The 57,671-nt window shown below is 53.2% G+C and carries 50 protein-coding genes and 1 riboswitch (1 of these 51 running past the window's edge); of the genes, 27 read left to right on the top strand and 23 right to left on the bottom strand.

Annotation, left to right across the window (positions count from 1 at the left end):
- The 4 genes from cra to leuO all read right to left on the bottom strand — a co-directional run.
- Positions 1-440: the start of a catabolite repressor/activator gene (gene cra / locus FDX04_RS15190; RefSeq protein ID WP_032940373.1), read on the bottom strand. The gene continues 565 nt to the left of window position 1, outside the view; 440 of the gene's 1,005 nt are visible here — the first part of the coding sequence; it begins with the start codon at positions 438-440; its stop codon lies off the left edge, out of view.
- Positions 441-705: 265 nt separating this feature from the next.
- Positions 706-1,197 carry an acetolactate synthase small subunit gene (gene ilvN / locus FDX04_RS15185; protein ID WP_003829566.1) on the bottom strand — a complete coding sequence of 164 codons (492 nt, stop codon included), beginning with the start codon at positions 1,195-1,197 and terminating at the stop codon, positions 706-708.
- A 2-nt stretch (positions 1,198-1,199) separates the two neighbouring features.
- A complete protein-coding gene (gene ilvI, locus FDX04_RS15180) occupies positions 1,200-2,924 on the bottom strand; it encodes an acetolactate synthase 3 large subunit (protein WP_137360246.1) in 1,725 nt (574 codons plus the stop codon).
- Positions 2,925-3,242: 318 nt separating this feature from the next.
- Positions 3,243-4,190: a transcriptional regulator LeuO gene (leuO, locus tag FDX04_RS15175; RefSeq protein ID WP_137371173.1), complete on the bottom strand. Its 948-nt coding sequence runs from the start codon at positions 4,188-4,190 to the stop codon at positions 3,243-3,245.
- Between the two features lie 654 nt (positions 4,191-4,844).
- Between leuO and leuL the strand changes: the two genes are divergently transcribed.
- The 5 genes from leuL (at position 4,845) to leuD (ending at position 9,702) form a co-directional block, all read left to right on the top strand.
- Entirely contained in the window at positions 4,845-4,931 is an 87-nt protein-coding gene (leuL, locus tag FDX04_RS15170; protein ID WP_048998978.1) for a leu operon leader peptide, read from the top strand.
- Positions 4,932-5,020: 89 nt separating this feature from the next.
- Positions 5,021-6,592 (top strand): 2-isopropylmalate synthase, encoded by a 1,572-nt coding sequence (leuA, locus tag FDX04_RS15165; protein WP_137360245.1) that lies wholly within the window; start codon positions 5,021-5,023, stop codon positions 6,590-6,592.
- Positions 6,592-7,683 carry a 3-isopropylmalate dehydrogenase gene (gene leuB, locus FDX04_RS15160; RefSeq protein ID WP_137349675.1) on the top strand — a complete coding sequence of 364 codons (1,092 nt, stop codon included), beginning with the start codon at positions 6,592-6,594 and terminating at the stop codon, positions 7,681-7,683. Before leuA ends, leuB begins: the two co-directional genes overlap by 1 nt.
- Before the next feature lie 2 nt (positions 7,684-7,685).
- Complete coding sequence (gene leuC, locus FDX04_RS15155) at positions 7,686-9,086, top strand: 3-isopropylmalate dehydratase large subunit (protein WP_137360244.1); 1,401 nt, start codon at positions 7,686-7,688, stop codon at positions 9,084-9,086.
- Between the two features lie 10 nt (positions 9,087-9,096).
- Positions 9,097-9,702, top strand: coding sequence for a 3-isopropylmalate dehydratase small subunit (gene leuD, locus FDX04_RS15150; protein ID WP_137360243.1), 606 nt, complete (start codon positions 9,097-9,099; stop codon positions 9,700-9,702).
- Positions 9,703-9,747: 45 nt separating this feature from the next.
- Here leuD and FDX04_RS15145 read toward each other — a convergent pair whose 3' ends face one another.
- The 5 genes from FDX04_RS15145 to sgrT all read right to left on the bottom strand — a co-directional run bounded on the left by FDX04_RS15145 (position 9,748) and on the right by sgrT (position 14,626).
- Entirely contained in the window at positions 9,748-10,740 is a 993-nt protein-coding gene (locus FDX04_RS15145; RefSeq protein ID WP_137360242.1) for a LacI family DNA-binding transcriptional regulator, read from the bottom strand.
- Positions 10,741-10,822: 82 nt separating this feature from the next.
- Positions 10,823-12,106, bottom strand: a complete 1,284-nt coding sequence (locus FDX04_RS15140) for an MFS transporter (protein WP_137360241.1) — start codon at positions 12,104-12,106, stop codon at positions 10,823-10,825.
- Between the two features lie 58 nt (positions 12,107-12,164).
- Positions 12,165-12,929, bottom strand: a complete 765-nt coding sequence (gene idnO, locus FDX04_RS15135) for a gluconate 5-dehydrogenase (RefSeq protein ID WP_061382927.1) — start codon at positions 12,927-12,929, stop codon at positions 12,165-12,167.
- Between the two features lie 280 nt (positions 12,930-13,209).
- Positions 13,210-14,388: a sugar efflux transporter gene (locus FDX04_RS15130; protein WP_137360240.1), complete on the bottom strand. Its 1,179-nt coding sequence runs from the start codon at positions 14,386-14,388 to the stop codon at positions 13,210-13,212.
- A 115-nt stretch (positions 14,389-14,503) separates the two neighbouring features.
- Complete coding sequence (gene sgrT / locus FDX04_RS15125) at positions 14,504-14,626, bottom strand: glucose uptake inhibitor SgrT (RefSeq protein WP_016151681.1); 123 nt, start codon at positions 14,624-14,626, stop codon at positions 14,504-14,506.
- A 99-nt stretch (positions 14,627-14,725) separates the two neighbouring features.
- On the opposite strand from sgrT, the gene sgrR reads away from it, so the two are divergent.
- From sgrR to thiQ, 4 genes are all read left to right on the top strand, one after another.
- A complete protein-coding gene (sgrR, locus tag FDX04_RS15120) occupies positions 14,726-16,381 on the top strand; it encodes an HTH-type transcriptional regulator SgrR (RefSeq protein WP_137371172.1) in 1,656 nt (551 codons plus the stop codon).
- A gap of 33 nt (positions 16,382-16,414) precedes the next feature.
- A riboswitch (TPP riboswitch) is annotated at positions 16,415-16,512 on the top strand.
- 30 nt (positions 16,513-16,542) lie between these two features.
- Positions 16,543-17,526, top strand: a complete 984-nt coding sequence (gene thiB, locus FDX04_RS15115; RefSeq protein WP_079225518.1) for a thiamine ABC transporter substrate binding subunit — start codon at positions 16,543-16,545, stop codon at positions 17,524-17,526.
- Entirely contained in the window at positions 17,502-19,112 is a 1,611-nt protein-coding gene (gene thiP / locus FDX04_RS15110) for a thiamine/thiamine pyrophosphate ABC transporter permease ThiP (RefSeq protein WP_137360239.1), read from the top strand. Before thiB ends, thiP begins: the two co-directional genes overlap by 25 nt.
- Positions 19,096-19,803, top strand: coding sequence for a thiamine ABC transporter ATP-binding protein ThiQ (thiQ, locus tag FDX04_RS15105; RefSeq protein ID WP_042312368.1), 708 nt, complete (start codon positions 19,096-19,098; stop codon positions 19,801-19,803). The genes thiP and thiQ overlap by 17 nt, the downstream gene beginning before the upstream one ends.
- A 38-nt stretch (positions 19,804-19,841) precedes the next feature.
- On the opposite strand, the gene FDX04_RS15100 is transcribed toward thiQ, so the two are convergent.
- Positions 19,842-20,609, bottom strand: a complete 768-nt coding sequence (locus FDX04_RS15100; protein WP_038637157.1) for a DedA family protein — start codon at positions 20,607-20,609, stop codon at positions 19,842-19,844.
- Positions 20,610-20,728: 119 nt separating this feature from the next.
- Positions 20,729-21,574: an arabinose operon transcriptional regulator AraC gene (gene araC / locus FDX04_RS15095; RefSeq protein ID WP_079937102.1), complete on the bottom strand. Its 846-nt coding sequence runs from the start codon at positions 21,572-21,574 to the stop codon at positions 20,729-20,731.
- 339 nt (positions 21,575-21,913) lie between these two features.
- Between araC and araB the strand changes: the two genes are divergently transcribed.
- The 3 genes from araB (at position 21,914) to araD (ending at position 25,929) form a co-directional block, all read left to right on the top strand.
- On the top strand, positions 21,914-23,623 hold the full coding sequence (gene araB, locus FDX04_RS15090) for a ribulokinase (protein WP_137371171.1): 1,710 nt from the start codon (positions 21,914-21,916) through the stop codon (positions 23,621-23,623).
- Positions 23,624-23,633: 10 nt separating this feature from the next.
- Positions 23,634-25,136, top strand: coding sequence for an L-arabinose isomerase (araA, locus tag FDX04_RS15085; protein WP_123268692.1), 1,503 nt, complete (start codon positions 23,634-23,636; stop codon positions 25,134-25,136).
- A gap of 97 nt (positions 25,137-25,233) precedes the next feature.
- Positions 25,234-25,929, top strand: coding sequence for an L-ribulose-5-phosphate 4-epimerase (gene araD, locus FDX04_RS15080; protein WP_042312376.1), 696 nt, complete (start codon positions 25,234-25,236; stop codon positions 25,927-25,929).
- A gap of 40 nt (positions 25,930-25,969) precedes the next feature.
- Here the strand turns inward: araD and FDX04_RS15075 are convergent, their stop codons facing one another.
- On the bottom strand, positions 25,970-26,356 hold the full coding sequence (locus tag FDX04_RS15075; protein ID WP_137360236.1) for a DUF4751 family protein: 387 nt from the start codon (positions 26,354-26,356) through the stop codon (positions 25,970-25,972).
- Positions 26,357-26,921: 565 nt separating this feature from the next.
- On the opposite strand from FDX04_RS15075, the gene polB reads away from it, so the two are divergent.
- The 3 genes from polB to rluA all read left to right on the top strand — a co-directional run bounded on the left by polB (position 26,922) and on the right by rluA (position 33,027).
- Positions 26,922-29,273 (top strand): DNA polymerase II, encoded by a 2,352-nt coding sequence (gene polB / locus FDX04_RS15070; RefSeq protein ID WP_061382919.1) that lies wholly within the window; start codon positions 26,922-26,924, stop codon positions 29,271-29,273.
- 176 nt (positions 29,274-29,449) lie between these two features.
- Positions 29,450-32,356 carry an RNA polymerase-associated protein RapA gene (rapA, locus tag FDX04_RS15065; RefSeq protein ID WP_042312380.1) on the top strand — a complete coding sequence of 969 codons (2,907 nt, stop codon included), beginning with the start codon at positions 29,450-29,452 and terminating at the stop codon, positions 32,354-32,356.
- Between the two features lie 11 nt (positions 32,357-32,367).
- Entirely contained in the window at positions 32,368-33,027 is a 660-nt protein-coding gene (gene rluA / locus FDX04_RS15060; protein WP_042312382.1) for a bifunctional tRNA pseudouridine(32) synthase/23S rRNA pseudouridine(746) synthase RluA, read from the top strand.
- A 95-nt stretch (positions 33,028-33,122) separates the two neighbouring features.
- Here rluA and djlA read toward each other — a convergent pair whose 3' ends face one another.
- Positions 33,123-33,938 carry a co-chaperone DjlA gene (gene djlA, locus FDX04_RS15055; protein ID WP_003845702.1) on the bottom strand — a complete coding sequence of 272 codons (816 nt, stop codon included), beginning with the start codon at positions 33,936-33,938 and terminating at the stop codon, positions 33,123-33,125.
- A gap of 255 nt (positions 33,939-34,193) precedes the next feature.
- Here djlA and lptD point away from each other — a divergent pair, with 255 nt between their 5' ends.
- Genes lptD through apaH form a run of 6 tightly spaced genes read left to right on the top strand, consistent with a single transcriptional unit; the run spans position 34,194 to position 40,939 of the window.
- On the top strand, positions 34,194-36,554 hold the full coding sequence (gene lptD, locus FDX04_RS15050) for an LPS assembly protein LptD (RefSeq protein WP_137371170.1): 2,361 nt from the start codon (positions 34,194-34,196) through the stop codon (positions 36,552-36,554).
- 53 nt (positions 36,555-36,607) lie between these two features.
- Positions 36,608-37,894, top strand: coding sequence for a peptidylprolyl isomerase SurA (gene surA / locus FDX04_RS15045; protein WP_137360233.1), 1,287 nt, complete (start codon positions 36,608-36,610; stop codon positions 37,892-37,894).
- On the top strand, positions 37,894-38,886 hold the full coding sequence (pdxA, locus tag FDX04_RS15040; RefSeq protein WP_137371169.1) for a 4-hydroxythreonine-4-phosphate dehydrogenase PdxA: 993 nt from the start codon (positions 37,894-37,896) through the stop codon (positions 38,884-38,886). The genes surA and pdxA overlap by 1 nt, the downstream gene beginning before the upstream one ends.
- Positions 38,879-39,700, top strand: a complete 822-nt coding sequence (gene rsmA, locus FDX04_RS15035) for a 16S rRNA (adenine(1518)-N(6)/adenine(1519)-N(6))-dimethyltransferase RsmA (RefSeq protein WP_005124503.1) — start codon at positions 38,879-38,881, stop codon at positions 39,698-39,700. Before pdxA ends, rsmA begins: the two co-directional genes overlap by 8 nt.
- A 2-nt stretch (positions 39,701-39,702) precedes the next feature.
- Positions 39,703-40,080, top strand: coding sequence for a Co2+/Mg2+ efflux protein ApaG (gene apaG, locus FDX04_RS15030; RefSeq protein ID WP_003018867.1), 378 nt, complete (start codon positions 39,703-39,705; stop codon positions 40,078-40,080).
- Between the two features lie 10 nt (positions 40,081-40,090).
- Positions 40,091-40,939: a bis(5'-nucleosyl)-tetraphosphatase (symmetrical) ApaH gene (gene apaH / locus FDX04_RS15025; protein WP_042312394.1), complete on the top strand. Its 849-nt coding sequence runs from the start codon at positions 40,091-40,093 to the stop codon at positions 40,937-40,939.
- A gap of 92 nt (positions 40,940-41,031) precedes the next feature.
- On the opposite strand, the gene folA is transcribed toward apaH, so the two are convergent.
- The 9 genes from folA to FDX04_RS14980 form a co-directional block, all read right to left on the bottom strand.
- The gene (gene folA, locus FDX04_RS15020; RefSeq protein WP_137360232.1) at positions 41,032-41,511 is read right to left on the bottom strand and encodes a type 3 dihydrofolate reductase; all 480 of its coding nucleotides are present in this window, start codon (positions 41,509-41,511) and stop codon (positions 41,032-41,034) included.
- A gap of 198 nt (positions 41,512-41,709) precedes the next feature.
- Positions 41,710-43,572: a glutathione-regulated potassium-efflux system protein KefC gene (gene kefC / locus FDX04_RS15015; RefSeq protein WP_042312396.1), complete on the bottom strand. Its 1,863-nt coding sequence runs from the start codon at positions 43,570-43,572 to the stop codon at positions 41,710-41,712.
- A complete protein-coding gene (gene kefF, locus FDX04_RS15010) occupies positions 43,565-44,095 on the bottom strand; it encodes a glutathione-regulated potassium-efflux system oxidoreductase KefF (RefSeq protein WP_038637110.1) in 531 nt (176 codons plus the stop codon). The genes kefC and kefF overlap by 8 nt, the downstream gene beginning before the upstream one ends.
- A 103-nt stretch (positions 44,096-44,198) precedes the next feature.
- Complete coding sequence (locus FDX04_RS15005) at positions 44,199-44,432, bottom strand: YgdI/YgdR family lipoprotein (protein ID WP_003018880.1); 234 nt, start codon at positions 44,430-44,432, stop codon at positions 44,199-44,201.
- Between the two features lie 90 nt (positions 44,433-44,522).
- On the bottom strand, positions 44,523-45,866 hold the full coding sequence (locus FDX04_RS15000; RefSeq protein WP_042312400.1) for an MFS transporter: 1,344 nt from the start codon (positions 45,864-45,866) through the stop codon (positions 44,523-44,525).
- Between the two features lie 107 nt (positions 45,867-45,973).
- Positions 45,974-46,261: a ferredoxin-like protein FixX gene (gene fixX / locus FDX04_RS14995; RefSeq protein ID WP_000203736.1), complete on the bottom strand. Its 288-nt coding sequence runs from the start codon at positions 46,259-46,261 to the stop codon at positions 45,974-45,976.
- Positions 46,258-47,544, bottom strand: a complete 1,287-nt coding sequence (locus FDX04_RS14990) for an FAD-dependent oxidoreductase (RefSeq protein WP_001287761.1) — start codon at positions 47,542-47,544, stop codon at positions 46,258-46,260. The genes fixX and FDX04_RS14990 overlap by 4 nt, the downstream gene beginning before the upstream one ends.
- A gap of 49 nt (positions 47,545-47,593) precedes the next feature.
- A complete protein-coding gene (locus FDX04_RS14985; protein WP_058116217.1) occupies positions 47,594-48,535 on the bottom strand; it encodes an electron transfer flavoprotein subunit alpha/FixB family protein in 942 nt (313 codons plus the stop codon).
- 15 nt (positions 48,536-48,550) lie between these two features.
- Complete coding sequence (locus FDX04_RS14980) at positions 48,551-49,321, bottom strand: electron transfer flavoprotein FixA (RefSeq protein WP_137371168.1); 771 nt, start codon at positions 49,319-49,321, stop codon at positions 48,551-48,553.
- A 480-nt stretch (positions 49,322-49,801) separates the two neighbouring features.
- Between FDX04_RS14980 and caiT the strand changes: the two genes are divergently transcribed.
- The 6 genes from caiT to caiE all read left to right on the top strand — a co-directional run bounded on the left by caiT (position 49,802) and on the right by caiE (position 56,980).
- Positions 49,802-51,319, top strand: a complete 1,518-nt coding sequence (caiT, locus tag FDX04_RS14975; RefSeq protein ID WP_088759161.1) for an L-carnitine/gamma-butyrobetaine antiporter — start codon at positions 49,802-49,804, stop codon at positions 51,317-51,319.
- Positions 51,320-51,353: 34 nt separating this feature from the next.
- Entirely contained in the window at positions 51,354-52,496 is a 1,143-nt protein-coding gene (gene caiA, locus FDX04_RS14970) for a crotonobetainyl-CoA dehydrogenase (protein ID WP_003018898.1), read from the top strand.
- A gap of 105 nt (positions 52,497-52,601) precedes the next feature.
- Positions 52,602-53,819 (top strand): L-carnitine CoA-transferase, encoded by a 1,218-nt coding sequence (gene caiB, locus FDX04_RS14965; RefSeq protein ID WP_137371179.1) that lies wholly within the window; start codon positions 52,602-52,604, stop codon positions 53,817-53,819.
- A gap of 62 nt (positions 53,820-53,881) precedes the next feature.
- The gene (gene caiC, locus FDX04_RS14960) at positions 53,882-55,435 is read left to right on the top strand and encodes a crotonobetaine/carnitine-CoA ligase (protein WP_137371167.1); all 1,554 of its coding nucleotides are present in this window, start codon (positions 53,882-53,884) and stop codon (positions 55,433-55,435) included.
- A gap of 53 nt (positions 55,436-55,488) precedes the next feature.
- Entirely contained in the window at positions 55,489-56,274 is a 786-nt protein-coding gene (gene caiD, locus FDX04_RS14955; RefSeq protein WP_000004376.1) for a crotonobetainyl-CoA hydratase, read from the top strand.
- Positions 56,275-56,383: 109 nt separating this feature from the next.
- Positions 56,384-56,980, top strand: coding sequence for a carnitine operon protein CaiE (gene caiE / locus FDX04_RS14950; RefSeq protein WP_000122864.1), 597 nt, complete (start codon positions 56,384-56,386; stop codon positions 56,978-56,980).
- A 76-nt stretch (positions 56,981-57,056) separates the two neighbouring features.
- Here the strand turns inward: caiE and caiF are convergent, their stop codons facing one another.
- The gene (caiF, locus tag FDX04_RS14945) at positions 57,057-57,452 is read right to left on the bottom strand and encodes a carnitine metabolism transcriptional regulator CaiF (protein ID WP_042312419.1); all 396 of its coding nucleotides are present in this window, start codon (positions 57,450-57,452) and stop codon (positions 57,057-57,059) included.
- Between the last annotated feature and the right edge of the window lie 219 nt (positions 57,453-57,671).

Below are 57,671 nucleotides of genomic sequence, written 5' to 3'. Positions count from 1 at the left end.
AGCGCCACAATCGGGAATGAACTGTTTGCCCAGCGCTGATAGAACGGATGTTCTGGCGGCAAGGAAGTCGACACAATGATGGCATCAACCTGGCGCTGTAAAAGATGCTCAATACAGCGCATTTCGTTATCTGGCTGATCTTCGGAGCAGGCAATCAACAGTTGATACCCGCGCTGACGCGCCTGGCGCTCCAGATAGTTTGCGATCCGGGTATAGCTTGTGTTTTCAAGATCCGGGATCACCAGCCCGATAGAACGTGTGCGTCCAGCACGCAGCCCGGCCGCCACGGCATTCGGGTGGTAATTATGCTCACGCACCACCGCCATGACTTTTTCAACCGTTTTGTCGCTTACGCGATATTGCTTTGCTTTGCCATTAATAACGTAGCTTGCAGTCGTTCGCGAAACGCCGGCCAACCGAGCGATTTCATCCAGTTTCACAATTGCCCCTTGCGTAAAATGTACAAACCATAACCTTTGTGATGGCATGGGTTAAGTTTCTTAACATCTAAGCGCAGAATAATGACTGCGGCAACCGCTTTTGTCTCTGGTTACTGCTGATTTCGCAAAAAAAAAGCGCAACAGGAAGCATCAGCGAAAACGGGTACGTTACCTGTAGGCCGGATAAAGCGTTTACACCGCCATCCGGCATGACCTCCACGAGGATGCCTGATGACGCTGTGCTTGTCAGGCCTACAGTCGAGTATTAGCGCATGATTTTATCACCGCGAGAAAGCCCCACCACGCCGGAACGGGCTACCTCTACAATTTTGGCGACTTCACGTAATGTTGCCAGGAACGCATCCAGCTTATCACTGGTGCCCGCCAACTGTACGGTGTAGATGGACGGCGTGACGTCGATGATTTGCCCGCGGAAAATCTCCGTGTTGCGTTTCACCTCCTCCCGACCATAGCCGCTGGCCTGGATTTTCACCAACATGATCTCGCGTTCAACATGGGCGCCCTGCCCCAGTTCGCTAACGCGCAGAACATCCACCAGTTTGTGTAGTTGCTTTTCGATCTGCTCCAGGACTTTCTCATCCCCTACCGTCTGAATCGTCATTCGCGATAAGGTTGGATCGTCAGTGGGTGCAACGGTCAGGCTTTCAATATTGTATCCACGCTGGGCGAAAAGGCCTATCACACGCGACAAGGCACCCGACTCGTTTTCCAGCAATACCGATAATATCCGGCGCATAATCAGGTCCTCTCCGTTTTGCTTAACCACATTTCATCCATACCGCCCCCACGAATCTGCATCGGGTAGACATGCTCGCTGCCATCAACGGTGACATCGACAAACACCAGACGACGATTGCGCACATGCTCCAGCGCTTCACTCAGTTTGCTTTCCAGTTCTTCTGGATGGTTAATCTGGATACCAACATGCCCATAAGCCTCGGCAAGGCGCACAAAATCGGGCAGCGACTGCATATAAGATTGTGAGTGACGTCCGGAGTAGATCATGTCCTGCCACTGCTTGACCATGCCGAGATAACGGTTGTTCAGGTTGAGCACCAGTACCGGCAACTCATATTGCAGCGCCGTAGACAGTTCCTGGATGTTCATCTGAATACTGCCATCCCCGGTAACACACACTACCGTTTCATCCGGCAGCGCCATTTTCACGCCTAACGCCGCAGGTAATCCAAATCCCATGGTGCCGAGGCCGCCTGAGTTAATCCAACGGCGTGGTTTATCGAATGGGTAGTAGAGTGCGGCAAACATCTGATGCTGACCAACGTCAGAGGTGACATACGCATCCCCTTTCGTCAGACGCCAGATGGTTTCAATCACCGCCTGTGGCTTAATGCTTTCACTTTGCGTGTCATATTTCAGGCACTGACGGGCGCGCCAGTGTTCAATCTGTTGCCACCAGTCACGGTTATCATCCAGCGGCTGCTGAGATTTCTCCTGCTCCAGCAGTTCGAGCATCTGATCGAGTACCAGACGAGCATCGCCGACAATCGGAATATCCGCAGTGACGGTTTTCGAAATAGAGGTCGGATCGATGTCGATATGCAGCACGGTCGCATTTGGGCAATATTTTGCCAGGTTATTGGTCGTTCGATCGTCAAAGCGCACGCCGACGGCGAAGATCACATCGGAATGATGCATGGTCATGTTTGCTTCGTAAGTTCCATGCATGCCCAGCATCCCAAGCGCCTGCCGATGTGTTGCCGGAAACGAGCCTAACCCCATCAGCGAGGAAACAACCGGCAGATTAAGTGCTTCAGCGATCTGGCCTAACTGCGCATGGCAGGCGGCATTAACGGCGCCACCACCCACGTACACAACCGGTTTTTTAGCCGCGACTAACGTCTGCAGAGCGCGTTTTATCTGCCCTTTATGTCCGGTCGTCGTCGGATTATACGAACGCATGCTCACCGACTCAGGCCAGCTATAAGGCAGTTTCTTAGCTGGATTCAGAATATCCTTCGGCAAGTCCACTACCACAGGCCCGGGACGACCGCTGGCCGCCAGCCAGAAGGCTTTTTTTAGCACCTGTGGGATGTCTTCAGTTTGTTTGACCAGGAAACTGTGCTTCACCACCGGGCGGGATATGCCCACCATGTCACACTCCTGGAAGGCATCATAGCCAATCAGCGACGTTGCGACCTGCCCAGAGAGGATCACCAACGGAATGGAATCCATGTAAGCCGTTGCAATCCCGGTAATCGCGTTGGTAGCGCCGGGTCCTGAAGTGACTAATACGACGCCCACCTCCCCCGTAGCGCGCGCAAGGCCATCAGCCATGTGTACCGCAGCCTGCTCATGGCGGACCAGCACATGATCAATACCACCGACCGTATGCAGCGCATCATAAATATCGAGGACGGCCCCCCCGGGATAACCGAATACCTGCTTTACACCCTGATCGATGAGCGATCGGACGACCATCTCGGCTCCAGACAACATCTCCATGGCTTGCCTCACTCTTATAATGAAAAACGGTTTAACAACACATTAACCGCTGACGATGACGCATGGCAATTGACTCCGCAGGGGTAGCCTCAGAGCAAATAAGAATAAAACGGAGGAAAGCGTCGATTTAATGGAGAATTAAACCAGGATAAGTAAATGATATGATAAATAATCGCTTAAAAAGGGGGACTTACAGCTATTACTCTATTTTTTTACACTTTTGGCTAAACCTGAAAAGTGGATTTCAGCATAAAATTTCATATACAAAGAAAAAAGCAGAACAAACAAGTTGCATTAACCGATTTGTTCTGCTGAATGCTATTGCTTACAGACGGAGACCAACAGCTCTTCCATCCATTGATGTCCTTTATCCCGGCCAGCAGCTTCATGCCAGGAAAGATAACATGTCCGACTATTCAATTTTAAAGGTAAAGGCAATATCTGAAGTTCTAACGAATCTGCGAACTCTTCTGCCAACCAACGTGGCGCAATCGAAACCAGATGCGTTTGCGATACAATATTAAGAACGCTAATTAATGCCATGCCCTGGTAAGCGACGCAAGATTGTTTATCCGGCGTGTCATACCACGGCTGACTGAAAGATGCGAAGCGGTCCAACGAAACCACCGCGTGCTGCTCATTATAAAGGTCGCTTTCCAATAATGGACCACTAATGCGCGGATGCTTTTTGCTCGCGACTAATACCATTTCATCATTGAATAACGGAATACTTGAGAATTCTGGACGGCGGAATTCTTCATAGCTAATAACAAACTCAGTTTCCTGGTAACGCAACTGATGCTCGGTATTTTGATTGAGTGAAGATTTAAATACGACATTAATGTTTGGCGCGACTTGTTCAACCCGATTATAAATCAATGATGTCAGGATATTATCTAAGGGGCTACATACGCAAAGATTGAATACGCGCTCGCTGCTGGCTGGCTCAAAACCCGATCCAGGCAGTTCATTTTGCACTAATTGCAATGCCTGGCGAACAGAACCAAATAGCTGGAAGGCTCTTGCTGTCGGCTGGATACCGCGTCCATAACGAACAAAAAGCTCATCATTAAACATCACTTTCAGGCGCGCAACCGCATTACTGACAGCGGGTTGCGACATCCCCAAAGTATGTGCGGCACGGGTGATGTTTTGTTCTTGCATCACCGCATCAAAGACAGTTAATAAATTAAGATCAACCATGCGAAGCTGTGGCTTCGACATATCTATAATATTTGTTTTATCTATTATTTTTACTTCTGGCATATTTAACTCCACTGTCACTCTAAACTCCCTTTTCTCAGACGGAGTGAAGAAATAATCTCCGTTAATATGATTTACCATACATATAAGATGAGAAAAAGAAAAAACATTAAAATTAGGAAAACATAAAGGCACAAACCTAAATGAACAAAAGACCAATGCGAGCGCAGTGTGGCAGGTGTCACTGCACGGTGATTCATATGTTTAAATTTCAAAAACAATATAACCATAAGCATGGCGAATATACAATCATACATATCGTGAATATATATTTAAGCTTTAATTAAATCTTTATATTATTAATACATTAAAAGTTAACATTAATTTATCAATTATGAGCTTCTGCTCTCTTCCTATCCATTCAGAATTAGTATAAAAACAGGTAAATCATACAGATATAAAATCTCAAACAGATCAATTAGTTCAACAGATGGTTACAGTAAGTGCAAGCAAATATGCTTAAATATGTCTAATCATGAAAAATATGTACAAGCATCAGCGGATTAATTTTATATACGGTAAAAAATTCAGCACAATTCGCTTAAGTTTTGCCTAAACTTTCCTCTGCTAAAGGGGCATTTACAGAGGATGGGGTTGACATCGAAGTTCATATCCAGTACCACTAAAAGCATATCGCATTCGCCTGGAGCTTAATTGATGACTTACATTGCTCGTTTCAACGGTCTACTACTACTAAACGCATCTTCGTTGCGCGGTAGACTGGTGGACGACATTCAGCATTAAGTCAGCTCCAGTTAAGACAGAAACCCGCGCCGTTGCGCGGGTTTTTTTATGCTCGAAGCAAGGCGCCCTAAAGACCAAGGACCTAAACCATGAGCCAGCAAGTCATTATTTTCGATACCACCTTACGCGACGGAGAACAGGCGTTACAGGCAAGCCTGAGTGTGAAAGAAAAACTGCAGATTGCGCTGGCCCTCGAGCGTATGGGCGTTGACGTGATGGAAGTGGGTTTCCCGGTTTCTTCACCCGGTGACTTTGAGTCGGTTCAAACCATTGCTCGTCAGGTCAAGAACAGCCGCGTTTGCGCCTTAGCGCGCTGCGTTGAAAAAGATATCGATGTTGCCGCTGAATCCCTGAAGGTCGCTGAAGCTTTCCGCATTCATACGTTTATCGCCACCTCGCCGATGCATATCGCAACAAAATTACGCAGCACGCTGGATGAGGTTATCGAGCGAGCTATCTATATGGTTAAGCGAGCGCGTAATTATACGGATGACGTGGAATTCTCCTGCGAAGACGCTGGTCGTACTCCTATCGCAGACCTGGCTCGCGTGGTAGAAGCCGCCATTAATGCGGGTGCCAAAACCATCAATATCCCCGATACCGTCGGTTACACCATGCCTTTCGAATTTGGCGCAATCATTTCCGGTCTGTATGAACGCGTACCGAATATCGATAAAGCCATCATCTCCGTGCACACCCATGATGATTTAGGTCTGGGCGTCGGCAACGCGCTGGCGGCCGTTCATGCCGGTGCGCGTCAGGTGGAAGGCGCAATGAATGGTATCGGCGAACGTGCTGGTAACTGCTCACTGGAAGAAGTGATTATGGCGATCAAAGTGCGCAAAGATATCCTGAACGTACAGACCCGCATTAATCACCAGGAGATCTGGCGTACCAGCCAGTTAGTCAGCCAAATCTGTAACATGCCCATTCCGGCAAACAAAGCGATTGTCGGTAGCGGTGCCTTTGCGCACTCCTCCGGCATCCATCAGGACGGCGTACTGAAAAATCGTGAAAACTACGAAATCATGACGCCTGAATCCATCGGCTTGAATCAGGTGCAGTTGAACCTGACCTCCCGTTCCGGACGCGCCGCGGTGAAACACCGTATGGACGAGATGGGCTATAAAGAAAATGAATACAATCTGGACAACCTGTATGACGCTTTCCTGAAACTGGCAGATAAAAAAGGTCAGGTATTCGATTACGACCTGGAAGCGCTGGCCTTTATTAACAAACAGCAGGAAGAACCAGAACACTTCCGTCTGGACTATTTCAGCGTACAGTCTGGTTCTAATGATATTGCCACGGCCTCCGTCAAGCTGGCCTGTGGTGAAGACGTCAAAGCCGAAGCGGCGAACGGTAACGGCCCGGTCGATGCCATTTATCAGGCAATTAACCGCGTGACGGAATACAACGTCGAACTGGTGAAATACAGCCTGACCGCCAAAGGGCACGGTAAAGATGCGCTGGGTCAGGTCGATATCGTCGCCAACTATAACGGTCGCCGCTTCCACGGCGTCGGTCTGGCAACAGATATCGTCGAGTCTTCCGCTAAAGCGATGGTGCATGTGCTGAACAATATCTGGCGCGCCGAGGAAGTCGAAAAAGAATTGCAACGCAAAGCTCAGAACAACGAGAACAACAAGGAAACCGTGTGATGTCGAAGAATTACCATATTGCTGTTTTGCCGGGTGATGGTATTGGCCCGGAAGTGATGGCGCAAGCCTTGAAAGTACTGGACGCAATTCGCCACCGTTTTAACCTGCGCATTACCACCAGCCACTACGATGTGGGTGGCGCCGCCATCGATAACCACGGTCAGCCGCTGCCACCGGCAACAGTTGAAGGCTGTGAGCAAGCTGACGCCATTCTGTTTGGCTCCGTTGGCGGCCCGAAATGGGAAAACCTGCCGCCAAACCAGCAGCCTGAACGCGGTGCGCTGCTGCCATTGCGTAAGCACTTCAAACTGTTCAGCAACCTGCGCCCGGCGAAGCTGTATCAGGGGCTGGAAGCGTTTTGCCCGCTGCGCGCCGATATTGCCGCTAACGGTTTCGACATCCTGTGCGTGCGAGAACTGACCGGTGGGATCTACTTCGGTCAGCCAAAAGGCCGCGAAGGCAGCGGCCAGCATGAAAAAGCCTTTGATACCGAGGTATATCACCGTTTCGAGATCGAACGTATTGCCCGTATCGCGTTTGAATCCGCGCGCAAACGTCGTCACAAAGTGACCTCGATTGATAAATCTAACGTACTGCAGTCTTCCATTCTGTGGCGTGAAATCGTTAGTGAAATTGGTAAAGAGTATGCGGACGTTGAACTGGCGCATATGTACATCGACAACGCCACCATGCAGTTGATTAAAGACCCGTCGCAGTTTGACGTCGTGCTGTGCTCTAACCTGTTCGGCGACATCCTCTCCGATGAGTGTGCGATGATCACCGGCTCCATGGGCATGCTGCCGTCCGCCAGCCTGAACGAGCAGGGTTTTGGTCTGTACGAGCCTGCTGGCGGCTCCGCCCCGGATATCGCTGGGAAAAACATTGCTAACCCTATCGCCCAGATCCTGTCGCTGGCGCTGCTGCTGCGCTACAGCCTGGATGCCAACGATGCGGCAACCGCAATTGAGAGCGCCATTAACCGCGCATTAGAAGAAGGCATTCGCACTGGTGATTTGGCCCGTGGCGCTGCCGCAGTCGGTACCGATGAAATGGGCGACATCATTGCCCGTTACGTCGCAGAAGGGGTGTAATCATGGCCAAAACGTTATACGAAAAATTGTTTGATGCGCACGTTGTCTTTGAGGCGCAAAACGAAACCCCGCTGCTGTACATCGACCGCCATCTGGTGCATGAAGTCACCTCCCCGCAGGCGTTTGATGGTCTGCGCGCGCATGGACGTCAGGTGCGCCAGCCGGGTAAAACCTTCGCCACCATGGACCACAACGTCTCCACGCAGACCAAAGACATTAACGCCTCCGGCGAAATGGCGCGTATTCAGATGCAGGAATTGATCAAAAACTGCAATGAATTTGGCGTCGAACTGTACGACCTGAACCACCCGTACCAGGGTATCGTGCATGTGATGGGGCCTGAGCAAGGCGTGACCTTGCCGGGAATGACCATCGTCTGTGGCGACTCCCACACCGCCACCCACGGCGCGTTCGGCGCGCTGGCGTTCGGTATCGGCACGTCAGAAGTTGAACACGTGCTGGCAACGCAAACCCTGAAACAGGGCCGCGCCAAAACCATGAAGATTGAAGTCAACGGCAAAGCCGCGCCGGGCATCACGGCGAAAGATATCGTGCTGGCGATTATCGGTAAAACCGGCAGCGCTGGCGGCACCGGCCACGTGGTGGAGTTCTGCGGTGAAGCGATTCGCGACCTGACCATGGAAGGCCGCATGACCCTGTGCAACATGGCGATTGAGCTGGGCGCGAAAGCGGGCCTGGTCGCGCCGGACCAGACCACCTTCAACTATGTCGAGGGCCGTCTGCACGCACCGAAAGGCAAAGATTTTGACGATGCCGTCGCCTACTGGAAAACCCTGCAAACGGATGAAGGCGCCACTTTCGACAGCGTCGTCACCCTGCAAGCAGAAGAGATCGCGCCGCAGGTCACCTGGGGGACTAACCCGGGCCAGGTTATCTCCGTGAATGACAACATTCCGGATCCGGCGTCCTTCAGCGATCCGGTTGAACGCGCCAGCGCCGAAAAAGCGTTGGCCTATATGGGCCTGAAGCCGGGGATCCCACTGACCGACGTGGCTATCGATAAAGTGTTTATTGGTTCCTGCACCAACTCGCGTATCGAAGATCTGCGCGCGGCGGCGGAAATCGCCAAGGGCCGTAAAGTGGCGCCGGGTGTACAAGCGCTGGTGGTGCCAGGCTCCGGCCCAGTGAAAGCGCAAGCGGAAGCGGAAGGTCTGGATAAGATCTTTATCGAAGCGGGTTTTGAATGGCGTCTGCCGGGCTGCTCAATGTGCCTGGCCATGAACAATGACCGCCTGAACCCAGGCGAGCGCTGCGCATCCACCAGCAACCGTAACTTTGAAGGTCGTCAGGGCCGCGGTGGCCGTACGCACCTGGTCAGCCCGGCGATGGCGGCAGCGGCCGCGGTCACCGGCCATTTCGCCGACATTCGTAGCATCAAATAAGGAAACTACCATGGCAGAGAAATTTACCCAGCATACCGGCCTGGTTGTCCCACTGGATGCCGCCAACGTCGATACCGATGCAATTATCCCGAAACAGTTTTTGCAGAAGGTTACGCGCACCGGTTTTGGCGCCCATCTGTTTAACGACTGGCGTTTCCTGGACGAAAAGGGTCAACAGCCAAATCCAGAGTTTGTGCTGAACTTCCCGGAATATAAAGGTGCCTCAATTCTGCTGGCACGGGAAAACTTTGGCTGCGGCTCTTCACGCGAACATGCGCCGTGGGCGCTGACCGACTACGGCTTTAAAGTAGTGATCGCGCCAAGCTTCGCCGATATCTTCTACGGCAACAGTTTCAACAACCAACTGCTGCCGGTGAAATTAAGCGACGAACAGGTCGATGAGCTGTTCAACCTGGTCAAAGCCAATCCGGGGATTACATTTGAAGTGGATCTGGTCGCGCAGGTAGTGAAAGCAGGCGATAAGACCTACAGCTTTAAAATCGACGACTTCCGCCGCCACTGCATGTTGAACGGTCTGGACAGCATCGGGCTGACGCTGCAGCACGAAGCCGCCATCACCGAGTACGAAGACAAGCAGCCCGCGTTTATGCAGTAATCTCTCCCGCTGGTCACCACACGGTGGCCAGCCCTTTCTCTTCGCCTAAAGCGTATCGCCGTAATAGATTTGGTAGCCAAGATTGACGCTGCCCGGCGCATCTTTCCCGTTCAAACGCTTAATCAGAATATCCGCTGCCGTTTTGCCAATCTCAAAGCGTGGCGTAATCACGCTGGCAATTTTTTGCAGCCGTGCGCGCCCTATTTCCAGCCCGTGGAAACCGGCAATCGCCATTTTTCCCGGCACATCGTACTGCTGTGCCTGACACTCCAGCAGCGCGCCAACCGCCAGGTCATCGTTGGTACAGAAAATAGCGTCAATATCCGGTTTTTCCGCCATCGCCTGCTGGAACATCTTGCGGCCCAGCGCCACCGACGAAATGGTTTTTGGCGCCAGGTGGTACGCTTCCAGCCCCTGCGCCGCCAGCGCTTTCTCGGTGCCGCGAAAACGGCTAAGGTCGCGGGGGTCATCCATCGAGCCAAAGAAAGCAATGCTGCGTTTGCCGCTGTCGATAAAAGCCTGCGTCATTTCAAACGCGGCTTTTTCGTTATCAAACCCAACCTGAATATCAAGATACTGGCCGCTAATGTCCATTAGTTCTGCCACCGGCACGCCGCTGGCGCGCACGTACTGGCTCATCCGCTCGGTATGCAGCTTTCCCGTGAGGATCAGGCCGTCGATATTGTAAGAGAGCAGGTTCAGCACTTCGCGTTCTTCACGCTCGGCATCATATTCGTAGTTGGCGATCAGCGTCTGGTACTGGCAGGCCGAGGTGACGGATTCAATCCCCGCCAGCACATCGGCAAAGATCTGATTACGAAACGAGGGGATCAGCACACCAATGGTTTTGCTGCGGGCGTTGAGCAGAATTTCCGGGGCGCGGTTGGGGATGTAGTTGTTCTCTTCCATCACTTTCGAAATCAATTCGCGGCTGCGTTGCGACACCTGATTCGGGTCACGCAGATAACGGCTGACCGTCATCTTATTCAGCCCGGCCAGGGCGGCAATATCCTGTAATGTCATCCGATTGTTTTTCATGAGGTTCTCTACGACCAACAGCCCATTATGCTCGCAGAGAACCTTATCACAGCCGGTTAGCGACTGCACTCCTCGCTCAACCTTAACGCGTAGCCATCTCAGCCGACGGCGACGTGGTTTCATTTTGCGCACGAACGCAGTACATCAGCACCACCGACGCCAGCAGAGCAATCGCCATGAAGGTGTAGGAGACGCCCGGCCCGCCGGTCACACCGTTGAGGTAACCCACCAGCCACGCGCCGAGGAATGCCCCTAACGCGCCAAAACTGTTGATCATCCCCATCGACACGCCGGAGACGTTGCGCGGCAGCAGTTCGGGGATCAGCGCAAAGAACGGCCCGTAAGGCGCATACATACAGGCAGCGGCCACAACCAGCAGCGCGTAGGAGAGCCAGAAGGACTGGTTGCCCAACAGCCACGAGGCAAAGAACGCGATGGCGGCAATCAACAGCAGCGGCCAGATAAACAGTTTACGGTTCTGGAACTTATCGGACAGCCAGGAGACGGTCAGCATCAGGCAAATCGCCGCCAGATACGGCACCGCTGCCAGCCAGCCCACCGCCACGATGTCCATCTGTGCCGCATTTTTGAGGATTGACGGCATCCACATCATGAAGCCATACACGCCGATGCTCCACAGCGCATGCACCGCGCAAAGCATAATGACGCTGCATGAACGCATCGCTTCACCGTAGTTACGCATCGGTTTGATATCGCGCTGCTCGCGATCCATCGCCTGCTGTAATGCCTGTTTCTCCTGCTCGCTCAACCAGCCCGCATCCGCCGGTTTGTCGCGTACCAGAATCACCCAGCAGAACGCCCAGAGCACCGCCGGGATACCTTCGATAATAAACATTTCGCGCCAGCCCCAGGCTTCAATCAGGTAGCCGGAGACTATCGACATCCACAGCACTGTGACCGGGTTGCCGAGAATTAAAAAGGTGTTGGCGCGCGAGCGTTCAGTTTTGGTAAACCAGTTGCTGATATAAATCAGCATAGCGGGCATCACCGCTGCTTCGACGATGCCGAGAATAAAGCGGATCGCCATCAGCGTTGGGATATTGCTTACAAAGCCGGTCGCCGCGGCACAAAGCCCCCAAAGGATCAGGCTGTAAAAAATCATTTTGCGCACGCTATGCTTAACGGCGTACATCGCACCCGGCACCTGGAAGAAGAAATAGCCCAGGAAGAACAGCGCGCCAATTAACGATGCGGTTCCCTGAGTAATTCCTAAATCATGTTCAATACCGGCGGCAGCGGCAAAGCCGTAATTGGCGCGGTCGAGATAAGCTAAGCTGTAGGTAATAAAAATAATCGGCATTAAATACCACCAGCGACGCGCCGGCAGTTTTGCGAGCATATTCATACTCACTCCTTGGATTATTGTTTTATCTGTCAGGCCGCGCGTAGCGGCCCATTATTGATCAGACCGCGGCCAGCATGCCGCCGTCCACAAACAGAAGATGTCCATTAACAAAGTCAGAGGCCGGCGCGGCAAGATAAACCGCCGCGCCGATCAACTCTTCCGGTTTACCCCAGCGGGCGGCGGGCGTGCGCTGGAACAGCCAGGCGGAGAATGCCTCATCGTTAACCAGCGCGGTGGTCATGTCGGTGGCGAAATAACCGGGCGCAATACCGTTGACCTGAATATTGTATTCCGCCAGTTCCACGCACATGCCACGGGTTAACATTTTGACCGCGCCTTTTGACGCCGCGTATGGGGTAATGGTTTTACGACCTAATTCGCTTTGCATTGAGCAGATATTAATAATCTTCCCGCGGCGGCGTTGCACCATGTAGCGGGAAACCTGCTGCGACACCAGAAAGACCGATTTCTGGTTTACATCAATCACTTTGTCCCATTCAGCCTCCGGGAATTCGGTGAAGGGATAACGACGCTGAATTCCGGCGTTGTTAATTAAAACATCAATGGCCCCAACTTCCTTTTCGATTTGCGCGATGGCGCGCGCCACCTCTTCCCCGTTGGTGACATCAAATCCATAGCCAACGGCGCGATAGCCTTCGGCCACCAGTTTGTCCGCCGCCGCCTGAGCGCGCTGCTGGGTAATATCGTTAATCACAATCTCAGCACCGTGCGCCGCCAGACCGTTGGCCAGCAGGTTACCAATGCCCTGAGCGGAACCGGTAATCAGCGCGCGTTTACCAGTCAGGTCGAATAGGTTTTTCATAAAAAAAACTCCTTTTTTAATAACTGTTACGCGTAACTGTATACGCGTAACAGTAGAAAAAAGAAGATCCAGGAAGAGGAAAATGATCGTTATGTGATCAACATTGCATTTACGTGCAAGATGAAAAAAAGAGGGATTGGCCTGATAAGCGTAACGCGATCAGGCCGTAAGGACAGGTTGCCGGATGGCGGCGTAAACGCCTTATCCGACCTACAAAAACGACAAAAGCGAATACGAAATGTCGTCCGGTCGAGCACAGCGACGCCGGGACTGCACCGGACTAAACATCCTTCACCCACCCGGTCATCCACAACGTCACCACCGAAATCACCGCAATTACCCAATAGACAGCATAGTGACCGTAGCTTTGGGCAACCGCCCCCTGAATCACTCCGGCCAGAATCACGCCCGTTGAAATACTGTTGGTGAATAATGTGGTCGCAGAACCCGCGCGCCCCGGCATCAGATCCTGAAACCACAGCATTCCTATTCCGGCGATAATGCCGATAAACACCGCGTTAAACAGTTGCAGAACCAGCAGCGCCGTGCGGCTGTGAAAGAAGATCAAACCGAGATAAAACAGTACGCCCGCCGCTACGGCCGCAATCATCATGCGCCGCTTGCCAAAGCGTTTCACATAGTAGCCCGCCAGAATCATCGCCGGAATTTCCAGCCCGGCCGCGGTGCCCATCAGGATCCCGGCCAGCTTGTCCGGTAACCCCAGTTCAAGGCTAATCCACAGCGGCATATCGATGATGTACATAGTGTTGCAGGTCCACATCAGCGTGGAGGCAATAAACAGCATGCGTACATTTTTGTCCTGCCAACCGCCAGCCTGTTCCAGCGGCACATCGACAGGTTGTTCCACCCGCGCCACAGACGGCAGTACCAGCGCGATTAGCACGAGGCTAATAGCAAAAATGCCTGCGGCAATGGAAAACATCGCCGTGAAGCCGTAATTCAGCGCCAGCATAAAGGCCAGCGGCGGCCCAATCACCCAGGCCAGCGAAAGCTGCGCACGCATCACCGAGCTAAACATCACCACTTCGCGCGCGGAACTATCGGCATATTCCCGCGCCAGCGCAAACAGCTGCGGCATGGCGGTATTCGCCAGCGAAGCCAGCAGCACACCGCAGGTGATCAGAGTGAGATAGTGGCGATTAAAGGCAAACAACAGCGCGTTGCCGATTGCCATCAGACAACAGAACATGATCAGTTTGCGCCGATCGCCCTGACTGTCGGATCGTTTCGCCAGACCAAGGCTGACTCCGATCCCGGCAATGGCGTTGACGGTGTAAAACAGCCCGACCCAAAATGGCTGCGCACCGACTTCACGGCTCAGAAACAGACTCAGCGTGGGAGCCTGCAACGCCCCGGCCACGCCCATCATAAAAGCGACCAGCATAAATGCCGCGTAAACGCCGTTGAGGCGCCGTCCCATGGTCATAATCCAGAGCATATCTTTCCTTTTAAGCGCAGCTGAAACGAAAAAAGCCAGCAGATAATACCTGCTGGCGCGGCGATTAACACCAATACTCAGTCACACATGATGTCTGCAACTCGCAATTCGGAGGTCAGGCTGTCACCTCCCACTGCATCAGTTCTTCAAGCATCTTTAAGCGCTGCGGTGCGCTCAGGCAAGCCAACCAGGACGATTTTTCCGTCGCAGTAAAGTACTTCAACCAGAACTGACGCATAGATGACCCCTTCGTTGTCTCATCGCTTCATCGGAATCTATTATTGGCTTAATATAGGGATAATAAAATTGCTGAGTTTTCCGCAGGAGTTCCCCTTTTATGTCTTCTGGTCGTTTGCAACAACAGTTCATCCGTCTGTGGCAATGCTGTGACGGCAAAACGCAAGACACGACGCTGAACGAACTGGCGGAGCTGCTGAGCTGCTCGCGCCGTCATATGCGCACCCTGCTTAATACCATGCAGGATCGCGGCTGGTTAACGTGGGAAGCCGAAGTTGGGCGGGGTAAACGCTCGCGCCTGACATTCCTCTATACCGGGCTGGCGCTCCAGCAGCAGCGAGCAGAAGACCTGCTGGAACAGGATCGTATCGATCAACTGGTACAACTGGTCGGTGATAAAACGGCCGTCAGACAAATGCTGGTTTCCCACCTGGGACGCAGTTTTCGCCAGGGGCGGCACATCATGCGCGTCCTCTATTATCGTCCTATGCGCAATCTGCTCCCCGGCACGGCGTTACGCCGCTCCGAAACCCATATTGCCCGGCAAATCTTCAGTTCCTTAATTCTGGTAAATGAGGAAAATGGGGAACTGGCAGCCGACATCGCCCATCATTGGCAACAGATTTCGCCTTTACACTGGCGATTCTTCCTGCGCCCGGGGATCCATTTCCACCATGGCCGCGAGCTGGAAATGGAAGATGTCATTACCTCGCTACAGCGCATCAACGCCCTGCCGCTGTACTCGCACATTACGCAAATCGTCTCGCCCACGGCCTGGACGCTGGATATCCATCTTGCCCAGCCCGATCGCTGGCTTCCCTGGTTACTGGGGCAAGTCCCCGCCATGATCCTGCCGCGAGAATGGGAAACGCTAAGTAACTTCTCCAGCCAGCCGATTGGCACCGGCCCATATGCTGTAATGCGCAATACTAATAACCAACTGAAAATTCGCGCATTTGATGATTACTTCGGCTACCGGGCGCTGATCGATGAAGTTAACGTTTGGGTATTACCTGACATCGGCGAAGAGCCGGGCGGCGGCTTGACGCTAAAAGGTCCCACGGAAGATGAAAAAGCGATCGAAAGCCGCCTCGAAGAAGGCTGCTATTACCTGTTGTTTGATGCGCGAACCCATCGTGGCGCGAACCAGGAGGTTCGCGAGTGGGCAAGCCGCGTTCTTTCACCGACGAATTTAATCTGTCACGCCGACGAACAGTACCAACGACTGTGGTTTCCCGCCTATGGGTTACTCCCCCGCTGGCACCACGCCAAGCCCGGACATGGCGAAAAGCCGGCCGGGCTGGAAACGCTAACGCTCACTTACTATCGCGATCACATCGAACACCGAATTATCGCGCAGATCATGAAAACGCTGCTGGCGGAACATCAGGTACAGTTAAATATTCAGGAGATCGACTACGATCAGTGGCATGCAGGTGAAATAGTCAGTGATATCTGGCTTAACAGCGCCAACTTTACCCTCCCGCTGGACTTCTCGTTGTTCGCGCATCTCTGCGAAGTCCCGTTACTGCAAAACTGTATCTCGCGGGATTGGGAAAACGATGCGGCCCGTTGGCGAACCGGTGAAATGAGCCTGGCGGCATGGTGCCAACAGCTGCTCGCCACAAAGGCCATTGTGCCGTTGATCCATCACTGGCTGATCATTCAGGGCCAGCGCAGTATGCGCGGGCTACGCATGAATACCCTCGGCTGGTTTGATTTTAAATCGGCATGGTTTGCGCCGCCGGATCCTTAATTGCTGCTGAGCAACAAAATCATTACACTAACGCCGTTCTCAACGGGGTGCTATGCAATATGCTGGCTGAGAGATACCCGTCGAACCTGATCCGGATAATGCCGGCGAAGGGATTTGAGGCTTATCTCAAGTCCTTTGCCACCCAACTCTTGAGGTGCAAAGTGTTTAAAAAATGTCTTCCGCTTTTACTGCTGTGCGCAGCGCCTGCCTTCGCCAAACCGGTACTGACCGTCTATACCTACGATTCGTTCGCCGCGGACTGGGGCCCTGGCCCGACAATCAAAAAAGCCTTTGAAGCTGACTGCAACTGCGAACTGAAGCTGGTCGCGCTGGAAGATGGCGTCTCGCTGCTTAACCGCCTGCGCATGGAAGGAAAAAACAGCAAAGCCGACGTCGTACTGGGACTGGATAACAACCTGCTGGATGCCGCCACGCAAACCAAACTGTTCGCCAAAAGCGGGGTCGCAAACGACGCCGTTGACGTGCCCGGCGGCTGGAAAAATGACACCTTTGTTCCGTTTGATTACGGCTACTTCGCTTTTGTCTATGATAAAAACAAGCTGAAAAATCCGCCAAAGAGCCTGAAGGAATTGGTAGAGAGCAGCCAAAAATGGCGCGTCATTTATCAGGATCCACGCACCAGCACGCCAGGGCTGGGCCTGCTGTTATGGATGCAGAAAGTTTATGGCGACAAAGCGCCGGAGGCGTGGCAGAAACTGGCCGCCAAAACCGTCACCGTCACCAAGGGTTGGAGCGAAGCCTACGGCCTGTTCCTGAAAGGTGAGAGCGATCTGGTACTGAGCTACACCACCTCCCCGGCCTATCACATCATTGACGAGAAAAAAGATAACTACGCCGCCGCTGAGTTTAGTGAAGGTCACTATTTGCAGGTGGAAGTCGCCGCCCGCACCGCTGCCAGCAAGCAGCCGGAACTGGCTGAGAAATTCCTGAAATTTATGGTGTCACCGGCATTCCAGAATGCCATTCCGACCGGCAACTGGATGTATCCGGTGACGCAGGTTGCTCTTCCATCAGGATTTGAGCAACTGAATAAACCGGCCACCGCGCTGGAATTTACCCCGCAGCAGGTTGCGGCCCAGCGTCAGACATGGATCAGCGAATGGCAACGCGCCGTCAGCCGTTAATTCCCGGCTGGCTGGTTCCCGGGCTTTCTGCCGCCACGCTGATGGTGGCAGTTGCCCTGGCCGCGTTCCTGGCGCTATGGTTTAACGCCCCACAAGGTGACTGGCTCTCGCTGTGGGGAGACGACTACCTGTGGCACGTGGTGCGTTTTTCTTTCTGGCAGGCTTTTTTATCCGCAGTGTTGTCGGTTGTCCCGGCAATTTTCCTTGCCAGAGCGCTTTATCGCCGCCGTTTCCCTGGACGTCTGGCGCTGCTACGCCTGTGCGCGATGACGCTAATTCTGCCGGTGTTGGTCGCGGTCTTTGGCATCCTGAGCGTGTATGGCCGTCAGGGTTGGTTAGCCTCGCTCTGGCAGACATTCGGGCTGGAGTGGACGTTTTCGCCGTACGGTTTGCAGGGCATCCTGCTGGCGCACGTTTTTTTCAATCTGCCGATGGCCAGCCGTCTGCTGTTGCAGTCGCTGGAAAATATTCCCGGCGAACAGCGACAGTTAGCCGCTCAGTTGGGTATCCGCGGCTGGCATTTCTTCCGCTTTGTCGAATGGCCATGGTTACGCCGTCAAATCCTTCCCGTCGCGGCGCTCATCTTTATGCTGTGCTTCGCCAGCTTCGCCACCGTCTTGTCGCTGGGTGGCGGGCCGCAGGCAACCACCATTGAGCTGGCTATCTATCAGGCGCTGAACTTTGATTACGATCCCGCCCGTGCCGCGATGCTGGCGTTGATCCAGATGCTGTGTTGTTTAGCGCTGGTGCTCCTCAGCCAACGCCTGAGCCGCGTCATTGCGCCGGGCACCACGCTGGTTCAGGGCTGGCGCGATCCCGACGATCGTTTGCACAGCCGTCTGGCCGACTCGCTGCTGATTATTCTGGCCCTGCTGCTGTTGCTGCCGCCGCTGCTGGCAGTGCTTGTCGATGGTCTTAACCGCCAGGTTCTGGATGTGCTTATGCAGCCGGTTCTGTGGCAGGCATTGGGAACTTCACTGCGCATCGCGCTGGCGGCAGGGGCATTGTGCGTGATACTCACCATGATGCTGTTATGGAGCAGTCGCGAACTGCGCGCCCGACAGCAGGTGCTGGCAGGCCAGGTACTGGAGCTTAGCGGCATGATGATCCTCGCCATGCCGGGCATCGTGTTAGCTACCGGCTTCTTTCTGCTGCTCAATAACACCGTTGGACTCCCCGAATCTGCCGACGGCATTGTGATTTTCACCAACGCGCTGATGGCGATCCCTTACGCGCTGAAGGTACTGGAAAACCCAATGCGTGACGTGACCGCACGCTACAGTATGTTGTGCCAGTCGTTGGGAATTGAGGGATGGTCGCGCCTGAAAGTGGTTGAACTGCGGGCACTGAAACGTCCGCTGGCGCAGGCGATGGCGTTTGCCTGTGTATTGTCGATTGGCGACTTTGGCGTGGTGGCGTTATTTGGCAATGAGGATTTCCGCACCCTGCCGTTTTATTTATATCAGCAGATTGGATCTTATCGCAGTCAGGATGGCGCGGTTACGGCGCTCTTGCTGCTGATCCTGTGCTTTACGCTGTTTACCGTTATTGAGAAATTGCCGGGTCGAAATGTTAAAACTGATTGATATCACATGGCTTTACCACCATTTGCCCATGCGCTTTACGCTGTCGGTCTCGCGCGGTGAGCAGGTAGCAATACTCGGGCCCAGCGGTGCCGGGAAAAGTACGTTGCTGAATCTGATTGCCGGCTTTCTCACGCCTGCCAGCGGCACAATGATGATTGAAGGTGAAGATCACACCGCAACGCCTCCTTCGCGTCGTCCCGTCTCCATGCTGTTTCAGGAAAACAATCTGTTTAGCCATCTGAGCGTGTGGCAAAACATCGGCCTGGGTCTTGATCCGGGTTTAAAACTGAACGCGCTTCAGCGGGAGAAAATGCACAACATCGCCCGGCAAATGGGGCTCGATTCACTGCTGGAGCGACTCCCCGGTGAGCTTTCCGGCGGGCAGCGACAACGCGTGGCGCTGGCGCGTTGTCTGGTGCGGGAGCAACCCATATTGCTGCTCGATGAACCGTTTTCTGCGCTCGATCCCGCCCTGCGTCAGGAGATGTTAACCCTGGTCGCCGAGGTCTGCCGTGATAAGCAGCTTACGCTGCTGATGGTTTCCCACAGCGTAGAAGATGCGGCGCGAATTGCGCCCCGGTCAATCGTGGTCGCTGACGGACGCATTGCGTGGCAAGGTAAAACAGACGAGCTACTAAGCGGTCAAGCCAGTGCCTCAGCGCTGTTAGGCATCAACCCTCATATTTCGTAGGCCGGATAAGGCGAAGCCGCCATCCGGCAAAGGAATCGCTAGTAACCCACAACTTTGCGCAGAATATCGATATACACCGGCATCAGCGGGTGACGCAACAGCGCCACCAGCGCGACCACGCCGATCCCGAGCGTTAACGGTGCCAGATACAGCAAACGACTGCGGGGGAAATACGCGGTTAAACGATCGACTGCCGCTTTGCCGCTACGCCACAGCCGCCAGCATAGCCAGCCCCCGACCCACAGCAGCAACGCCGTCGCCAGCAGCAGCCATTTGAAGTCTCCGCTCTGCATATCGGAAGGAATATCGATTGCCGCTCCCGCCAAAATACCCGGCAGGAAATAGAACGGCGGCCACAGCACGCAGCCTATAATATTCGGCACAATAAATTTTGCGACAGGCAGATCCAGCATGCCTGCTACCATCGGCACCAGTGGACGCGTCGGTCCGACAAAACGCCCCACCAGAATAGTAAACATGCTGTGCTGATGCAGGGCGTGCTCGGTTTTATCCAGCAACGCCTTGTTCTTTTTCATGAACGACCAACGGTGCAATGGTTTTTTAAAGCGCCATCCCAGCCAGAAGGAGATCCAGTCCCCTAACAGACAGCCGACGATGCCCGCAAGCCAGGCATGCCAGAAGTTCAGTTCGCCGCTGCCAATCAGCGCGCCCAGTCCCGCCATCATCACGGTCCCGGGCAGAATCAAGCCAACCAGCGCCAGCGACTCCAAAAAAGCCACCAGAAGTACGGCGATCAGAGAGTACAGGGCGGACTGGAGAATAAAGTGTTCCAGCAATGCTTGCATAATGTGTCCGTCAAATTTACGAAGCAGGGATTTTGATAACCCCTCTCAACTTCGTCAAGCCATCAATTGTCTGAATAGATTGCGAGTTATGACAACTTTCAGGATACATCATTCACTTTTTATTCACATCCAGCGCGAAACTCGCTCGGACTGGCACCGGTACATTTTTTGAAAACACGAGAGAAATAGAGCTGATCGTCAAAGCCAACATTGCGACCTACGGTGGCAATGGGCATACGTGTGGTACTCAGTAATAGCTTCGCCTGGCTGATGCGCTGATCTTCGCGCCAGCTTAATACGCTGATGCCCAACTGCTGACGGAACAGATGCGACAAACGGGAAGGCGACAGGCAGACATGCTGCGCGACGCTGGCGATATCAAAATTGCTGTCCGCCAGGTGATCGCTGATGTACTGGCAGGCATCGCGGACGCGGTTGTCCATGGGCGGGTGTAGCGATTCATTGATGGCTTCCATACGCCGGAGCAACAACTGCTCCAGTAAATTAATCGCCAGCAGTTCGGAATAACGACCTTCTCCCTGCCCGGCGTTAATTATCTGCCCAAACAGCTCGTTAAAATGCGGCTGATGCGTTTCATCCGGGCGGAAAAAGCCGGTCTGGCCAAAAATGGCCGGCCAGGTCAGCCACTCCTGCCAGTAGGCGCGCGGGCGAAAGTAAACCCACTGGTGATACCACTCGCTGGCATCAGGATGGCGCCCGTAGTGGTGAATTTCACCAGGCGGAAACAACAGAATATCGCCAGGCCGGCAGACAAACTGCTTGCCCTGATTATTGATAACCCCTTCGCCGCGGATGGTGAGATTGAGGATATAACCCTTCATACCCAGCGGCCTGTCGATAAAAAAATCCAGGTATCCATTCGCCTCAATGGGGGTTAATCCGGCCACCAAATGCGCGTTAAACGAATAACCTGGCAACAGGGGATCGTTTTGCGTTTCAGCCATAATTTCAATACTCCCTATGTCCTGCCAAGAAACAATTTGTCCATATTACGCCAGACATCATCGCTGTCGCCCCTGAGGACCGCTGTATTTGCGGCAATGGACCACCAATCCCGCTTGTGAAAAGCTCTTTGTAAAAAACATGTGCTACGCCAACGTCAAAATCGGCTAACAAAAGTGTCTATAACTACGGCAGAAATGTCCACATTGATTATTTGCACAGCGTCACACTTTGTGATGCCACAGCATTTTAGTCCATAAGATTAGCGGATCCTGCCTGACGGTTTTTATCGCTACTCACTACTGTTTATCCATACCCGTATTTTTGGATGGAGTAAGACGATGGCGATTGCAATTGGCCTCGATTTTGGTAGTGATTCAGTACGCGCTTTGGCGGTGGAATGTGCCACCGGCGAAGAGATCGCCACCAGCGTTGAGTGGTACCCACGTTGGCAGGAAGGGCAGTATTGCGATGGCCCAAACAACCAGTTTCGCCATCATCCGCGCGACTACATTGAATCCATGGAAGCGGCGCTGAAAACCGTACTGGCCGAACTGAGCGCTGAGCAGCGCGCGGAAGTAGTCGGTATTGGCGTTGACAGTACCGGTTCAACCCCGGCACCCATCGATGCAGACGGTAATGTACTGGCGCTGCGTCCGGAGTTCGCGGAAAACCCGAATGCAATGTTTGTCCTGTGGAAAGATCACACCTCAGTAGAAGAAGCTGAAGAAATCACCCGCCTGTGCCACACACCAGGCAAGATAGATTACTCCCGCTATATCGGCGGCATTTATTCCAGCGAATGGTTCTGGGCCAAAATCCTGCATGTAACTCGTCAGGACCATGCGATAGCCGAAGCTGCGGTCTCGTGGATTGAGCTATGCGACTGGGTTCCGGCCCTGCTCTCCAACACCGTACGCCCACAGGATATTCGTCGCGGTCGCTGCAGCGCCGGGCATAAATCCCTGTGGCATGAAAGCTGGGGTGGTCTGCCGCCAGCCAGTTTCTTTGACGAACTCGACCCCATCCTCAACCGCCATCTGCAATACCCAATGTTTACCGATACCTTCACCGCGGATCTGCCGGTTGGCACCCTGTGCGCCGAGTGGGCACAGCGTCTGGGACTACCGGAAAGTGTGGTGATTGCAGGCGGCGCTTTTGACTGCCATATGGGCGCGGTCGGCGCAGGTGCACAGCCTAACACGCTGGTGAAAGTCATCGGCACGTCGACCTGCGACATTCTGATTGCCGACAAGCACAGCGTTGGCGAGCGTGCGGTGAAAGGCATTTGCGGCCAGGTTGATGGCAGCGTGGTACCTAATTTTATTGGCCTCGAAGCTGGTCAGTCTGCATTCGGCGATATCTATGCCTGGTTTAGCCGCGTGCTGAGCTGGCCGCTGGAACAGCTTGCCGCACAGCATCCGGAACTGCAGACCCAGATTAAAGCCAGTCAAAAACAGCTGCTGCCTGCACTCACCGAAGCCTGGGCGAAAAATCCATCACTGGAGCATCTGCCGGTGGTGCTCGACTGGTTCAACGGTCGCCGTACGCCCAATGCCAACCAGCGTCTGAAAGGCGTAATTACCGATTTGAATCTGGCAACCGACGCGCCAGCGCTGTTCGGTGGTCTGATTGCCGCCACCGCCTTTGGCGCGCGCGCCATCATGGAATGCTTCACCGAACAAGGCATTGCGGTTAACAACGTGATGGCGCTTGGCGGCATCGCGCGCAAGAACCCGGTCATCATGCAGGCCTGCTGTGACGTGCTCAACCGTCCGCTACAGATTGTCGCTTCAGACCAGTGCTGTGCGCTCGGTGCGGCTATCTTCGCTGCCGTTGCCGCGAAAGTACACGCTGATATCCCTGCCGCTCAGCAGCAGATGGCAAGCGCCGTGGAAAACACGCTGCAACCTCGCCCAGAGCAGGCTCAACGTTTTGAACAACTCTACCGCCGCTATCAACAGTGGGCAGTAAGCGCTGAACAACAGTACCTTCCGACTGCCGCTCCGGCGCAACAAGCCCCGGTAGATCTGGCAACCCTGACACATTAAGGACACGACAATGACGATTTTTGATAACTATGAAGTGTGGTTTGTGATTGGTAGCCAGCATCTGTATGGCCCTGAAACCCTGCGTCAGGTAACCCAACATGCCGAGCACGTCGTTAACGCACTGAATACTGAAGCTAAACTGCCCTGCAAACTGGTGTTGAAACCGCTGGGTACTTCACCTGACGAGATTACGGCTATTTGTCGTGACGCTAACTACGACGATCGCTGTGCAGGGATGGTGGTCTGGCTGCATACCTTCTCCCCGGCCAAAATGTGGATTAACGGTCTGACTATCCTCAACAAACCGCTGATGCAGTTCCACACTCAGTTCAACGCCGCCCTGCCGTGGGACAGCATTGATATGGACTTTATGAACCTGAACCAGACTGCGCACGGCGGCCGTGAGTTCGGTTTCATCGGCGCACGTATGCGTCAGCAACATGCCGTGGTCACCGGTCACTGGCAGGATAAACAAGCGCATGAGCGCATTGGCTCCTGGATGCGCCAGGCCGTGTCCAAACAGGATACCCGCCACCTGAAAGTCTGCCGTTTTGGCGACAACATGCGTGAAGTTGCGGTCACCGATGGCGATAAAGTCGCTGCGCAGATCAAGTTCGGCTTCTCGGTAAATACCTGGGCCGTGGGCGATCTGGTGCAGGTAGTGAACGCAATTAGCGACGGCGAAATCAACGCGCTAATCGATGAGTACGAAAGCACCTACACCATGACGGCGGCAACGCAAGTCCACGGTGAAAAACGTCAGAACGTTCTGGAAGCGGCCCGTATTGAACTGGGGATGAAACGCTTCCTGGAACAGGGCGGATTCCACGCCTTCACCACCACATTTGAAGATTTACACGGCCTGAAACAGCTCCCGGGTCTGGCCGTACAGCGTCTGATGCAGCAAGGCTACGGCTTTGCGGGCGAAGGCGACTGGAAAACCGCCGCTCTGCTTCGCATCATGAAGGTGATGTCAACCGGTCTGCAGGGCGGCACCTCATTTATGGAGGATTACACCTACCACTTCGAGAAAGGCAACGATCTGGTGCTCGGCTCGCACATGCTGGAAGTGTGCCCGTCCATCGCGGTGGAAGAGAAACCGATCCTCGACGTACAGCATCTCGGCATTGGTGGTAAAGACGATCCTGCCCGTCTGATCTTCAACACCAAAACCGGTCCGGCAGTGGTTGCCAGCCTGATCGATCTCGGCGATCGCTATCGTCTGCTGGTTAACTGCATCGACACGGTACAAACGCCGCACGACCTGCCGAAACTGCCGGTGGCTAACGCATTGTGGAAAGCCCAGCCAGATCTGCCAACCGCTTCTGAAGCCTGGATCCTCGCCGGTGGCGCGCACCACACCGTGTTCAGCCATGCGCTGGATCTGAACGATATGCGCCAGTTTGCTGAAATGCACGATATCGAGATCGCGGTGATCGATAACGATACTCGTCTGCCGGCCTTTAAGGACGCGCTGCGCTGGAACGAAGTGTATTACGGGTTCAAACGTTAATTGGTGAAACGAATTGCCCGGTGGCATTTCATTTACCGGGCCTACAAATCACCGTAGGCCGGATAAGCGAAGCGCCATCCGGCATTCAGGAGTTAACATGCTAGAAGATCTTAAACGTCAGGTACTGGAAGCGAATCTGGCGCTGCCAAAGCACAACCTGGTGACGCTGACCTGGGGGAACGTTAGCGCCGTCGATCGTGAACGCGGCGTGTTTGTAATTAAACCTTCCGGCGTCGATTACAGCGTCATGACCGCCGACGATATGGTTGTTGTCAGTATCGCCACTGGGGAAGTCGTTGAAGGCACGAAAAAGCCCTCCTCCGATACTCCAACGCACCGTTTGTTATATCAGGCATTCCCGAGCATTGGCGGTATTGTTCATACCCACTCGCGCCACGCGACAATCTGGGCGCAGGCGGGTCAGTCAATTCCAGCGACAGGCACCACCCACGCGGACTATTTCTACGGCACGATTCCCTGTACGCGGAAAATGACCGACAGCGAGATTAACGGTGAATACGAGTGGGAAACCGGAAATGTAATCGTTGAAACCTTCGAGAAACAAGGCATTGACGCAGCGCAGATGCCTGGCGTACTGGTGCACTCTCACGGTCCGTTCGCCTGGGGAAAAAATGCCGAAGATGCGGTGCATAACGCCATCGTGCTGGAAGAAGTCGCCTATATGGGGATTTTCTGCCGCCAGCTCGCGCCGCAGTTGCCGGATATGCAACAAACCCTACTGGATAAGCACTACCTACGTAAACACGGTGCAAAAGCGTATTACGGGCAGTAAAAGAAATAAGCGCGCAGATAATCTACGCGCTCCTTTATAGTTATTCGCCATAATATTCGGCGAATGAACCCTGGTATACACAATCATTTGAACTGATATAATCGATTACATTATCATAGTGTCCATGAGCCTTATTTCCTTCCAGACAATGGAAAAAGACATAATCTGTAATCGTCGCCTGCCACTTCTGCCCGTTCAGCAGATAATTAATCACTGTATCTTTGTGCCCCTTACTTTTGTCATTATCCTGCCAGTGAAAAAAAGCGCTACCATTTTCAATAATTTCAGCATTCCACAATTTACCGTCCCACGTTTTATAGCAAATAAACTTGCTTACAGTTTTAATGGCTGGATTAGAAATCAGTGTGTTAACAAACATATAGTTCTGATATTTAATGCCAAGCTGTTGTTTAGAAATAATTTCCATAAAAACTCCATTTTTTCAGTATTAAAAGAACAAAAAATGCATGAACCATCGAAAAAATAAAATTTTATTCACAGAGAATTTCCCGACAAAATTGAATTGAAAATGCTTATTTAGAGCAATAACAACCCCGTTTAAATATATTATATTTAAGATAATGGCCCAAACATTTCGAATGAAAGTTTTACACTAACAGCTAATAAAAACAAATAAAAATATAATTTTTTCACTAATCTGAGAAATATGTGGCAAATCAAACGAGCACTTTTCCTAAAAATCAGGAAACGTATGAAAGCGAACTTGTAATTAATAATCAAAACATAAACAACGTATGTAATGGAGGCTAAGGTACAAATGCCAGCTATAAGATATCTATCTGTAGCCTATCCAAGACATTTTATTCATATATTGAATATGAAGATAACATTGTCAGGTAGAAATAAGCATTTTACTCAGGAAAGCGTATTTTGGGCAGTAACCTCTTCTGAGCATGACAACTGTATAAAATCACAGCCAACCTATCAGAACCAGGCTATAATCATGCCTGGTTTTTTAATGGATACACAGCGTGGCGCAGGCAGGCTTTATTTTAACCCGGCACTGGCGGGACACCCCGCAGGGAACTGAGGTCTCATTCTGGCTGGCTACAGACGACGGGCCGCTGCTGGTTACGCTCGCGCCGCAGGAATCCGTCGCGTTTATACCAGGCAGTCAGGTTCCGCGCGTTACATCATTATTACGTACAGAAAACGGCTATCGCCTGACGCCGCTTCAACTACAAGATTTCCACCGCCAGCCCGTTTCGGGTCTGTATTGCCGCTCCCATCGCCAGCTCATGCGGCTGGAAAAACTCCTGCGCGAAAACGGCGTCACTGTCTACGAAGCGGATATCCGCCCGCCGGAGCGCTACCTGATGGAACGCTTCATCACGTCCCCGGTCTGGGCCGAAGGCGACAAACAGCACGGCACGCTGATTAATACCCGCCTGAAACCAAACCCGAGCTATCGTCCACCGCTAAAATGGGTATCGCTGGATATCGAAACCACACGGCATGGTGAACTCTACTGCATTGGCCTTGAAGGTTGCGGGCAGCGTATTGTCTACATGCTCGGCCCGGCAAACGGCGATGCCTCGGCGCTGGATTTTGAACTTGAGTACGTGGCAAGCCGCCCGCAGTTGCTGGAAAAGCTCAACGACTGGATTGCCCGTCACGATCCCGATGTCATCATCGGCTGGAACGTGGTGCAATTCGATTTACGCGTCCTGCAAAAGCATGCCGAACGTTATCGCATCCCCCTGCGTTTTGGTCGTGATAATAGCGAACTGGAGTGGCGCGAGCATGGCTTCAAAAACGGCGTGTTCTTCGCGCAGGCCAAAGGTCGTCTGATCATTGACGGCATTGAAGCACTCAAATCCGCCTTCTGGAATTTCTCGTCATTTTCGCTGGAAACGGTGTCGCAAGAATTGCTAGGTGAAGGCAAGTCGATTGATAACCCGTGGGACCGAATGGACGAAATTGACCGTCGGTTTGCCCAGGATAAACCCGCGCTCGCCACCTACAATCTCAAAGACTGTGAGCTGGTCACGCGTATTTTTCATAAAACCGAGATCATGCCTTTTCTGCTGGAGCGCTCGACGGTCAACGGCCTACCGGTCGACCGTCACGGTGGTTCGGTTGCCGCCTTCGGCCACCTCTACCTTCCGCGCATGCACCGGGCGGGTTACGTGGCGCCAAATCTGGGGGAAGTTCCCGCGCACGCCAGCCCCGGCGGCTACGTGATGGACTCGCGCCCGGGATTGTACGACTCCGTGCTGGTACTGGATTACAAAAGCCTGTACCCCTCAATTATTCGTACATTTTTGATCGATCCGGTGGGGCTTATCGAAGGGATGGCGCAACCAGATCGGGAGCACAGCACCGAAGGTTTTCTTGACGCCTGGTTCTCACGCGAAAAACATTGCCTGCCGGAGATCGTTACTCAGATCTGGCACGGGCGTGAAGAAGCAAAACGCCACGGAAATAAACCGCTCTCGCAGGCACTGAAAATTATCATGAACGCGTTTTACGGTGTGCTTGGCACGACCGCCTGTCGCTTTTTCGACCCAAGACTGGCCTCATCAATCACGATGCGCGGTCATGCGATCATGCGCCAGACCAAAGCGTTAATTGAGGCTCAGGGTTACGACGTCATCTATGGTGATACCGACTCGACCTTTGTCTGGCTTAAAAAGGCGCACTCAGAAGATGATGCCGCCCGGATTGGCCGGGAGCTGGTGAGCCATGTCAACTCGTGGTGGGCGCAATCGCTAAAGCAACAAAATCTGACCAGCGCGCTGGAGCTGGAGTTTGAAACCCACTTTTGTCGCTTTCTGATGCCGACTATTCGCGGTGCAGATACTGGTAGTAAAAAACGTTACGCCGGAATGATTCAGGAAGGGGCTGAACAACGCATGGTGTTTAAGGGGCTGGAAACGGTTCGCACCGACTGGACACCGCTGGCGCAACAATTCCAGCAGGAACTGTACCTGCGAATTTTTCGTAACGAGCCGTATCAGGAGTTTGTCCGCGAGACCATCGACCGTCTGATGGCGGGTGAACTGGATGCGCAACTGGTGTACCGCAAACGCCTGCGCCGCCCGTTAAGTGAATACCAGCGTAATGTTCCGCCACATGTCCGCGCGGCACGACTGGCTGATGAACAGAATATAAATCGAGGTCGTGCGCCACAGTACCAAAACCGTGGCACCATTAAATATGTCTGGACAGTAAACGGCCCTGAACCTGTGGATTATCAGCAATCTGCTCTCGATTATGAGCACTATCTGACCCGTCAGATACAACCAGTTGCCGAGGGAATACTTCCCTTTATCGATGATAACTTTGCTACACTACTCACAGGGCAACTGGGGTTATTTTGACGCGTGACGAAACCGCCGCCATCCAGTACCATAGCGCCCTTTCCATTCCTGGACCCATTTAACACCACTACCACTGATTTATTAGCCTGGTAGCGGGGTCGTATGCTCTCAAAAACCGGGTTAGCCCGGAAAATGACGAGTATTGCCTGCAATTAAAGATATAGAGCCGAACATATATGCCTTTTACACTTGGTCAACGCTGGATCAGCGATACAGAAAGCGAACTGGGACTTGGTACTGTTGTCGCCATGGATGCGCGAACCGTCACTTTACTTTTCTCATCGACGGGCGAAAACCGTCTGTATGCGCGCAGTGATTCTCCCGTGACCCGCGTGATGTTCAATCCTGGCGATACGATAACGAGCCATGAAGGCTGGCAGCTGCATGTCGATGAAGTAAAAGAAGAAAACGGCCTGCTTGCCTATATCGGAACCCGCCTTGATACCGAAGAAACCGGTGTAACGCTGCGTGAAGTGCTGCTCGACAGTAAACTGGTATTCAGCAAACCACAGGATCGCCTGTTTGCTGGCCAAATTGATCGTATGGACCGCTTTGCGCTGCGCTATCGCGCGCGTAAATTTCAGAGCGAACAGTACCGTATGCCGTGGAGTGGTTTGCGCGGCCAGCGTACCAGCCTGATCCCCCACCAGCTCAACATTGCTCATGATGTTGGTCGTCGTCACGCCCCGCGCGTTTTGCTGGCTGACGAAGTGGGTTTAGGTAAAACCATTGAGGCCGGGATGATCCTGCATCAGCAACTGCTTTCCGGCGCCGCTGAACGCGTACTGATCATCGTCCCTGAGACGCTACAGCACCAGTGGCTGGTCGAAATGCTGCGCCGTTTCAACCTGCGTTTTGCGCTGTTTGATGATGAGCGTTATGCAGAAGCGCAGCATGACGCCTACAACCCGTTTGAAACCGAACAGTTAGTTATCTGTTCGCTGGACTTTGCCCGTCGCAGTAAACAGCGTCTGGAGCACCTGTGTGACGCCGAATGGGATCTGCTGATTGTCGATGAAGCCCATCACCTGGTGTGGAGCGAAGATGCGCCCAGCCGCGAATATATGGCCATTGAACAGTTGGCTGAACGCGTGCCGGGTATCCTGCTGCTGACCGCTACGCCAGAACAGCTGGGTATGGAAAGCCACTTTGCGCGTCTGCGCCTGCTGGACCCAAGCCGTTTCCACGATTTCGCCCAGTTTGTTGAAGAGCAAAAAAATTACCGTCCGGTCGCTGATGCCGTCGCCATGCTGCTGGCTGGCAACAAGCTGAGTAACGATGAGCTGAACATGTTAGGCGACATGATTGGCGAGCAGGACATTGAGCCGTTATTGCAGGCGGCAAACAGCGACAGCGAGGACGCCCAGAGCGCGCGCCAGGAGCTGGTTTCAATGCTGATGGACCGCCATGGCACCAGCCGCGTGCTGTTCCGTAATACCCGTAACGGTGTGAAAGGCTTCCCGAAACGCGAACTGCATACCATCAAGCTGCCGCTGCCAACCCAATATCAGACCGCGATTAAAGTCTCCGGTATTATGGGCGCGCGTAAGAGTGCGGAAGACCGGGCTCGCGACATGCTCTACCCGGAACAGATTTATCAGGAATTCGAAGGTGACACCGGCACCTGGTGGAACTTTGATCCGCGCGTGGAATGGCTGATGGGCTACCTGACCAGCCACCGCTCGCAAAAAGTGCTGGTTATCTGCGCGAAAGCGACCACCGCGCTGCAACTGGAGCAGGTCTTGCGCGAGCGTGAAGGGATCCGCGCCGCCGTGTTCCATGAAGGAATGTCGATCATTGAACGTGACCGCGCGGCAGCCTGGTTTAGCGAAGAAGATAGCGGCGCCCAGGTGATGCTATGTTCTGAAATCGGCTCCGAGGGGCGTAACTTCCAGTTCGCCAGCAACCTGGTGATGTTCGACCTGCCGTTCAACCCGGACCTGCTGGAACAGCGTATTGGTCGTCTGGACCGTATCGGTCAGGCGCATGATATTCAGATCCACGTGCCGTTCCTGGAAAAAACAGCGCAATCCGTGCTGGTGCGCTGGTACCACGAAGGTCTGGATGCGTTCGAACATACTTGCCCAACCGGACGTACTATCTATGACACGGTATACAACAATCTGATCGGCTTCCTGGCTGAGCCGGAAAATACCGATGGCTTTGATGACCTGATCAAAACCTGCCGTGAGCAGCATGACGCGCTGAAAGCCCAGCTTGAGCAAGGCCGCGATCGCCTGCTGGAAATTCACTCCAATGGCGGCGAAAAAGCTCAACAGCTTACCGAAAGTATTGAAGAGCAGGATGACGACACCAGTCTGATCGCCTTTGCCATGAACCTGTTTGATATCGTCGGTATTAATCAAGATGACCGTGGCGACAATTTGATCGTGCTGACGCCGTCCGATCACATGCTGGTACCGGATTTCCCTGGCCTGCCGGAAGATGGCTGCACCATTACGTTTGAACGTGATGTCGCCCTGTCGCGTGAAGACGCTCAGTTTATTACCTGGGAGCATCCGCTGATCCGCAATGGTTTGGATCTGATCCTTTCCGGCGATACCGGAAGCAGCACTATTTCTTTATTGAAAAACAAGGCATTACCAGTCGGCACTCTGCTGGTTGAACTGGTCTACGTTGTAGAGGCGCAAGCGCCGAAACAGCTGCAGTTGAACCGCTTCCTGCCACCAACGCCGGTACGCATGCTGCTGGATAAAAACGGTAATAACCTTGCCGCACAGGTTGAATTCGAAACCTTTAACCGTCAGCTCAGCGCCGTTAACCGCCACACCGGCAGCAAACTGGTCAACGCCGTGCAGCAGGATGTTCATGCCATCCTGCAACTGGGTGAAGCGCAGGTGGAAAAATCCGCCCGCGCGCTGATCGACGCGGCGCGTAAGGAAGCGGACGAGAAGCTGACGGCAGAACTGTCGCGTCTGGAAGCCCTGCGTGCCGTTAACCCGAACATCCGTGATGACGAACTCAGCGCCATTGAAAGCAACCGCCAGCAGGTGTTGGAAAGCCTGGATCAGGCGGGCTGGCGTCTGGATGCCCTGCGTCTGATCGTCGTGACGCACCAGTAACGGAGCCATACATGGGGATGGAAAACTACAATCCGCCGCAGGAGCCCTGGCTGGTTATCCTGTATCAGGATGAGCACATTATGGTGGTCAATAAGCCGAGCGGCTTGTTGTCCGTGCCGGGCCGTCTGGATGAGCACAAAGACAGCGTGATGACGCGCATTCAGCGCGATTATCCGCAGGCTGAATCCGTGCATCGTCTGGATATGGCAACCAGCGGCGTGATTGTAGTCGCGCTAACCAAAGCGGCAGAGCGTGAACTAAAACGCCAGTTTCGCGAGCGCGAACCGAAAAAGCAGTATGTCGCACGCGTATGGGGACATCCCGCTCCGGCCGAGGGACTGGTTGATTTACCGCTGATTTGCGACTGGCCGAACCGGCCAAAGCAGAAAGTGTGTTATGAGACCGGGAAATCCGCGCAGACCGAGTATGAAGTGGTAGAGTTCGCGGCGGATAACACCGCCCGGGTGGTGCTCAAACCTATTACCGGACGCTCCCACCAGCTGCGTGTGCATATGCTGGCATTAGGGCATCCGATTCTGGGCGATCGCTTCTACGCCCCGCCACAGGCCCTGGCGTTAGCGCCGCGCCTGCTGCTGCACGCAGAGATGTTAACCATCACCCATCCCGAGTACGGCAACAGCATGACGTTTAAAGTCCCGGCAGATTTTTAAACGCAGAGCCAATTGATGCCGGGAGCGCTTCGCTTGCCCGGCCTACATTCATTAACGTAGGCCGGATAAGGCGCAAGCCGCATCCGGCAATTCAATCACTTAAATCCTTTCTGCTCTTTAATCAGCTCGTACGCCTTTTGAATTTCCTGCGCCTTCTGCTTAGCCATCTCCATCATCTCCGGCGGCAGCCCTTTCGCCACCAGCTTGTCCGGATGGTGTTCGCTCATCAGTTTACGATAAGCGCGTTTAATGGTGGTCGCATCGTCGGTTGTTTTAACACCGAGAACATTGCAGGCGTCTTCCAGCGTCGGGCCTCGTTGCGCTTGCTGCCAGCCGCCACCACCGGACTGCTGCTGATATCCGCCGCCGAACTGTGCCCCGCCCTGCATCATGCGCAGAAACTGATCAAACTGGGTGCGCGAAATCCCCAACTCTTCAGCGATCACATACAACACTTCGCGCTCGTTAGGATGCAATGACCCATCGGCAAATGCTGCCTGGATCTGGATCTCCAGAAACATGCGGATCAAATCGAATCGACCAAAACAGACGCTGCGAAACTGACGCATCTTTTCACGTAATGGGTAATTGTCTGATTTTCCCACCCGGAAGGCGTGTTGCGCGGCAGTACGGGAATCACCGTGCAAATTCATCCGATCCATCAACTGGCTGGCGATATGAATATCGGCTTCCGTGACGCGACCTTTGGATTTGGTCAGATGTCCCATCACCTCAAAAGTGGTGGCAAAAAAAAGCGCCTGGCGTTCACGTTGGTTGGCAAACCACGCCATTTTGCGCATGCGGGCTTTGTCGAACATGTGGCCGACTAACAGGCCCAGAACCACACCCCAGAAGCCGCCGCCCATCATTAAAGCCACGGCTACACCAATTATCTTTCCCCAATACTGCATAGACTCCCCAAATCTTTATGCTCTCAGCCAGACTATGTCCCACAATATAAGCTGCTTTTACCGTTTGACGGCTGCGGTCAATTGTGGGACATCGCCTATAATTTGCATTATCATACCTGTCATTCAATGCCGTGCCTAACACCACGGATGCCTAAATGGGCAGGATTAACACTAGCGCAGTGAAGATGAGATAAGTTAGGCTGTGACCGTTTGTCACGCGCGACGCTACCGATGATGGAACAATAAATACAACGTATGAAAAAACGTATTCCCACTCTTCTGGCCACCATGATTGCCAGCGCCCTTTATAGTCAACAGGGTCTGGCAGCCGATCTCGCCTCACAGTGTATGCTGGGCGTGCCGAGCTATAACCGTCCTCTGGTGAAGGGCGAAACCAATGAATTACCCGTCACCATCAATGCCGACAACGCGAAAGGGAATTACCCGGATGACGCGGTGTTTACCGGCAACGTGGATATTGCGCAGGGTAATAGCCGCCTGCAAGCCGACGAAGTTCAGCTTCATCAGAAGCAGGCAGAAGGCCAGCCGGAGCCAGTACGTACCGTCGATGCGTTGGGTAATGTCCATTACGATGACAATCAGGTTATTCTGAAGGGACCGAAGGGCTGGTCTAATCTGAATACCAAAGATACCAACATCTGGGAAGGTGATTACCAGATGGTGGGCCGTCAGGGACGCGGGAAAGCCGACTTGATGAAACAGCGTGGGGAAAACCGTTATACCATTCTGGAAAACGGTAGCTTTACCTCCTGTCTGCCCGGTTCCGATACCTGGAGCGTCGTCGGTAGCGAAGTCATCCACGATCGTGAAGAACAGGTCGCAGAGATCTGGAACGCCCGTTTTAAACTGGGTCCGGTTCCGGTCTTTTACAGTCCTTATTTACAGTTGCCCGTCGGCGATAAGCGCCGTTCCGGTTTCCTGATCCCGAACGCAAAATACTCGACTAATAACTATTTTGAGTTCTATCTTCCGTACTACTGGAACATTGCGCCCAATATGGACGCCACCATCACGCCGCATTATATGCACCGTCGTGGCGGCATCATGTGGGAGAACGAATTCCGCTACCTCACCCAGGCGGGTGCAGGCCTGATGGAGTTCGACTATCTGAACTCCGATAAAGTGTACGAGGATGATAACCCGAAGGATGACAACTCACGCCGCTGGCTGTTTTACTGGCGGCACGCTGGCGTAATGGACCAGGTGTGGCGTTTCAACATCGATTACACCAAGGTCAGCGACACCAGCTACTTCAATGATTTCGATAATAAATACGGTTCCAGTACCGACGGCTATGCCACGCAAAAATTCAGCGTTGGCTATGCGGTACAGAACTTTGACGCCACGGTCTCGACCAAGCAGTTCCAGGTCTTCGATGCCGCAAACAGTAACAGCTACTCTGCGCAGCCGCAGTTAGACGTCAACTATTACCAGAATGACGTCGGTCCGTTTGATACCCGTATTTATGGCCAGGCGGTCCATTTCGTGAACACCAATGACAACATGCCGGAAGCCACGCGTGTTCACCTGGAACCGACCATTAATCTGCCGTTGTCAAATAACTGGGGCAGTATCAATACCGAAGCGAAACTGCTGGCAACGCACTATCAGCAGACCAACCTGGATTGGTACAACAACAAACCGAGCAACGTTAACAAGCTAGACGATTCAGCCAACCGCGTCATGCCGCAGTTTAAAGTCGACGGCAAGATGGTCTTCGAGCGCGATATGAACATGCTGGCGCCGGGATATACCCAGACGCTGGAGCCGCGCGCGCAGTACCTGTACGTCCCATACCGCGACCAAAGTCATATCTATAACTATGACTCATCCCTGCTGCAATCTGACTACAGTGGCCTGTTCCGTGACCGCTCTTATGGCGGCCTGGACCGTATTGCTTCCGCCAATCAGGTAACGACCGGGGTCACATCTCGCGTTTATGATGACGCGGCCGTTGAACGTTTTAATATTTCTGTGGGTCAAATCTACTATTTCACCGAGTCTCGCACTGGCGATGACCATACAGAATGGGAGAATGACGACAAAACGGGCTCACTGGTATGGGCTGGCGATACCTACTGGCGCATCTCCGATCGCTGGGGTTTACGCAGTGGGATCCAGTACGACACGCGCCTGGATAGCATCGCAACCAGCAATAGCAGTATCGAATACCGCCGTAACGAAAACCGTATGCTGCAATTGAACTACCGTTATGCCAGCCCAGAGTATATTAAGGCCGCGGTACCTTCACGCGATGTAACTAACGCCCAATATGAAAATGGGATTTCACAGGTAGGTGCGGTGGCGAGCTTCCCGATTGCCGACCGCTGGTCGATTGTCGGTGCTTACTACTTCGATACCAATGTGAACAAAGAAGCAGATTCAATGCTGGGCTTACAGTACAACTCCTGCTGTTACGCTATTCGCTTCGGCTACGAACGTAAGCTGAACGGTTGGGATAACAAAATGCAGCACGCGATTTATGACAACACGATCGGCTTTAATATCGAACTGCGTGGCCTGAGCTCTAACTACGGTCTCGGCACCAACCAAATGTTGCGTTCGAACATTTTGCCGTATCAAAGCGCTTTATGATCTGATTGATTTACAACGTAATCCGCATTGCGGTTAATTGAAATGGAAAAAGTATGAAGAACTGGAAAACGCTGCTTCTCGGTATCGCCATGATCGCGAATACCAGTTTCGCTGCCCCACAGGTAGTCGATAAAGTCGCAGCCGTCGTCAATAACGGCGTCGTTCTCGAAAGCGACGTCGATGGCTTAATGCAGTCAGTAAAACTTAATGCAGGTCAGGCTGGTCAGCAGTTACCGGACGACGCCACGCTGCGTCATCAGATCCTGGAGCGTTTGATCATGGATCAAATCCTCCTGCAAATGGGTCAGAAGATGGGGGTTAAAATCTCTGACGAGCAGTTGGATCAGGCTATCGCCAACATCGCCAAGCAAAACAACATGACGCTGGATCAGATGCGCAGCCGTCTGGCACAGGATGGCTTAAGCTATTCGACCTATCGTAGCCAGATCCGCAAAGAGATGACCATCTCCGAAGTGCGTAACAACGAAGTCCGCCGTCGCGTCACCATTCTGCCGCAGGAAGTGGATGCCCTGGCGCAGCAGGTTGGCAACCAAAACGATGCCAGCACCGAGCTGAACCTGAGCCATATTTTGATCCCATTACCGGAAAACCCAACTTCAGATCAGGTAAACGCGGCTGAAAGCCAGGCGCGTTCCGTTGTTGATGAAGCGCGTAACGGTAGCGATTTCGGCAAACTGGCCATCGCTTACTCCGCAGACCAGCAGGCGCTGAAAGGCGGCCAGATGGGTTGGGGACGTATTCAGGAACTACCGGGCATCTTCGCTCAGGCGTTAAGCACCGCGAAGAAAGGCGATATCATCGGCCCTATTCGTTCAGGCGTGGGTTTCCACATCCTGAAAGTCAACGATATGCGTGGTCAAAGTCAGAACATCTCCGTGACTGAAGTGCACGCCCGCCATATTCTGCTGAAGCCATCGCCGATCATGACCGATCAACAGGCGCGTCTGAAGCTGGAACAAATCGCGGCAGATATTAAGAGCGGTAAAACCACCTTCGCGGCAGCAGCGAAAGAGTTTTCTCAGGATCCCGGTTCTGCCAACCAGGGCGGCGATCTGGGCTGGGCTGCGGCGGATATTTTCGATCCCGCTTTCCGCGATGCGCTGACCAAACTTAACAAAGGCCAGATGAGCGCCCCGGTGCATTCCTCTTTCGGTTGGCATCTGATCGAACTGCTGGACACGCGTAATGTGGATAAAACTGACGCAGCGCAGAAAGACCGTGCCTACCGTATGCTGATGAACCGTAAATTCTCGGAAGAAGCAGCGACCTGGATGCAGGAACAGCGCGCCAGCGCATACGTTAAAATTCTGAGCAACTAATGACTCGTATTCAACGCGTTGTCATCACTCCCGGCGAACCCGCCGGGATTGGCCCAGACCTCGTGGTTCAGCTCGCACAGCGTGAGTGGCCCGTAGAACTCGTCGTCTGTGCGGATGCCGCTCTTCTCAGTGACCGGGCAGCGATGCTCGGTTTACCGCTTTCACTCCTCCCCTACTCTTCAGATACTCCAGCCAGACCGCAATCAGCAGGTACGTTGACGCTGTTACCGATTGCGCTACGAGCACCTGTAGTCTCAGGTCAGTTGGCGGTAGAAAATGGGCAATATGTCGTGGATACGCTGGCTCGCGCCTGCGATGGTTGTCTGCAAGGTGAATTTGCGGCGCTGATTACCGGCCCTGTCCACAAGGGCGTAATCAATGACGCTGGGGTGCCGTTTACCGGGCATACCGAGTTTTTTGAAGAGCGTTCACAGGCGAAGAAAGTGGTGATGATGCTGGCGACGGAGGAGCTGCGCGTGGCGCTGGCCACCACGCATTTGCCGCTCAGAGCCGTTGCCGACGCTATTACACCTGCACTGTTGCAGGAAGTGATCGGCATTCTGCATCATGATTTGCGCACCAAGTTTGGCATTGCCGATCCGCATATTCTGGTGTGTGGTCTTAACCCGCATGCTGGTGAAGGCGGACATATGGGGACGGAAGAGTTAGACACCATCATTCCGGTCCTCGATGCACTGCGTACGCAGGGGATGAAATTAAACGGCCCACTGCCTGCAGATACGCTGTTTCAGCCCAAATATCTCGACCACGCGGATGCCGTATTGGCAATGTACCACGATCAGGGTCTCCCCGTGCTAAAATACCAGGGATTTGGTCGCGGTGTGAATATCACGCTGGGCCTGCCCTTTATTCGCACATCTGTCGATCACGGCACCGCACTTGAACTTGCGGGTCGTGGGCAAGCAGATGTCGGCAGTTTTATTACGGCGCTTAACCTCGCCATCAAAATGATTGTTAATACTAATGAATAATCGAGTCCATCAGGGCCACTTAGCCCGTAAACGTTTCGGGCAAAACTTCCTTAACGATCAGTTTGTGATCGAAAGTATTGTCTCTGCTATCAATCCGCAGAAAGGTCAGGCAATGGTCGAAATCGGCCCGGGCCTGGCAGCATTGACCGAGCCAGTAGGTGAACGACTGGATAAGCTCACGGTCATTGAACTGGACCGCGACCTTGCCGCGCGCCTGCAAACTCACCCGTTTTTAGGGCCAAAGCTGACGATTTATCAGCAAGATGCCATGACGATGAACTTCGGCGAACTCGCACAAACGATGGGCCAGCCGCTGCGCGTTTTCGGCAACCTGCCGTACAACATCTCCACGCCGCTGATGTTCCATCTTTTTACCTATACTGATGCCATTGCCGACATGCATTTCATGTTGCAAAAAGAGGTAGTCAATCGTCTGGTTGCAGGGCCAAACAGTAAAGCGTATGGTCGATTAAGCGTCATGGCGCAATATTATTGCAATGTGATCCCGGTACTCGAAGTACCGCCATCCGCATTCACGCCTGCGCCTAAAGTCGATTCCGCCGTTGTGCGTCTGGTTCCACATGCGACGATGCCGTACCCGGTTAAAGATGTCCGCGTGCTGAGCCGTATTACCACCGAAGCGTTTAATCAGCGCCGCAAAACGGTACGTAACAGCCTCGGTAACCTGTTTAGCGTTGAGGTCCTGACCGAGCTGGGTATTGATCCGGCGATGCGAGCGGAAAATATCTCTGTCGCGCAATACTGCCGGATGGCTAACTATCTGTCAGAAAACGCGCCATCGAAGGAGAGTTAAAGATGATCAATTCGCCCCGAGTGTGCATTCAGGTACAAAGCGTCTACATTGAGGCGCAATCCTCACCTGATGATGAACGTTACGTTTTTGCTTATACCGTGACTATCCGCAATTTGGGGCGAGCGCCTGTGCAGCTGTTGGGGCGTTATTGGTTGATCACTAATGGTCATGGCCGCGAAACCGAAGTTCAGGGCGAAGGTGTGGTTGGCGTTCAGCCCCATATCGAACCTGGCGAAGAGTATCAGTACACCAGCGGAGCGGTAATTGAAACACCGCTGGGCACCATGCAGGGTCATTACGAAATGATCGATGAACAAGGCATTGCCTTTACCATCGACATTCCCGTGTTTCGGCTCGCCGTTCCAACACTCATTCACTAAAACAATAACTATGGCAACATACCTTATTGGCGACGTTCACGGTTGTTACGATGAACTGATCGCCTTGCTGCACCAGGTAGACTTTAACCCCGAACAAGACACCCTCTGGCTCACCGGCGATCTGGTCGCGCGTGGGCCAGGCTCTCTGGACGTTTTACGCTACGTGAAATCTCTGGGCGATAGCGTGCGGTTAGTCCTTGGCAATCACGATCTGCACCTGCTGGCCGTGTTTGCTGGTATCAGCCGTAACAAACCGAAAGACCGGCTCACACCGCTGCTCGAAGCCGCGGATGCGGATGAGTTACTTAATTGGTTACGCCGCCAGCCGCTCTTGCAGATTGATGAAGAGAAGAAGCTGGTGATGGCGCATGCCGGCATTACCCCACAATGGGATCTGCAGACAGCGAGGAATTGCGCCCGCGATGTCGAAGCCGTATTGTCGAGCGACTCGTATCCCTTCTTCCTCGACGCCATGTATGGCGACATGCCAAACAACTGGACGCCGGAACTCACGGGACTGGCGCGCCTGCGTTTTATTACCAACGCATTTACCCGTATGCGCTACTGCTTCCCCAACGGTCAGTTGGATATGTACAGCAAAGAGTCGCCAGAAGATGCGCCAGCCCCGCTGAAGCCCTGGTTTGCCATTCCTGGGCCTGTCAGTGAAGCCTATAGCATTGCTTTCGGGCACTGGGCATCGCTGGAGGGGAAAGGCACGCCTGAAGGTATCTACGCGCTGGATACGGGATGTTGCTGGGGGGGAGACCTCACCTGTCTGCGCTGGGAAGACAAACAGTACTTTGTGCAGCCATCAAATCGCCATCTGAATCTGGATCCCGGCGAAGCGGTCAACGCCTGATAGGTTTATGCCTGATGGCGCTACGCTTATCAGGCCTACATCTGGCACAAGAGTAGGCCGGATAAGCGTAGCGCCATCAGGCAGTTACAGTATTAACGACGCTCCAGAATCTCGAAGCAGTAGCTGTGGGAGTTTTGCGCGTCGGCATCGTGAAATTCGCTAAACACTGATTCCCAGTCGTCCGGTTCGTAGTCCGGGAAATGCGTATCCCCTTCAACTTCCGCATCAATGTGTGTCAGATACAGTTTTTGCGCTTTCGGCAGGAACTGCTCATACACGCGTCCACCGCCAATCACCATAATTTCAGGTTCATCGCCGCAGGCCGCTATTGCTTCATCAACAGACTTCACCCACTGCACGCGATCGTCGGAGCCTGGCTTGCTGCTGATGACAATATTTTTACGCCCTGGCAACGGTCGCCCGATGGATTCCCAGGTGTGGCGTCCCATGACAACCGGCTTGTTTAAGGTATTACGTTTAAACCAGGCGAGATCGGCAGGTAGGTTCCATGGCATGGCGTTTTCCATACCGATGACGCGATCTACCGCTAACGCCGCAATCAGACTGATCATTGAATGTTTCCCGGATACAAAAAAATTGTCGCCACTATACGGAAAGCGCAATCTTTCGTCGACTGGCGGAAAGAGGATGAGCATGAAAATTTTCCGTTCTGCTGGCGAACCGACCTATTTAAGGTGGTACGCCAACATTACAGTAGTTCAAAAACAGTCAATTAGCAGTAAAGTTTGCAGAACATCACATTTTTTACTCTATGCTGACGGTTTCACTTCCGGCTCATCGGCGACGTCGCCCGTATGTTTACCTTCATCCGTGCCTTGCCAGCCATGGCGTTGAATTAACGATAAGTGTTGGCGATCTTCCGCAATAATTTCACTCAGCATTGCGCTGGTGCGTTTATAAACCGCTGCACGGGAAATCGCGTCATTTTCCCCTTTCACCATCTCCTCAACCATAAGCATATTGAAGCGACGGAATACGTCGGCCCGCTCACGCGCTTCATAGCGCCCCAGCCCAAGCCCTTCCAGCGCCAGACGCCCGGTCTTCAGCGCGCCTTCAAAGGTTTCACGTTCTGGCATTTCCACCCCCGCCTGGCGCAGGCGAATGTAATGATCCACATCGCGCGCGCGGGCAATAATTTGCAGATGAGGGAAATGCTCCTTCACCATTTCGGTTAATTGCAGGCTGGTTTGCGGATCGTCAATGGCGTTAATGATGACTTCAGCTTTAGCCGCCCCGGCAGACTCCAGCAGATCCATCCGGGTCGCATCGCCATAGAAAACCTTCATGCCAAATTTACGTAGCGTTTCGATATGGTCCGGGTCATGATCAAGAACCACCATTTTGACGCCGCTCGACAACAGCAAACGACCGGTAATCTGACCAAATCGCCCAAACCCGGCGATGATCACTCGCGGTTGTTCTTCGTCGATTTCATCCGCTTCCCGCTCTTCACCGGTCGCTGATTTTTCCAGTCGCGTCAAAATCACCAGTAAAATTGGCGTCGCCGCCATCGACAGCGCCACCGCCAGGGTCAACGATTTCGCCCAATCAGGATCAAGCACGTCTGCCATTTGCGCCGCGCCAAACACCACGAAGGCAAATTCACTGCCCTGCCCTAATAATACGGCAAACCAGCGACGTTGCTTATTCGGCACCTGCAACGGTTTCGCTATCAGCCACAGCATGACGGTTTTGATAACCAGGAAACCAACCAGCAAGATGATAATGCGCAAAGGGTTATCAATCAGCGTGCCAAAATCGATAGACATCCCCACGCCGATGAAGAACAGACCCAACAACAGCCCTTTGAACGGTTCAATATCGCTTTCCAGCGCGTGGCGATACTCAGAGCTGGCCAGCAGCACACCGGCCAGGAACGCCCCCATCGCCATCGACAGTCCGACCTCTTCCAACAGCAGACCGAAGCCAAAAACGAGGAACAGCGCAACGGCGCTAAACACTTCCCGCAGGCCTGAACGGGCGACAAAACGTAAGGCCGGACGCGTCACATAGCGGCCTAACAACACCACCAGCACCAGTGCGCCCGCCACCTTTAGCGCAGAGAGCGCAAACGCCCCAAGCGTTGTCGATGCGCCGCTCGCCGCGAGTAATGGGATCATCGCCACCAGTGGAATAGCGGCGATATCCTGGAACAGCAGCACGGCAAATGTGCTGCGTCCGAGTTGCGACACCATCAGGTTACGTTCATTCATCGCCTGCATAGCGATGGCCGTGGAGGAAAGCGCCAGCGTCATGCCTATGAGTTCCGCTACCTGCCAGCGCAGGCCGAGGAACATACAGAACAGACCGATCAGCCCACCGCAAACCACCATTTGTAATGCACCACCGCCAAACACCGAGGCTCGCAGCTTCCACAAACGTTGCGGATCCAGTTCCAGGCCGATGACAAACAGCATCAGCACCACGCCGATCTCGGCAAAATGGAGGATTGATTCGGCATCGGTCACCAGCCTCAAACCCCATGGACCGATGATGCACCCGGCAATGAGATAGCCCAGCACCGATCCTAAGCCCAGCCGTACGGCAATGGGGACAATCAGCGCCGCCGAACCGAGGTAAATCAGCGCCTGTATTAGCGTATGACTATCCATGATGCACCTCCTGCCACTCCAGCAGACGCTGTTTATAGTGGCGCGCCTGCGCCTGCAGCGTTTCATCATCACAAATAAACGTACAGTGCATCGCAAACGGCGGCAGCCATTTGAGGCCGCAATATAAAGCCGTTGCCTGTAAGGGCTGGGAAAGTACATCAAAACCGGGATGGGAGCCGATATCAAAGTGGTTTTCACCGCCGCCAGTCGTCACAGCCCACAGCAGATGTTTACCGTGCAGCGCTGTTCCGCCATGGCCATAGGCCCAGCCGTGAGAGAGGACTTTATCCATCCACAATTTGAGTAACGGAGGCGTGCTATACCACTGCATAGGATGCTGCCAGATAATTAAATCAGCGCGTGCCAACGCATCCTGTTCAGCGGCAATATCGATATTGAAATCGGGGTAGAGCTGGTAGAGCGAGCGGATCTCCACGCCCTCCAGCGTCCTTGCCTGATCAAGCATCCGCTTATTCGCATGCGAATGCTGCGGATAGGGATGCGCATAAATGATGAGAATCATGATTAGCCTGTGTCACTGCATTATTGTAATAACAGTGAGTTTAGTCAGTTAATCCACAGGCTAACAGTCAATATTATTGAGTAGATAAATGGAAAAATCTGAGTTAGTTGTCCAGCTCGCTCATATCTTTAACCTGGTCGCGGTTAATCTGCTCCGTCTTACCTGTTTGCGCATTTTTATATGACACCAGGCCAGTATCATCATCCACTTGCGGTTTGCCGTCGGTGACGATGGTTTTGCCGTCGGTGGTTTTCACCGCCTGGTTTGAGGAGCAACCGGCGACGGTAAACAGTGCTGCTGCGGTAAAAATAGAGGTGATCAGGATATGTTTTTGCATGGTGTTCTCCCTGCTTTTCAGTCGTTTTCAGTGATACATACATTAACTGTAGGCTAACTGACTGAGTTACAGGGAAAATACAGAACACTCCTAATAACCGGCCCTGGTCACGGGCTTACTGCGAATCGTCATCTGACTGGTTTGAGACAACGTCAGGCCGCGTGTTTCTGGTGCAAAAGCAATGGACACGAGCAGGCCAATCAGCGAAATTCCTGCCCCCATCAGCATGACATTACTGATGCCGTATTTGCTAATGAACACCGGTAGCGCCCAGGTGGAAACAATGGTCCCAATGCGGCTTAACGACATAATCACCCCGACGGCAGACGCGCGAATATCGGTAGGAAACAGTTCGTTAGGATATAGCCACTGCAGATTCCCCGGACCACCAGAGAAAAATGCGTATACGGCAAAGGCCAGCACCACCAGCCACGCCCCCATATCAGGAATTAACCCCAGTACGGCCAGCGCCAGCGTCATCATAATAAAGCTGCCAATCAACAGCGGTCGCCGCCCCGCGCTGTTGAGCCAGAACATCGGCGGAATACACCCCAGCATAAAGCACAAGCTAATCACCACGTTGCCCAACGCGGCGCTTTTCCCGGCGCCCAGTCCCAGTAGCCCAACAATCTGCGGACCAAAGGTGTAAATGGCGAACATCGGGATCACCTGACAGGTCCAGATGGCGGCAACAAACAGCACAAATGGAAAATGGCGGCGGTTAAACAGCTGGAGAAAACGCGTCTCCTGCGGCGCTTCTTCGTCGAACACCACCGGTTCGCCGAACAGCTTGATCATCATCGCCTCGCACTCTTTCACCCGCCCCTTACGCAGCAGCCAGCGCGGCGATTCAGGCAGGTCGAAACGTCCAATCAGAATCAAAATACAGGGGATCACCGCGCTGCCTAGCATCCAGCGCCATCCGCCCTCAACATCATACAAACAGTAACCGACCAGATCGGCACAGGTTGCGCCGACATACCACATAGCCGCGATAAAACCGATAGAGAAGGCACGCTGGCGGGTATTGGAAAATTCGGTAATCATCGAGGTGGCGATCGGGTAATCGGCGCCAATCACAATGCCGATCAGCACGCGCATCACCAACAGTTCAACGGGCGAGGTAACGAACATCGTCGCCGCCGATATCACGCCAATGGCGATGATATCGATAATAAACATTTTGCGCCGCCCGACCTTATCGGAAATGTAGCCAAACAGCGATGTACCAATAAACAGGCCTGCCAGTGTACCGGCCCCCAGTAGACCAATCCAGTCAGCATCCAGTTTCAATGCTGGCGTGAGCTGTTCCAGCGCCACGCCAATCATTACCAGCACATAACCATCCAGAAACGGCCCACCGCTTCCCCATAGCATTATCCGGCGATGAATAGAGGTAAATTTGATATCATCAAAGTTCCTGGGCTGCTGCATGGTGATGTCCTGTTTTATTTAACTTAATGCCTGATGGCGCGTAGCTTTAAGGCCTACGTACTATGCCTGTAGGCCGGATAAGGCGAAGCCACCATCCGGCACCAGGTTTAGCCGTAGCGGAACTCCACACCAAACGTCCCGCGTGGGTATTCCCATTTTTCCAGCGCCGTATCAAGGCCGAGGATCCGGCACGTTCCGCACTCCAGGCACCCGGCGTAATCAAAACGAACGCTGCCGTCGTCCTGCTTTTTATACAGTCCCGCCGGACAGGCCTTAATCAGCACCTCCAGCGCCTGTTTATCAGGATCGGTTTTGAGAATGATGTGCGGGCTGTCTTCATCCACATTGAACTTATTGACGCCCAGTTTGACGTCCACATTGACGGGAGATGTCATAATACGGTCACTCCTTTCAGGCCATCTTTCATCAGGTTGATGAAGCCCACTTTCTTCGCATGGCGCAGGATTTTTTTACGCATTGGCACCGGAGCGGAGCCATCCACGGTGAACAGGTCGCGCGCGATACTGACCGCCATTTCGGGATAAGCGGTAAACATGCGGGGATTATCAAGAAAAGCTGGCAGTTTCTGATACATGCGCATATCGCGCATCGGACCTTCGTCCAGATGCTGACGGTATTCCCCCAACGACTGCTTGCTAAAATCGTCACGCTTCATCGCCGAAAGCACCGTCTTCGCCGCCGCTTCGCCTGCGGATATGGCAAGATCCATACCACGGATGGTAAAACCGAGGTTCATACACATGCCGGCAGCGTCTCCGGCAATCAGTACGCCATCGCCCACCAGTTCAGGCTGCATATTCATTCCCGCCTCGGGTACAACGTGTGCGGCATATTCCACCAGCTTGCCACCGGCGATCAGCGGCGCAACTGCCGGATGCTGTTTGAAATCTTCCAGCATTTGCGGGACCGATTTTTTCGCGTCTTTCAGATGATGAAGTCCACAGACCAGCCCCAGGGAAAGGGTTGTTTCATTCGTATACAGGAAGCCACCGCCCATCAGACCATCGGTTGGCGCCCCGGCAAACAGACAGGCGGCACCTTCGTTGCCCTGTAACTGGAAACGATCTTCAATGACCGACTTCGGCAATTCGATCAGTTCCTTCACGCCGACAGCAACATGCGATGCCTCAACACGCTTTGCCATGCCCAGCTTTTCAGCCAGCAGAGAATTCACCCCGTCAGCGAGGATTACGACTTTGGCTTCCAGAATATCGCCATCGGCTTCCACGCCCACGACTTTGCCATCACGCTGAACAACGTTATCCACGCGAATACCGGTGATCAGTTGTGCCCCCGCCTCTTCGGCCTGCTCCATCAGCCAGGCGTCAAATTTACTGCGCAAAACGGAATAAGAAACTTGCGACGATGCGGCGTCCTCGCCGTTGCAATAATCCATCGTCATCGCCCCTTTGTCGGTCATAAAGGCGAGTTTTTCGTGGGTGATCATGCGTTCAATGGGAGCCTGATCCGCAAAGCCGGGAATGATGCGTTCCAGGCTATGCGCATACAGACGCCCACCGGTGACATTCTTCGCGCCAGCAGAATTGCCACGCTCGATAACCAGCACCTGTGCACCTTCGCGAGCAAGCACCAGCGCCGCAACCGAACCGGCCAGACCTGCCCCCACGATGATGGCATCAAAGATATCTTCGGACATACGTACTCCTGTCAGCGGCAGGATACCTTCGTATCCTGCCCGAAATGGTTTATCGCGCTAAGGCAGCCGTCAGCGCAGGCAGGATCTTCAGCGCATCGCCAACGATGCCAAAATCCGCATACTGGAAGATTGGCGCGTTTTTATCTTTGTTGATGGCGAAAATCGTCTGCGCGCCGTTGGCGCCGACCATGTGTTGGATCTGCCCGGAGATCCCCACCGCCAGATACAGTTCAGGTTTGAGCATCAGGTTGGAGATACCGACGTAGCGCTCGTGCTCCATCCACTTCTCGTTTTCCGCCACCGGGCGAGAACAGGCCAGCTCGGCGCCAATCGTCTGGCACAGCGCTTCGGCCAGCGAGATATTCTCTTTGCTGCCGATGCCGCGTCCCACGCTGACCACCAGACGCGCTTTGTCGAGGTCAACGCTGTTGCTCTGACGCGCCTGGGTTGCGGTGCGGGTCACGGCAATGGCCGGAGCCTGCCACTGCACGGTGTGCATCTCGCCGCTGCGAGAAGCATCCGGTTGTTGGGCGTCAAACGTTCCGCTGCTGAGCGTGATCACGGCAAACGGCGAAGCGATGGTTTCCGCTCCTATCGCCAGACCGCCGTAGACCATATGTTTGACCGCCGCTTTTCCATCCTGCAGGGCGACGTCGCTGGCATCGTTGGAAACCGCAGCCGACAAGCGATAGCCCAGTTTTGCCGCCAACAGCTTGCCCCGACGCGTATTCGGCAGCAGCACCGCGCCGCCCTCGCTATGCTGACGAATAGTCTCAGCCATCGCAGCAGCGTAGTCTTCGATCATGCGGTCTTCTGGTTTGCCGCTGAGCAGCCAGACATGATCCGCGCCCAAATGACATGCTGTCGCGCTGTCCGCTTCGTTCAGTACGAACGCGTTAACTTTTTCACCTACAGCCTGCGCGCCACTCATCAGTTCGGGCAGACGAGAAGGGGTATCGCTGAATACCCAGACACTGGAAAATTTGTTCATAACATCCCCTGATAATTAAATGATTTTGCGCAGATTCTCGACAAACGCGGCGATTTGTTCTTCACCGTCACCTTCAATCACCACACGCTGACGCTCGCGCTGCTTCGGTGCGGCAACCTGTTGTGTGGAATACGCGGATACGCTGTTCAGCCCGATATCCGCAGGCGACCAGACCTGAACCGGTTTTTTCGCCGCGCCAAGAATGGCTTTCATCGAAGGGATTTGTGGGGTGTTAATGTCGGTGGAAACCGCGATCACCGCCGGGAGCGGGATGCTCAGCGTTTCAACTTCATCTTCCAGTTCGCGTTCTACCGTCAATGTGCTGTCGGTAAGAGAGAGGATCTTACTCACGCCGTTAATCGCCGGAACGTTCAGCGCTTCGCCCACCAGCAGACCAACCTGCTGAGCATAAAGATCGGAAGAACCGTCACCGCAAATAAGCAGATCGAAACCTGATTTTTGCGCGGCGGCAGCCAGCGCGCTGGCGGTTTGTTGCGGCAGAGCCTGCTCAAATTGATCGTCAATCACGACAATCAGTTCATCAGGGCCACGAGAGAGGACATCTTTGCGCCCTTTTGCATTGGTCAGCGCTTTGCCGCCAACGCTCATGGCGACAACCTGAGCGTCTCCCAACTGCTGTTTTAACTGGCAAGCAGCTTCAATTGCATTCAGATCATATTGGCTGATTTTGCCATCCGCTTTGCTGAAATCGAGTGTTCCATCAGCATTATTAATCGCAATATCCTGTTCATCAGGTACGCATTTGTAGCAAGTAATTATCTTCATTGCATCTCCAGAAATCATGAAGGAAACGTATTTATATCGGCGGTGTTAAATACAGATATCACGCTCTTTAATTCGGAAATAAAACCTTAATCACCAATATTGAAAATGTCACACATTGATATTCGTAACTTTCAATAGTGTTACGCACCTCACCAATATTGAAAGAAATATGCCAAACATAAAAATTTTCAATATTGTTTGCTGGCTCAACAATATTGAACGCCAGACACTTAAAAAAGTTAAAAAATCATCACCAAGCATATGATTTACAAAATAAAAATCAGAATTTAAACACAAAATAACCAGCACAAAAAAGTGTGACGAAGATAACAGAATCACCCGAAATGAATACCCATTATGAGTTACTCATTGAGGCGTCCCAGAGGTTAAAAACTTATCAACAAATCATTAATAATAAATAAACAAACGTTCATGGACTGGCACGCTAAATAAATTTCGTTTTCACACTGGAATTCACTTATGAAAAATGAAAAGAGAAAATCGGGAATTGAACCGAAGGTTTTTTTCCCGCCATTAATAATTGTCGGGATACTTTGCTGGCTAACAGTAAGAGATCTTGATGCCGCTAACGTCGTTATTAATGCGGTATTCAGTTATGTCACCAATGTCTGGGGTTGGGCATTTGAATGGTATATGGTCGTCATGCTCTTCGGCTGGTTCTGGCTGGTTTTTGGCCCCTATGCTAAAAAGAGATTAGGCGACGAAAAACCGGAGTTTAGTACCGCCAGCTGGATTTTCATGATGTTCGCCTCCTGCACATCCGCTGCAGTTCTGTTCTGGGGCTCTATTGAGATCTACTACTATATCTCCACCCCGCCGTTCGGTCTGGAACCAAATTCCACAGGCGCGAAAGAGATAGGCCTGGCGTACAGCCTGTTCCACTGGGGGCCATTGCCGTGGGCAACCTATAGCTTCCTTTCCGTGGCCTTCGCCTACTTCTTCTTTGTACGCAAGATGGATGTCATCCGCCCCAGCTCCACGCTGGTACCGCTCGTCGGTGAAAAGCATGCGAAAGGGTTGTTCGGTACCATCGTCGATAACTTCTACCTGGTGGCGCTGATCTTTGCGATGGGCACCAGCCTCGGTCTGGCTACCCCGCTGGTCACCGAGTGTATGCAATGGCTGTTCGGTATTCCGCATACGCTGCAATTGGATGCCATCATCATTACCTGCTGGATCATTCTGAACGCGATTTGCGTGGCCTGCGGCCTGCAAAAAGGGGTCAGAATCGCCAGCGATGTGCGTAGCTACCTGAGCTTCCTGATGCTCGGCTGGGTGTTTATCGTCAGCGGCGCCAGCTTCATCATGAACTACTTCACCGACTCCGTCGGGATGCTGTTAATGCACCTGCCACGGATGCTGTTCTATACCGACGCCATCGGTAAAGGCGGCTTCCCGCAGGGCTGGACCGTTTTCTACTGGGCGTGGTGGGTTATTTACGCCATCCAGATGAGTATCTTCCTGGCCCGTATTTCCCGTGGTCGTACCGTACGTGAACTGTGCTTCGGGATGGTACTGGGCCTGACCGCGTCTACCTGGATCCTGTGGACTGTCCTTGGCAGTAACACGCTGCTGCTGATGGATAAAAACATCCTCAACATTCCGCAACTGATTGAGCAACACGGCGTGGCGCGCGCCATTATCGAAACCTGGGCCGCCTTGCCGCTCAGCACCGCCACCATGTGGGGTTTCTTTATCCTCTGCTTTATCGCCACTGTAACGCTGATTAACGCCTGCTCTTACACCCTGGCGATGTCGACCTGTCGCGAAGTTCGCGATGGTGAAGAGCCACCGCTGCTGGTACGCATCGGCTGGTCGGTGCTGGTCGGCATCATCGGTATCGTTCTGCTGGCGCTGGGTGGGTTGAAGCCGATTCAGACCGCGATTATCGCCGGAGGATGCCCGCTGTTCTTCGTCAACATTATGGTGACGCTGTCCTTTATTAAAGACGCCAAAGTGCACTGGAAAGACAAGTAATTCTTATTAACCCAATTGATCAAGAGGCTGAAAGATGGATTTCAACTTAAATGACGAACAGGAGCTGTTTGTCGCCGGTATTCGCGAACTGATGGCCAGTGAGAACTGGGAAGCTTATTTTGCCGAGTGCGATCGTGACAGCGTCTACCCTGAGCGTTTTGTAAAAGCGCTGGCGGATATGGGCATTGATAGCCTGCTGATCCCGGAGGAACACGGCGGTCTGGAAGCGGGTTTTGTTACCGTCGCCGCCGTCTGGATGGAACTGGGGCGTCTTGGCGCACCAACTTACGTGTTGTACCAATTGCCGGGAGGTTTTAACACTTTCCTGCGTGAAGGGACTCAGGAGCAAATTGATAAAATCATGGCGTTCCAGGGCACCGGTAAGCAGATGTGGAACTCTGCTATCACCGAACCGGGAGCGGGATCGGATGTTGGTAGTCTGAAAACCACTTATACGCGCAAAAATGGTAAGGTTTATCTTAATGGCAGTAAGTGCTTTATCACCAGTAGCGCCTATACCCCGTACATCGTGGTCATGGCGAGAGACGGTGCATCGCCGGATAAACCTGTTTACACCGAGTGGTTTGTTGACATGAGCAAAGCGGGTATCAAGGTCAACAAACTGGAGAAACTCGGTCTGCGCATGGATAGCTGCTGTGAAATCACCTTTGATGACGTTGAACTGGACGAGAAAGACATGTTCGGTCGGGAAGGTAACGGCTTCAACCGCGTGAAAGAAGAGTTTGACCATGAACGCTTCCTCGTCGCGCTGACCAACTACGGCACCGCAATGTGCGCTTTTGAAGACGCTGCGCGTTACGCGAATCAGCGCGTGCAGTTTGGTGAAACTATTGGCCGTTTCCAGCTGATTCAGGAGAAGTTTGCGCATATGGCGATCAAACTGAACTCCATGAAAAACATGCTGCTGGAAGCGGCGTGGAAAGCGGATAACGGCACTATTACCTCCGGCGACGCGGCTATGTGCAAATACTTCTGCGCCAACGCCGCGTTTGAAGTGGTAGACACCGCCATGCAGGTACTGGGAGGTGTTGGTATCGCGGGCAACCACCGCATCACGCGTTTCTGGCGTGACCTGCGCGTTGACCGTGTTTCTGGTGGTTCTGACGAAATGCAGATCCTGACGTTGGGTCGTGCGGTACTTAAGCAATACCGCTAATTCAGCACGATTCGTAGGCCGGATAAGGCGTTTACGCCGCCATCCGGCAACATGCCCGGTGGCGCCGTAGTTGCCGGGCCTACAAAAAATGCCAGGAGAAAAATGATGAATCATTTACCAATGCCAACCTTTGGCCCGCTTGCTGGGGTACGCGTTGTTTTTTCAGGGATCGAAATCGCCGGTCCGTTCGCCGGACAGATGTTCGCCGAATGGGGCGCCGAGGTTATCTGGATTGAAAACGTCGCATGGGCTGATACCATCCGCGTACAGCCTAACTACCCGCAGCTCTCACGCCGCAACCTGCACGCCCTGTCGCTGAATATTTTCAAAGATGAAGGTCGGGAAGCGTTTCTGAAACTCATGGAAACCACCGATATTTTCATTGAAGCCAGTAAAGGCCCGGCCTTTGCCCGCCGCGGTATTACTGATGAAGTGTTGTGGGAACATAACCCGAAACTGGTCATTGCCCACCTTTCTGGCTTCGGCCAGTTTGGTACCGAGGAGTACACCAATCTTCCGGCGTATAACACCATCGCGCAGGCGTTCAGTGGTTATCTGATCCAAAACGGCGACGTTGACCAACCGATGCCAGCCTTCCCGTATACCGCCGATTACTTCTCCGGGATGACCGCGACAACAGCGGCGCTGGCTGCCCTGCACAAAGTGCGCGAAACGGGTAAAGGTGAAAGCATCGATATCGCCATGTACGAAGTGATGCTGCGCATGGGTCAGTACTTCATGATGGACTACTTCAACGGCGGCGAAATCTGTCCTCGTATGACGAAAGGGAAAGACCCCTACTACGCCGGCTGCGGCCTGTATAAATGCGCCGATGGTTACATCGTCATGGAGTTGGTCGGCATCACGCAAATCAACGAGTGCTTTAAAGATATTGGCCTTGCCCACATTCTCGGTACGCCGGAAGTTCCGGAAGGCACGCAGCTTATCCATCGCGTGGAATGCCCTTACGGCCCGCTCGTCGAAGAGAAACTGGACGCCTGGCTGGCAACACACACTATCGCCGACGTTCAGGCGCGCTTTGCTGAGCTGAATATCGCCTGTGCGAAGGTGCTAACCATTCCAGAACTGGAAGGTAATCCGCAGTACGTTGCCCGCGAATCCATTACTCAGTGGCAAACAATGGACGGCCGCACCTGTAAAGGGCCGAACATCATGCCGAAATTTAAAAACAACCCGGGGAAAATCTGGCGTGGCATGCCATCACACGGCATGGATACCGCCGCCATTCTGAAAAACATTGGTTATAGCGAAGCAGACATAAATGAGCTGGTCGGCAAAGGCCTGGCCAGGGTTGAGGAATAAACGCGACGCGCTAACCTGCTCGTTGGTTAGCGCTCACGCCTGATTTCAGTGGATAAAGCAATATGGATATCGTTGGCGGACAAAACTTACGTCAGATGTGGGACGACCTGGCCGGGGTGTACGGAGATAAAACGGCGTTAATTTTCGAATCCTGTGAGGGAATCGTTCGGCAGTTTAGCTATGCTTCGCTCAATGAAGAGATTAACCGCACGGCGAACCTTTTTTACTCCTTAGGAATCCGCAAGGGTGATAGGGTCGCGCTGCATCTGGATAACTGTCCGGAATTCATCTTTTGCTGGTTTGGACTGGCAAAAATCGGCGCCATTATGGTGCCGATTAATGCCCGCTTACTGGGCGAAGAAAGTGCCTGGATCCTGCAAAACAGCCAGGTGAGTCTGCTGGTTACCAGCGCCCAGTTTTATCCTATGTACCGTGAAATACGCCAGGACAATAGCACTCCGCTTAATCATATCTGTCTGATTGGCGAGCAGCTTCCGGCTGACGATGGCGTGAGCCACTTTTCCCAACTGCAAGCACGCCAGTCGGCCACGCTGTGCTATACGCCCGTGTTATCCACTGACGATACGGCGGAAATTCTGTTTACCTCCGGTACCACCTCGCGTCCAAAAGGGGTGGTGATTACCCACTATAACCTGCGTTTTGCAGGCTACTACTCTGCCTGGCAAATCGCCCTGCGCGATGATGACGTGTACATGACGGTGATGCCCGCGTTTCATATCGATTGTCAGTGTACCGCCGCAATGCCTGCATTCTCCGCTGGCAGCACCTTTGTGCTGCTAGAGAAGTACAGTGCCAGGGCCTTCTGGGATCAGGTACGTAAATATCAGGCGACGGTGACCGAGTGCATCCCGATGATGATCCGCACGCTGATGGTCCAGCCCGCCGCACCAACGGACAGGCAGCATCACCTGCGCGAAGTGATGTTCTATCTCAATTTATCCGAGCAGGAAAAAGACGATTTTACCGAACGCTTTGGCGTCAGGCTGCTGACCTCCTACGGTATGACTGAAACCATCGTCGGTATTATCGGCGACCGTCCCGGAGACAAACGACGCTGGCCTTCCATTGGTCGCGTGGGTTTTAGCTATGAAGCTGAAATTCGCGACGATCAAAATCGCCCGCTGCCCGCCGGAGAAATTGGCGAAATCTGTATTAAAGGCATCCCCGGCAAGACTATCTTCAAAGAGTATTACATGCAGCCGGAGGCAACCGCCAGGGCGCTGGAACCAGAGGGCTGGTTACATACCGGTGATTCGGGTTACCAGGATGAGGATGGCTATTTCTATTTTGTCGACAGACGCTGCAACATGATTAAACGCGGCGGGGAAAATGTCTCCTGCGTCGAGCTGGAAAATATTATTTCTGCACATCCGAAAATTCAGGACATTGTGGTGGTTGGTATTAAAGACGCGATCCGTGATGAGGCCATTAAAGCGTTTATCGTCCTTAATGAAGGTGAAACATTAAGCGAGGCCGAGTTTTTCAGCTTCTGTGAAAACAATATGGCGAAATTCAAGGTTCCCTCTTTTATGGAGATCAGAACCGACCTGCCGCGCAATTGTTCAGGAAAAATAATCAAAAAAAATCTGAAATAAACCTTCCGGCAGGAATCCCTCCCGCCGGGAAACTATTTATCTGGAGATGAACTATGAGTGAATCATTACATCTGACCCGTAACGGCCCGATCCTGGAAATTACCCTCGACCGACCTAAAGCGAATGCCATTGACGCGAAAACCAGTTTTGCGATGGGTGAAGCTTTTCTTAATTTCCGTGACGACCCGGAATTACGCGTAGCAATCATTACCGGCGGCGGTGAGAAATTCTTTTCTGCTGGCTGGGACTTAAAAGCGGCAGCGGAAGGTGAAGCGCCAGATGCCGATTTTGGTCCCGGCGGCTTTGCTGGTTTAACCGAAATATTTGACCTCGATAAGCCGGTCATCGCCGCGGTGAACGGCTACGCGTTTGGCGGCGGTTTTGAGCTGGCGCTGGCGGCAGACTTTATTGTCTGCGCCGAAAACGCCAGCTTCGCGCTGCCGGAAGCCAAGCTCGGCATCGTGCCTGACAGCGGCGGCGTATTGCGTCTGCCTAAGCTGCTGCCACCGGCTATCGTTAACGAAATGGTAATGACCGGCAGACGAATGAGCGCCGAAGAAGCGCTGCGTTGGGGGATCGTGAACCGCGTTGTCAGCCAGAGCGAACTGATGGATAGCGCGCGCGAACTGGCGCAACAACTGGTCAATAGCGCTCCGCTGGCTATCGCGGCGCTGAAAGAGATTTATCGCGCAACCAGCGAAATGCCGGTTGAAGAAGGCTACCGCTACATCCGCAGCGGCGTGCTGAAGCATTATCCGTCGGTACTGCATTCGGAAGATGCGCTCGAAGGACCGCAGGCATTTGCCGAAAAACGCGATCCGGTGTGGAAAGGTCGTTAATGTGACCTGGCCGGATGGCACTTCGCTTATCCGGCCTACAGCGCATGCACAACCGTAGGCCGGATAAGGTGTTTACGCCGCCATCCGGCAAAAAAACCGAGGTACAACCATGAGCTATTACGCCTTTGAAGGACTGATCCCGGTGGTGCACCCGGACGCGTTTGTACATCCCAGCGCCGTGCTGATTGGCGATGTCATCGTGGGCGCCGGTGTTTATATTGGCCCACTCGCGTCATTGCGTGGGGATTATGGTCGCCTGATCCTGGAGGCAGGATCTAATCTGCAGGATGGCTGCATTATGCATGGCTACTGCGATACCGATACCATCGTGCATGAGAACGGCCATATCGGCCACGGCGCTATTTTACATGGCTGCGTGGTGGGACGGGACGCCCTGGTCGGCATGAACAGCGTCATTATGGACGGCGCAGTGATTGGCGAAGAGAGCATTGTCGCCGCCATGAGTTTTGTCAAAGCCGGATTTCAGGGTGAGGCAAGGCAACTTCTGGTGGGTTCACCTGCGCGCGTACTACGCCAGGTCACGGACCAGGAGCTGCACTGGAAACGCCTCAACACCAAAGAATATCAGGATCTTGCAGTCCGCTGTCGAACGGGGTTATCTGAAACGAAGCCGTTAACGCAGGTCGAAGAAAACCGGCCGCGCCTGAAAGGCACGACGGACGTAAAGCCAAAATCAGCACAGTAATTGATGCCGGATGCGCTCACGCTTATCCGGCCTACGCGTCAATCACCGTTTATACAGCCATCAGGTAAACAGACAATTAGCGACGCATACTTTTTGACAGCATCATCTGCCATTTCTGCTCACGGTTAAGCTCTGTTGGAGGAACCGCTGACAGGCGCGGTGTTTTCGCCACGCTCACTTTTCTTTCCTGCAAATTATGATTCAATCGGCGATAGAGATGAGAATCAATACTCACGACTTTCACCAGACGCTGGCACTGACAGCCTCGTCCTGCAATCTGGTTAGGGATCATCTTCACTTCACAAACAATTTCCCCCACTTCTGACAGAATATAGGAGAGCGTATTAATTGCTTTGCAGTGTTCAATATCAAATTGACGGGAAATCTCCTTGGCAGTAATCCATCGGTCCTCTGCCATCATCCAGTCAGCAATTAACAAATAAAGCGGTCTTTCAACATATTTTTCACACATAAGCACACCATTTCGCAAATTAAAAATCTGGCTACGGCCTGTCCAAATTAATAAAAACTAAGCCATATTAAAATTGTGGATATAAAGATAGTATGCGACTTGAATGTTGATTAGTGTGAGCAATATCGTGCTTATTACATTGAAAATGTGGTTACGGAAACGGACTTCTCCAGGAATGACCTGAAAGAGTAATAAATATCCTCCGGCATAGCCGGAGGT

This window comes from Citrobacter sp. wls615 (assembly GCF_005281355.1).
GTDB classification, from domain to species: Bacteria; Pseudomonadota; Gammaproteobacteria; order Enterobacterales; family Enterobacteriaceae; genus Citrobacter; species Citrobacter werkmanii.
The sequence above is the reverse complement of the archived record's forward strand: the minus strand, read 5'-3'. Positions and strand labels throughout refer to the sequence as shown.

Coding starts and splice junctions, on each gene's coding strand:
- surA (WP_137360233.1), top strand. CDS start 36,608: ATGAAGAACTGGAAAACGCTGCTTCTCGGTATCGCCATGATCGCGAAT.
- caiB (WP_137371179.1), top strand. CDS start 52,602: ATGAATCATTTACCAATGCCAACCTTTGGCCCGCTTGCTGGGGTACGC.
- FDX04_RS15140 (WP_137360241.1), bottom strand. CDS start 12,106: ATGAATATGCTCGCAAAACTGCCGGCGCGTCGCTGGTGGTATTTAATG.
- FDX04_RS14990 (WP_001287761.1), bottom strand. CDS start 47,544: ATGTCCGAAGATATCTTTGATGCCATCATCGTGGGGGCAGGTCTGGCC.
- araB (WP_137371171.1), top strand. CDS start 21,914: ATGGCGATTGCAATTGGCCTCGATTTTGGTAGTGATTCAGTACGCGCT.
- thiP (WP_137360239.1), top strand. CDS start 17,502: ATGGCAACGCGCCGTCAGCCGTTAATTCCCGGCTGGCTGGTTCCCGGG.
- fixX (WP_000203736.1), bottom strand. CDS start 46,261: ATGACATCTCCCGTCAATGTGGACGTCAAACTGGGCGTCAATAAGTTC.
- leuA (WP_137360245.1), top strand. CDS start 5,021: ATGAGCCAGCAAGTCATTATTTTCGATACCACCTTACGCGACGGAGAA.
- pdxA (WP_137371169.1), top strand. CDS start 37,894: ATGACTCGTATTCAACGCGTTGTCATCACTCCCGGCGAACCCGCCGGG.
- leuL (WP_048998978.1), top strand. CDS start 4,845: ATGACTTACATTGCTCGTTTCAACGGTCTACTACTACTAAACGCATCT.
- caiD (WP_000004376.1), top strand. CDS start 55,489: ATGAGTGAATCATTACATCTGACCCGTAACGGCCCGATCCTGGAAATT.
- FDX04_RS15075 (WP_137360236.1), bottom strand. CDS start 26,356: ATGGAAATTATTTCTAAACAACAGCTTGGCATTAAATATCAGAACTAT.
- sgrR (WP_137371172.1), top strand. CDS start 14,726: ATGTCTTCTGGTCGTTTGCAACAACAGTTCATCCGTCTGTGGCAATGC.
- idnO (WP_061382927.1), bottom strand. CDS start 12,929: ATGAAAAACCTATTCGACCTGACTGGTAAACGCGCGCTGATTACCGGT.
- rsmA (WP_005124503.1), top strand. CDS start 38,879: ATGAATAATCGAGTCCATCAGGGCCACTTAGCCCGTAAACGTTTCGGG.
- leuB (WP_137349675.1), top strand. CDS start 6,592: ATGTCGAAGAATTACCATATTGCTGTTTTGCCGGGTGATGGTATTGGC.
- araD (WP_042312376.1), top strand. CDS start 25,234: ATGCTAGAAGATCTTAAACGTCAGGTACTGGAAGCGAATCTGGCGCTG.
- FDX04_RS14980 (WP_137371168.1), bottom strand. CDS start 49,321: ATGAAGATAATTACTTGCTACAAATGCGTACCTGATGAACAGGATATT.
- apaG (WP_003018867.1), top strand. CDS start 39,703: ATGATCAATTCGCCCCGAGTGTGCATTCAGGTACAAAGCGTCTACATT.
- araA (WP_123268692.1), top strand. CDS start 23,634: ATGACGATTTTTGATAACTATGAAGTGTGGTTTGTGATTGGTAGCCAG.
- FDX04_RS15000 (WP_042312400.1), bottom strand. CDS start 45,866: ATGCAGCAGCCCAGGAACTTTGATGATATCAAATTTACCTCTATTCAT.
- FDX04_RS15005 (WP_003018880.1), bottom strand. CDS start 44,432: ATGCAAAAACATATCCTGATCACCTCTATTTTTACCGCAGCAGCACTG.
- thiQ (WP_042312368.1), top strand. CDS start 19,096: ATGTTAAAACTGATTGATATCACATGGCTTTACCACCATTTGCCCATG.
- araC (WP_079937102.1), bottom strand. CDS start 21,574: ATGGCTGAAACGCAAAACGATCCCCTGTTGCCAGGTTATTCGTTTAAC.
- apaH (WP_042312394.1), top strand. CDS start 40,091: ATGGCAACATACCTTATTGGCGACGTTCACGGTTGTTACGATGAACTG.
- caiA (WP_003018898.1), top strand. CDS start 51,354: ATGGATTTCAACTTAAATGACGAACAGGAGCTGTTTGTCGCCGGTATT.
- FDX04_RS15100 (WP_038637157.1), bottom strand. CDS start 20,609: ATGCAAGCATTGCTGGAACACTTTATTCTCCAGTCCGCCCTGTACTCT.
- caiC (WP_137371167.1), top strand. CDS start 53,882: ATGGATATCGTTGGCGGACAAAACTTACGTCAGATGTGGGACGACCTG.
- caiT (WP_088759161.1), top strand. CDS start 49,802: ATGAAAAATGAAAAGAGAAAATCGGGAATTGAACCGAAGGTTTTTTTC.
- FDX04_RS15145 (WP_137360242.1), bottom strand. CDS start 10,740: ATGAAAAACAATCGGATGACATTACAGGATATTGCCGCCCTGGCCGGG.
- ilvN (WP_003829566.1), bottom strand. CDS start 1,197: ATGCGCCGGATATTATCGGTATTGCTGGAAAACGAGTCGGGTGCCTTG.
- FDX04_RS14985 (WP_058116217.1), bottom strand. CDS start 48,535: ATGAACAAATTTTCCAGTGTCTGGGTATTCAGCGATACCCCTTCTCGT.
- caiF (WP_042312419.1), bottom strand. CDS start 57,452: ATGTGTGAAAAATATGTTGAAAGACCGCTTTATTTGTTAATTGCTGAC.
- kefC (WP_042312396.1), bottom strand. CDS start 43,572: ATGGATAGTCATACGCTAATACAGGCGCTGATTTACCTCGGTTCGGCG.
- leuD (WP_137360243.1), top strand. CDS start 9,097: ATGGCAGAGAAATTTACCCAGCATACCGGCCTGGTTGTCCCACTGGAT.
- folA (WP_137360232.1), bottom strand. CDS start 41,511: ATGATCAGTCTGATTGCGGCGTTAGCGGTAGATCGCGTCATCGGTATG.
- ilvI (WP_137360246.1), bottom strand. CDS start 2,924: ATGGAGATGTTGTCTGGAGCCGAGATGGTCGTCCGATCGCTCATCGAT.
- rluA (WP_042312382.1), top strand. CDS start 32,368: ATGGGGATGGAAAACTACAATCCGCCGCAGGAGCCCTGGCTGGTTATC.
- leuO (WP_137371173.1), bottom strand. CDS start 4,190: ATGCCAGAAGTAAAAATAATAGATAAAACAAATATTATAGATATGTCG.
- caiE (WP_000122864.1), top strand. CDS start 56,384: ATGAGCTATTACGCCTTTGAAGGACTGATCCCGGTGGTGCACCCGGAC.
- djlA (WP_003845702.1), bottom strand. CDS start 33,938: ATGCAGTATTGGGGAAAGATAATTGGTGTAGCCGTGGCTTTAATGATG.
- sgrT (WP_016151681.1), bottom strand. CDS start 14,626: ATGCGTCAGTTCTGGTTGAAGTACTTTACTGCGACGGAAAAATCGTCC.
- kefF (WP_038637110.1), bottom strand. CDS start 44,095: ATGATTCTCATCATTTATGCGCATCCCTATCCGCAGCATTCGCATGCG.
- lptD (WP_137371170.1), top strand. CDS start 34,194: ATGAAAAAACGTATTCCCACTCTTCTGGCCACCATGATTGCCAGCGCC.
- FDX04_RS15130 (WP_137360240.1), bottom strand. CDS start 14,388: ATGCTCTGGATTATGACCATGGGACGGCGCCTCAACGGCGTTTACGCG.
- leuC (WP_137360244.1), top strand. CDS start 7,686: ATGGCCAAAACGTTATACGAAAAATTGTTTGATGCGCACGTTGTCTTT.
- rapA (WP_042312380.1), top strand. CDS start 29,450: ATGCCTTTTACACTTGGTCAACGCTGGATCAGCGATACAGAAAGCGAA.